This is a genomic window from Demequina lignilytica, assembly GCF_030418375.1.
Lineage (GTDB): Bacteria > Actinomycetota > Actinomycetes > Actinomycetales > Demequinaceae > Demequina > Demequina lignilytica.
Map to the genome: position 1 here is coordinate 1 of NZ_JAUHPZ010000012.1, position 55,702 is coordinate 55,702.

Annotated in this window: 58 protein-coding genes and 1 tRNA gene (1 of these 59 cut by a window edge); 43 read left to right on the forward strand and 16 right to left on the reverse strand. The window is 72.3% G+C overall.

Going from position 1 to position 55,702, the window contains the following annotated elements; all coding sequences use genetic code 11:
* The first annotated feature begins 84 nt into the window (after positions 1-84).
* From QQX13_RS12410 to QQX13_RS12430, 5 genes are all read left to right on the forward strand, one after another.
* Positions 85-1,026 (forward strand): ABC transporter permease, encoded by a 942-nt coding sequence (locus tag QQX13_RS12410; protein WP_301153519.1) that lies wholly within the window; start codon positions 85-87, stop codon positions 1,024-1,026.
* The gene (locus QQX13_RS12415; protein ID WP_301153520.1) at positions 1,023-2,846 is read left to right on the forward strand and encodes a dipeptide/oligopeptide/nickel ABC transporter permease/ATP-binding protein; all 1,824 of its coding nucleotides are present in this window, start codon (positions 1,023-1,025) and stop codon (positions 2,844-2,846) included. The genes QQX13_RS12410 and QQX13_RS12415 overlap by 4 nt, the downstream gene beginning before the upstream one ends.
* Positions 2,843-3,724, forward strand: coding sequence for an ATP-binding cassette domain-containing protein (locus tag QQX13_RS12420; RefSeq protein ID WP_301153521.1), 882 nt, complete (start codon positions 2,843-2,845; stop codon positions 3,722-3,724). Before QQX13_RS12415 ends, QQX13_RS12420 begins: the two co-directional genes overlap by 4 nt.
* Before the next feature lie 114 nt (positions 3,725-3,838).
* A complete protein-coding gene (locus tag QQX13_RS12425) occupies positions 3,839-6,289 on the forward strand; it encodes a beta-glucosidase family protein (RefSeq protein ID WP_301153522.1) in 2,451 nt (816 codons plus the stop codon).
* The gene (locus QQX13_RS12430) at positions 6,286-7,815 is read left to right on the forward strand and encodes a glycoside hydrolase family 43 protein (RefSeq protein ID WP_301153523.1); all 1,530 of its coding nucleotides are present in this window, start codon (positions 6,286-6,288) and stop codon (positions 7,813-7,815) included. The genes QQX13_RS12425 and QQX13_RS12430 overlap by 4 nt, the downstream gene beginning before the upstream one ends.
* A 52-nt stretch (positions 7,816-7,867) precedes the next feature.
* On the opposite strand, the gene QQX13_RS12435 is transcribed toward QQX13_RS12430, so the two are convergent.
* Positions 7,868-8,500, reverse strand: a complete 633-nt coding sequence (locus QQX13_RS12435; protein WP_301120977.1) for a TetR/AcrR family transcriptional regulator — start codon at positions 8,498-8,500, stop codon at positions 7,868-7,870.
* Positions 8,501-8,798: 298 nt separating this feature from the next.
* Between QQX13_RS12435 and QQX13_RS12440 the strand changes: the two genes are divergently transcribed.
* Both QQX13_RS12440 and QQX13_RS12445 read left to right on the forward strand, forming a co-directional pair.
* Positions 8,799-8,871, forward strand: a tRNA-Arg gene (locus QQX13_RS12440).
* A 69-nt stretch (positions 8,872-8,940) separates the two neighbouring features.
* Positions 8,941-9,474 carry a DnaJ family domain-containing protein gene (locus QQX13_RS12445; protein ID WP_301153525.1) on the forward strand — a complete coding sequence of 178 codons (534 nt, stop codon included), beginning with the start codon at positions 8,941-8,943 and terminating at the stop codon, positions 9,472-9,474.
* Here QQX13_RS12445 and QQX13_RS12450 read toward each other — a convergent pair.
* Complete coding sequence (locus tag QQX13_RS12450) at positions 9,471-10,472, reverse strand: LacI family DNA-binding transcriptional regulator (protein ID WP_301153526.1); 1,002 nt, start codon at positions 10,470-10,472, stop codon at positions 9,471-9,473. The two genes, QQX13_RS12445 and QQX13_RS12450, sit on opposite strands and share 4 nt — an antisense overlap.
* A 320-nt stretch (positions 10,473-10,792) precedes the next feature.
* On the opposite strand from QQX13_RS12450, the gene QQX13_RS12455 reads away from it, so the two are divergent.
* From QQX13_RS12455 to QQX13_RS12505, 11 genes are all read left to right on the forward strand, one after another.
* Complete coding sequence (locus QQX13_RS12455) at positions 10,793-11,815, forward strand: nucleoside hydrolase (RefSeq protein WP_301153527.1); 1,023 nt, start codon at positions 10,793-10,795, stop codon at positions 11,813-11,815.
* 87 nt (positions 11,816-11,902) lie between these two features.
* Entirely contained in the window at positions 11,903-13,192 is a 1,290-nt protein-coding gene (locus QQX13_RS12460) for an ABC transporter substrate-binding protein (protein WP_301153528.1), read from the forward strand.
* A gap of 59 nt (positions 13,193-13,251) precedes the next feature.
* Positions 13,252-14,199, forward strand: a complete 948-nt coding sequence (locus QQX13_RS12465; RefSeq protein WP_301153529.1) for a carbohydrate ABC transporter permease — start codon at positions 13,252-13,254, stop codon at positions 14,197-14,199.
* 5 nt (positions 14,200-14,204) lie between these two features.
* Positions 14,205-15,098 carry a carbohydrate ABC transporter permease gene (locus QQX13_RS12470; protein ID WP_301153531.1) on the forward strand — a complete coding sequence of 298 codons (894 nt, stop codon included), beginning with the start codon at positions 14,205-14,207 and terminating at the stop codon, positions 15,096-15,098.
* Positions 15,099-15,219: 121 nt separating this feature from the next.
* On the forward strand, positions 15,220-16,260 hold the full coding sequence (locus tag QQX13_RS12475) for a nucleoside hydrolase (protein ID WP_301153532.1): 1,041 nt from the start codon (positions 15,220-15,222) through the stop codon (positions 16,258-16,260).
* Positions 16,257-17,669 (forward strand): FGGY family carbohydrate kinase, encoded by a 1,413-nt coding sequence (locus QQX13_RS12480; RefSeq protein ID WP_301153534.1) that lies wholly within the window; start codon positions 16,257-16,259, stop codon positions 17,667-17,669. The genes QQX13_RS12475 and QQX13_RS12480 overlap by 4 nt, the downstream gene beginning before the upstream one ends.
* A 61-nt stretch (positions 17,670-17,730) precedes the next feature.
* Positions 17,731-18,723 (forward strand): sugar phosphate isomerase/epimerase family protein, encoded by a 993-nt coding sequence (locus QQX13_RS12485; RefSeq protein ID WP_301120963.1) that lies wholly within the window; start codon positions 17,731-17,733, stop codon positions 18,721-18,723.
* A complete protein-coding gene (locus tag QQX13_RS12490; protein ID WP_301153535.1) occupies positions 18,720-19,637 on the forward strand; it encodes a transketolase in 918 nt (305 codons plus the stop codon). Before QQX13_RS12485 ends, QQX13_RS12490 begins: the two co-directional genes overlap by 4 nt.
* A complete protein-coding gene (locus QQX13_RS12495; RefSeq protein WP_301153537.1) occupies positions 19,634-20,578 on the forward strand; it encodes a transketolase family protein in 945 nt (314 codons plus the stop codon). Before QQX13_RS12490 ends, QQX13_RS12495 begins: the two co-directional genes overlap by 4 nt.
* A gap of 97 nt (positions 20,579-20,675) precedes the next feature.
* Positions 20,676-21,662: a sugar-binding transcriptional regulator gene (locus tag QQX13_RS12500; RefSeq protein WP_301153539.1), complete on the forward strand. Its 987-nt coding sequence runs from the start codon at positions 20,676-20,678 to the stop codon at positions 21,660-21,662.
* 102 nt (positions 21,663-21,764) lie between these two features.
* Positions 21,765-22,154: an SHOCT domain-containing protein gene (locus QQX13_RS12505; protein ID WP_301120955.1), complete on the forward strand. Its 390-nt coding sequence runs from the start codon at positions 21,765-21,767 to the stop codon at positions 22,152-22,154.
* Between the two features lie 15 nt (positions 22,155-22,169).
* Here the strand turns inward: QQX13_RS12505 and QQX13_RS12510 are convergent, their stop codons facing one another.
* The 3 genes from QQX13_RS12510 to QQX13_RS12520 are packed head-to-tail and all read right to left on the reverse strand — an operon-like array spanning position 22,170 to position 25,041.
* Positions 22,170-23,219, reverse strand: coding sequence for a DUF8320 family protein (locus QQX13_RS12510; protein ID WP_301153541.1), 1,050 nt, complete (start codon positions 23,217-23,219; stop codon positions 22,170-22,172).
* Positions 23,216-24,394, reverse strand: coding sequence for a sensor histidine kinase (locus QQX13_RS12515; RefSeq protein ID WP_301120951.1), 1,179 nt, complete (start codon positions 24,392-24,394; stop codon positions 23,216-23,218). Before QQX13_RS12515 ends, QQX13_RS12510 begins: the two co-directional genes overlap by 4 nt.
* Positions 24,391-25,041, reverse strand: coding sequence for a response regulator transcription factor (locus QQX13_RS12520; RefSeq protein WP_301153542.1), 651 nt, complete (start codon positions 25,039-25,041; stop codon positions 24,391-24,393). The genes QQX13_RS12515 and QQX13_RS12520 overlap by 4 nt, the downstream gene beginning before the upstream one ends.
* Positions 25,042-25,289: 248 nt before the next feature.
* On the opposite strand from QQX13_RS12520, the gene QQX13_RS12525 reads away from it, so the two are divergent.
* Positions 25,290-25,736, forward strand: a complete 447-nt coding sequence (locus QQX13_RS12525; RefSeq protein WP_301120947.1) for a variant leucine-rich repeat-containing protein — start codon at positions 25,290-25,292, stop codon at positions 25,734-25,736.
* 113 nt (positions 25,737-25,849) lie between these two features.
* Positions 25,850-26,284: a septum formation family protein gene (locus QQX13_RS12530; RefSeq protein ID WP_301153544.1), complete on the forward strand. Its 435-nt coding sequence runs from the start codon at positions 25,850-25,852 to the stop codon at positions 26,282-26,284.
* A 5-nt stretch (positions 26,285-26,289) separates the two neighbouring features.
* Here the strand turns inward: QQX13_RS12530 and QQX13_RS12535 are convergent, their stop codons facing one another.
* Positions 26,290-26,904, reverse strand: a complete 615-nt coding sequence (locus QQX13_RS12535; protein WP_301153545.1) for a septum formation family protein — start codon at positions 26,902-26,904, stop codon at positions 26,290-26,292.
* A complete protein-coding gene (locus tag QQX13_RS12540; RefSeq protein ID WP_301153546.1) occupies positions 26,901-27,692 on the reverse strand; it encodes an exodeoxyribonuclease III in 792 nt (263 codons plus the stop codon). The genes QQX13_RS12535 and QQX13_RS12540 overlap by 4 nt, the downstream gene beginning before the upstream one ends.
* A gap of 35 nt (positions 27,693-27,727) precedes the next feature.
* On the opposite strand from QQX13_RS12540, the gene QQX13_RS12545 reads away from it, so the two are divergent.
* From QQX13_RS12545 to QQX13_RS12560, 4 genes are read left to right on the forward strand one after another with little or no spacing between them, the layout of a single operon-like run.
* Positions 27,728-28,492, forward strand: coding sequence for an SDR family NAD(P)-dependent oxidoreductase (locus tag QQX13_RS12545; protein ID WP_301153548.1), 765 nt, complete (start codon positions 27,728-27,730; stop codon positions 28,490-28,492).
* 46 nt (positions 28,493-28,538) lie between these two features.
* On the forward strand, positions 28,539-29,105 hold the full coding sequence (gene pyrE / locus QQX13_RS12550) for an orotate phosphoribosyltransferase (protein WP_301120937.1): 567 nt from the start codon (positions 28,539-28,541) through the stop codon (positions 29,103-29,105).
* Positions 29,106-29,127: 22 nt separating this feature from the next.
* Complete coding sequence (locus QQX13_RS12555; protein WP_301153549.1) at positions 29,128-30,066, forward strand: hypothetical protein; 939 nt, start codon at positions 29,128-29,130, stop codon at positions 30,064-30,066.
* A gap of 33 nt (positions 30,067-30,099) precedes the next feature.
* A complete protein-coding gene (locus tag QQX13_RS12560; protein ID WP_301120933.1) occupies positions 30,100-30,657 on the forward strand; it encodes a LemA family protein in 558 nt (185 codons plus the stop codon).
* A gap of 42 nt (positions 30,658-30,699) precedes the next feature.
* Here QQX13_RS12560 and QQX13_RS12565 read toward each other — a convergent pair whose 3' ends face one another.
* Complete coding sequence (locus QQX13_RS12565) at positions 30,700-31,398, reverse strand: VTT domain-containing protein (protein ID WP_301153550.1); 699 nt, start codon at positions 31,396-31,398, stop codon at positions 30,700-30,702.
* 87 nt (positions 31,399-31,485) lie between these two features.
* Here QQX13_RS12565 and purT point away from each other — a divergent pair, with 87 nt between their 5' ends.
* The 7 genes from purT (at position 31,486) to QQX13_RS12600 (ending at position 38,398) form a co-directional block, all read left to right on the forward strand.
* On the forward strand, positions 31,486-32,670 hold the full coding sequence (purT, locus tag QQX13_RS12570; protein ID WP_301153552.1) for a formate-dependent phosphoribosylglycinamide formyltransferase: 1,185 nt from the start codon (positions 31,486-31,488) through the stop codon (positions 32,668-32,670).
* 78 nt (positions 32,671-32,748) lie between these two features.
* Entirely contained in the window at positions 32,749-33,444 is a 696-nt protein-coding gene (locus tag QQX13_RS12575; protein WP_301153554.1) for a DUF7168 domain-containing protein, read from the forward strand.
* Positions 33,445-33,457: 13 nt separating this feature from the next.
* Positions 33,458-34,099 (forward strand): TrmH family RNA methyltransferase, encoded by a 642-nt coding sequence (locus QQX13_RS12580; RefSeq protein ID WP_301153556.1) that lies wholly within the window; start codon positions 33,458-33,460, stop codon positions 34,097-34,099.
* An 85-nt stretch (positions 34,100-34,184) separates the two neighbouring features.
* Positions 34,185-34,547 carry a YciI family protein gene (locus QQX13_RS12585; protein ID WP_301153558.1) on the forward strand — a complete coding sequence of 121 codons (363 nt, stop codon included), beginning with the start codon at positions 34,185-34,187 and terminating at the stop codon, positions 34,545-34,547.
* Positions 34,544-35,848 (forward strand): RNA polymerase sigma factor, encoded by a 1,305-nt coding sequence (locus tag QQX13_RS12590; protein WP_301153560.1) that lies wholly within the window; start codon positions 34,544-34,546, stop codon positions 35,846-35,848. The genes QQX13_RS12585 and QQX13_RS12590 overlap by 4 nt, the downstream gene beginning before the upstream one ends.
* A gap of 65 nt (positions 35,849-35,913) precedes the next feature.
* Complete coding sequence (gene fbaA / locus QQX13_RS12595; protein ID WP_301120923.1) at positions 35,914-36,933, forward strand: class II fructose-bisphosphate aldolase; 1,020 nt, start codon at positions 35,914-35,916, stop codon at positions 36,931-36,933.
* 172 nt (positions 36,934-37,105) lie between these two features.
* Positions 37,106-38,398 carry an adenylosuccinate synthase gene (locus tag QQX13_RS12600; protein WP_301153562.1) on the forward strand — a complete coding sequence of 431 codons (1,293 nt, stop codon included), beginning with the start codon at positions 37,106-37,108 and terminating at the stop codon, positions 38,396-38,398.
* Here the strand turns inward: QQX13_RS12600 and QQX13_RS12605 are convergent.
* Positions 38,373-38,705 (reverse strand): ArsR/SmtB family transcription factor, encoded by a 333-nt coding sequence (locus tag QQX13_RS12605; RefSeq protein ID WP_301120918.1) that lies wholly within the window; start codon positions 38,703-38,705, stop codon positions 38,373-38,375. The two genes, QQX13_RS12600 and QQX13_RS12605, sit on opposite strands and share 26 nt — an antisense overlap.
* Positions 38,706-38,930: 225 nt before the next feature.
* Between QQX13_RS12605 and purD the strand changes: the two genes are divergently transcribed.
* From purD to QQX13_RS12625, 4 genes are all read left to right on the forward strand, one after another.
* Positions 38,931-40,208 (forward strand): phosphoribosylamine--glycine ligase, encoded by a 1,278-nt coding sequence (gene purD, locus QQX13_RS12610; protein ID WP_301153564.1) that lies wholly within the window; start codon positions 38,931-38,933, stop codon positions 40,206-40,208.
* A complete protein-coding gene (locus tag QQX13_RS12615; protein WP_301153565.1) occupies positions 40,208-41,104 on the forward strand; it encodes a phosphoribosylaminoimidazolesuccinocarboxamide synthase in 897 nt (298 codons plus the stop codon). Before purD ends, QQX13_RS12615 begins: the two co-directional genes overlap by 1 nt.
* Before the next feature lie 73 nt (positions 41,105-41,177).
* Positions 41,178-41,639, forward strand: a complete 462-nt coding sequence (locus QQX13_RS12620; RefSeq protein WP_301153566.1) for a septum formation family protein — start codon at positions 41,178-41,180, stop codon at positions 41,637-41,639.
* 65 nt (positions 41,640-41,704) lie between these two features.
* On the forward strand, positions 41,705-42,175 hold the full coding sequence (locus tag QQX13_RS12625) for a hypothetical protein (RefSeq protein WP_301153568.1): 471 nt from the start codon (positions 41,705-41,707) through the stop codon (positions 42,173-42,175).
* Between the two features lie 3 nt (positions 42,176-42,178).
* On the opposite strand, the gene QQX13_RS12630 is transcribed toward QQX13_RS12625, so the two are convergent.
* On the reverse strand, positions 42,179-42,886 hold the full coding sequence (locus QQX13_RS12630) for a trimeric intracellular cation channel family protein (protein ID WP_301120907.1): 708 nt from the start codon (positions 42,884-42,886) through the stop codon (positions 42,179-42,181).
* A gap of 62 nt (positions 42,887-42,948) precedes the next feature.
* Between QQX13_RS12630 and purS the strand changes: the two genes are divergently transcribed.
* The 3 genes from purS to QQX13_RS12645 all read left to right on the forward strand — a co-directional run bounded on the left by purS (position 42,949) and on the right by QQX13_RS12645 (position 44,300).
* Positions 42,949-43,209 (forward strand): phosphoribosylformylglycinamidine synthase subunit PurS, encoded by a 261-nt coding sequence (gene purS / locus QQX13_RS12635; RefSeq protein ID WP_301120905.1) that lies wholly within the window; start codon positions 42,949-42,951, stop codon positions 43,207-43,209.
* Positions 43,206-43,910: a phosphoribosylformylglycinamidine synthase subunit PurQ gene (purQ, locus tag QQX13_RS12640; protein WP_301120903.1), complete on the forward strand. Its 705-nt coding sequence runs from the start codon at positions 43,206-43,208 to the stop codon at positions 43,908-43,910. The genes purS and purQ overlap by 4 nt, the downstream gene beginning before the upstream one ends.
* A gap of 90 nt (positions 43,911-44,000) precedes the next feature.
* Positions 44,001-44,300 carry an antibiotic biosynthesis monooxygenase family protein gene (locus QQX13_RS12645; protein WP_301153569.1) on the forward strand — a complete coding sequence of 100 codons (300 nt, stop codon included), beginning with the start codon at positions 44,001-44,003 and terminating at the stop codon, positions 44,298-44,300.
* A gap of 31 nt (positions 44,301-44,331) precedes the next feature.
* Here QQX13_RS12645 and QQX13_RS12650 read toward each other — a convergent pair whose 3' ends face one another.
* Positions 44,332-45,471, reverse strand: coding sequence for a helix-turn-helix transcriptional regulator (locus QQX13_RS12650; protein WP_301153571.1), 1,140 nt, complete (start codon positions 45,469-45,471; stop codon positions 44,332-44,334).
* Between the two features lie 147 nt (positions 45,472-45,618).
* Between QQX13_RS12650 and QQX13_RS12655 the strand changes: the two genes are divergently transcribed.
* On the forward strand, positions 45,619-46,989 hold the full coding sequence (locus QQX13_RS12655; RefSeq protein ID WP_301153573.1) for an FAD-binding oxidoreductase: 1,371 nt from the start codon (positions 45,619-45,621) through the stop codon (positions 46,987-46,989).
* Positions 46,990-47,010: 21 nt separating this feature from the next.
* Here the strand turns inward: QQX13_RS12655 and QQX13_RS12660 are convergent, their stop codons facing one another.
* Positions 47,011-48,039, reverse strand: coding sequence for an LLM class flavin-dependent oxidoreductase (locus QQX13_RS12660; protein ID WP_301120895.1), 1,029 nt, complete (start codon positions 48,037-48,039; stop codon positions 47,011-47,013).
* 201 nt (positions 48,040-48,240) lie between these two features.
* Here QQX13_RS12660 and QQX13_RS12665 point away from each other — a divergent pair, with 201 nt between their 5' ends.
* Positions 48,241-49,224: a GNAT family N-acetyltransferase gene (locus QQX13_RS12665; protein WP_301153575.1), complete on the forward strand. Its 984-nt coding sequence runs from the start codon at positions 48,241-48,243 to the stop codon at positions 49,222-49,224.
* A gap of 2 nt (positions 49,225-49,226) precedes the next feature.
* Positions 49,227-49,664 (forward strand): hypothetical protein, encoded by a 438-nt coding sequence (locus tag QQX13_RS12670; RefSeq protein WP_301120891.1) that lies wholly within the window; start codon positions 49,227-49,229, stop codon positions 49,662-49,664.
* 9 nt (positions 49,665-49,673) lie between these two features.
* Here the strand turns inward: QQX13_RS12670 and QQX13_RS12675 are convergent, their stop codons facing one another.
* The gene (locus QQX13_RS12675; protein WP_301153576.1) at positions 49,674-50,375 is read right to left on the reverse strand and encodes an aspartate/glutamate racemase family protein; all 702 of its coding nucleotides are present in this window, start codon (positions 50,373-50,375) and stop codon (positions 49,674-49,676) included.
* Positions 50,376-50,434: 59 nt separating this feature from the next.
* Here QQX13_RS12675 and QQX13_RS12680 point away from each other — a divergent pair, with 59 nt between their 5' ends.
* A complete protein-coding gene (locus QQX13_RS12680; protein WP_301120887.1) occupies positions 50,435-50,854 on the forward strand; it encodes a heavy metal-responsive transcriptional regulator in 420 nt (139 codons plus the stop codon).
* Positions 50,855-50,863: 9 nt separating this feature from the next.
* The gene (locus tag QQX13_RS12685; protein ID WP_301153577.1) at positions 50,864-53,215 is read left to right on the forward strand and encodes a heavy metal translocating P-type ATPase; all 2,352 of its coding nucleotides are present in this window, start codon (positions 50,864-50,866) and stop codon (positions 53,213-53,215) included.
* Between the two features lie 78 nt (positions 53,216-53,293).
* Here QQX13_RS12685 and QQX13_RS12690 read toward each other — a convergent pair whose 3' ends face one another.
* The 3 genes in view from QQX13_RS12690 to QQX13_RS12700 are tightly spaced (at most 32 nt apart) and all read right to left on the reverse strand, a layout consistent with a single transcriptional unit that may run on beyond the window.
* A complete protein-coding gene (locus QQX13_RS12690; protein WP_301120883.1) occupies positions 53,294-54,439 on the reverse strand; it encodes a PrsW family intramembrane metalloprotease in 1,146 nt (381 codons plus the stop codon).
* The gene (locus QQX13_RS12695; RefSeq protein WP_301153578.1) at positions 54,436-55,032 is read right to left on the reverse strand and encodes a hypothetical protein; all 597 of its coding nucleotides are present in this window, start codon (positions 55,030-55,032) and stop codon (positions 54,436-54,438) included. Before QQX13_RS12695 ends, QQX13_RS12690 begins: the two co-directional genes overlap by 4 nt.
* Before the next feature lie 32 nt (positions 55,033-55,064).
* Positions 55,065-55,702 carry the 3' portion of a PrsW family intramembrane metalloprotease gene (locus QQX13_RS12700; RefSeq protein ID WP_301153579.1) on the reverse strand. It continues 223 nt past the right edge of the window, so the window shows 638 of its 861 coding nt (coding positions 224-861); its start codon lies off the right edge, out of view; the stop codon is at positions 55,065-55,067.

Below are 55,702 nucleotides of genomic sequence, written 5' to 3' on the forward strand. Positions count from 1 at the left end.
CGGGCGGGGGGGCCCCGGGCGGGGGGGGGGGGGGGCGCCACCTCCCCAGACCTCGCACACCCCCCTCGGACAAAGGACCCCCCGATGGTGCGCTTCGCCCTGCGACGCCTGCTCGACGGCGTCGTGCTGATCTTCGCGATCTCCACGATCTCCTACCTGCTGCTCTACATGGGCGCGGGGAACATCGCCCGGACCATCCTCGGTCCCACCGCGACCGAGGAGACCGTCGCCCTCAAGACGGCCGAGCTCGGCCTCGACCAGCCGCTCATCCCGCGCTACCTGGACTGGCTGTCCGGCGCGATCCGCGGCGACTTCGGCCGCTCCTGGTTCACCTCCCAGCCCGTGACCGAGGCCATCACCTCCCGCCTCGCGGTCACGCTCTCGCTGGTGATCGGCACCGTGATCCTCTCCGCGATCATCGCCGTGGTGCTCGGCGTGTGGGCCGCCCGCAAGCGCGGTGTGGCCGACCGGGTCATCCAGGTGACCGCCATCCTCGGCTTCGCCATCCCGAACTTCCTCATCGCGATCCTGCTGGTGCGGGTCTTCGCCCTCAACCTCGGCTGGTTCAAGCCCACCGGCTACGTGCAGATCGGCACCTCCTTCACCGGCTGGCTCGCGAGCGTGACGCTGCCGATCCTGGCGCTGTCGGTGGGCGCGGTCGCCGCCGTCGCCCAGCAGGTGCGGGGTTCCGTGATCGACGCCCTCCGCCAGGACTGGGTGCGCACGCTGCGCAGCCGCGGCGTCCCCGAGAACCGCGTGGTCTACAAGCATGTGCTCCGCAACGCCGGCGGACCCGCGCTCGCCGTCCTCGCCGTGCAGTTCGTCGGACTCCTCGGCGGCGCCGTGATCGTCGAGCAGATCTTCGCGATCCCGGGCCTCGGACAGGTCTCGGTGCTCGCCACGTCCCAGGGCGACATCCCGCTGGTCATGGGGCTGGTGGTCGCCGTCGGCATCGTCGTCGTGATCGTCAACCTCGTCATGGATCTGGCGCAGGGCTTCCTCAACCCGAAGGTGCGTCTGTCATGAGCGACTCCGCCAACGTGTCCCTCCAGGCCGCCGAGTCGGCGAGCCACCGCTCCCACCTGGTGAAGCGGATGCTGAAGAACCCCACGGGCCTCGTCAGCATCATCATCCTCGCGGTGATCATCCTCGCGGCGACCTTCGCCGGGGTGCTCGCCACACACGACCCGAACTACGCGGACCTCCGCAACCTGCTCCAGCCCCCGGGCGGCGAGTTCATCCTCGGCACCGACGGGGCCGGTCACGACATCTGGTCCCGCCTGCTCTACGCGTCGAGGTTCTCGCTGCTGGGCGCCGCGCTCGCGACCGTCATCGCCGCCATCCTCGGCGTCAGCTCCGGCCTCATCGCCGGCTTCTACGGCCGGTGGTTCGAGTCGCTCTTCGCGTGGACCACCAGCCTGCTGATGGCGCTGCCCGGCATCGTGGTCCTCCTGGCCGCGCGCTCGGTGCTCGGCCCGTCGATGTGGATCGCCATGACCGTCTTCGGCGTCCTGCTCACGCCCGCGTTCTCGCGTCTCACCCACGCGGCCGTCGTGGGGGTGCGCAACGAGCTGTACGTCGACGCCGCGCGCGTCGCCGGCGTGAAGGACCTGTCGATCATCGGCCGCCACATCCTCTCGGTGGTGCGGGCGCCGGTCATCATCCAGTCCGCGATCGTCGCGATCATCGCGATCGCGATCCAGGCCGGACTGGGCTTCATCGGGATGCTCGACCAGTCGACCCCCAACTGGGGCTCGATGCTCAACGACGCGTTCTCCAAGATGTACGTGGCCCCGATCCAGCTGCTCTGGCCCTCGGCGGCGATCGCGCTGACGGCGGTCGGGCTCGCGCTCTTCGCCAACACGCTGCGCGACGAGCTGGAGCGGTCCGCGAAGCCCAAGAAGCTCAAGGGCAAGGCCAAGGCCGCCGCGGACGCCGCGATCGACACGTCCGGCGACGCGCCGATCGTCCACCCCGAGGCCGACGCGATCGATGCGCCCGTGCTGCTCGACGTGTCCGGCCTGGTGGTCGGCTACGACCAGCCGGACGGCTCCCTCACCCAGGTGGTGAACGGCGTCTCGCTCGCGGTGCGCAAGGGCGAGGTCCACGGGCTGATCGGCGAGTCCGGCTCCGGCAAGACCCAGACGGCCTTCTCCATCCTCGGGCTCCTCCCCGAGGGCGGGCGGGTCGCGGCGGGCTCGATCGTGTTCGACGGCGAGAAGCTGGCGGACAAGAGCGCGAAGGCCATGCGCAAGCTCCAGGGCCGGCGCATCTCGTACGTGCCGCAGGAGCCGATGTCGAACCTCGATCCGTCGTTCCCGATCGGCAGCCAGCTGGTCGAGCCCATGCGGATCACGCTCGGGATCTCCGCCAAGGAGGCCAAGCAGCGGGCGCTCGAGCTCCTCGCCAAGGTCGGGCTGCCCGATCCGGAGAAGACGTTCCGGTCCTACCCCCATGAGGTGTCGGGCGGCCAGGCGCAGCGTGTCCTGATCGCCGGCGCGATCTCGTGCGAGCCGGACCTGATCATCGCGGACGAGCCGACCACCGCGCTCGACGTCACGGTCCAGGCCGACATCCTCGACCTGCTCCGCGGCCTCCAGCAGGAGCTCGGCGTCGCCGTGCTGATCGTCACCCACAACTTCGGCGTGGTCGCGGACCTGTGCGACCGGGTCTCGGTGATGAAGGGCGGCCGGATCGTGGAGACGGGCCCGGCGCGGTCCATCTTCGCCGGCCCGCAGCACCCGTACACGCAGTCCCTGTTCGACGCGATCCTCGAGGACGGCGCCGCGCGTGGCGCGCTCGCCCACTCGTCCGACCGCCACACCGCCACCGGAGGTGCCCAGTGAGCACGGAAGCATCGCAGGGCCCCGAGCCCCTGCTCGAGGTCACGGACCTCGTGGTCGAGTACCCCGCCAAGGGGATCGGCCGCAAGCCGTTCCGCGCCCTCAAGGGCGTGTCCGTCGACGTGATGCCCGGCGAGTGCGTCGGCCTGGTGGGAGAGTCCGGCTCGGGCAAGACCACGCTCGGCCGCGCCGTGCTCGGCCTCGCGCCGGTCACCGAGGGGTCCGTCAGGTTCAAGGGTCGGGAGATCGGCCAGCTGAACCGGCGCGAGCGCCGCAGCCTGTCGGACTCCATCCAGGTGGTGTTCCAGGACCCGTACACGTCGCTCAACCCTTCGCTGACGATCGAGCAGACGCTCACCGAGCCGCTGCGGGTGAAGAACATCCCGGCGGCGGAGGCGAGCGCGCGCGTGCGGACGCTGCTGGACCAGGTGGGCCTGCCCGCCAACGCCGCGCAGCGCCTGCCGCGCGAATTCTCCGGCGGTCAGCGCCAGCGCATCGCGATCGCCCGGGCGCTCGCGCTCGAGCCGGAGCTGATCGTCTGCGACGAGCCGGTCTCCGCGCTCGACCTGTCCACCCAGGCCCGCGTCCTCGAGCTGTTCAAGGACATCCAGGAGGCGACCGGCGTCGCCTACCTGTTCGTCTCGCACGACCTCGCGGTGGTGCGCCACCTCAGCCACCGCGTGGCCGTCATGTACCACGGCGAGATCGTCGAGTACGGCGACGGCGACAAGGTCACCTCCGACCCCGAGCACCCCTACACGCAGCGTCTCCTCATGGCGGCGCCCGTCGCAGACCCCGTCCGCCAGGCCCAGCGCCGCGCCGATCGTGCCCGCATGATCGAGGCGCAGCGTGAGGCGGACCTCCAGGCGGGAGCGGCCTGACCGCCCCCTCCTGATGCGGGCCGGGGCGGTGCCGTCACCCCCCCCCAGCCGCCCCGGCCCGCACCTCCTCCGCCCCGCATCCCTCCGCCCATCCCTCATCCAAGGAGCCCTCGCATGACCCCCTCCGACGTCGACGTCGCTGTCGAGCTCGACACCCTCATCTCCCAGCTCAGCCTCGAGGAGAAGGTGGCGCTGCTCACGGGTCGCGACTTCTGGTCGACGGTGCCGATCGAGCGGATCGGGCTGCGGTCGATGACGCTGTCCGACGGGCCGTCGGGCGTGCGCGGGCCGGTCTGGTCGGAGCTGTCGCCGTCGCTCAACCTCCCGAGCGCGACCGCCCTGTCCGCCTCGTTCGACCCCGAGATGGCGTACCGCTACGGGCGCGTCGCCGCCGCGGAGGCGCGTCGCAAGGGCGTCGACGTGGTGCTCGGCCCCACCATCAACATCCACCGCTCGCCCCTGGGCGGGCGCCACTTCGAGTGCTTCAGCGAGGACCCCCGCCTCACGGCGGACCTGGCGGCCTTCTACGTCAACGGCCTGCAGGACGCCGGCGTGGGCGCGACGCCCAAGCACTACATCGCGAACGACTTCGAGTCCGACCGCTTCAACGTCGACGTCGAGGTCTCCGAGCGCGCCCTGCGCGAGGTGTACCTCCTCGCGTTCGAGCGGTCGATCGTCGAGTCCCACGCGTGGATGGTGATGAGCGCCTACAACTCGATCAACGGCGCGACCGCCACCGAGAACGACCTGCTCGCGACGCCGCTGTGCACCGAGTGGGGCTTCGACGGCGTGGTGGTCTCCGACTGGACCGCGGTGCGCTCCGTGGCGTCCGCCAACGCGGAGCAGCACCTCGCGATGCCCGGCCCGCACGGCGCCTGGGGCGACGCGCTGGTCGCCGCGGTGCGCGCCGGCGAGGTCGAGGAGGCGATGGTGGACTCCAAGGTGCGTCGCATGCTGCTGCTCGCGCAGCGGGTGGGGGCGCTCGGCGAGGCCGGCCCGCAGCAGTTCGAGGCCGAGGACGGCGTCGCGTTCATCCGCGCCGCCGCCGCCGAGGGCATGGTGCTGCTCGAGAACCGCGGCGAGCTGCCGTGGGACGGCGCCGCGCCCGCCTCGATCGCGGTGCTCGGCTCCAACGCGGACCAGGCCCGCACCCAGGGCGGAGGCTCCGCGACCGTGGTGCCCGAGCATGTCGTGTCGCCGCTGGCGGGGATCGCCGAGGCCTTCCCGGACGCGGCTGTCACGTACGCGGTCGGCGCCCTCAACCAGGTGGGCCTCGCCGGCCTGCCGGCCGACTCCCTCACCAATCCCGCGACCGGCGGCGCCGGCGTGCGCATCACCTTCCGGGACGCGGACGGCGCCGAGCTCGCCCACGAGGACCGGCTCGCCACCGACTTCGTCTGGTTCGGCGGCGACGCCCCGATCGCGGCGAGCCGCGTGGTCGAGGCGGCGTTCACCCTGACCCCCGGCGCCGACGCCGAGATCGAGCTGGGCTGCGCCGTGACCGGGCACGCCCGGCTCTGGATCGACGGCGACCTCCGCGTCGACGAGCAGCTCGTGCCTGACGGCGAGGACCTGGGCGCCGCGCTCCTCTCGCCGCGCGTCGCGGCCGTGCCCGTCTCGCTGCGGGCCGGGGTCCCCGTCGAGGTCCGCTTCGACGTCGACCTGGGCGTGAGGGACGATGCGCTGGCGGGCGCGCTCGCGTTCACGCTCGGCAGCCGCCCGCGCCAGGGCGCGCCCGAGGCGCTGATCGCGGAGGCCGTCGCGGCCGCCGCCGCGGCCGAGGTGGCCGTCGTGGTGGTCGGCACCAACTCCCAGGTCGAGTCCGAGGGCTTCGACCGCGACTCGCTCGCCCTGCCCGGGCACCAGGACGCGCTCGTCGAGGCCGTCGCCGCCGCCAACCCGCGCACCGTGGTGATCGTCAACGCGGGCTCGCCGGTGGTGATGCCGTGGCGCGACAAGGTCGCGGCCGTGCTGCTGGGCTGGTTCGGAGGTCAGGAGTTCGGCCACGCCCTCACGGATGTGCTCACCGGCGCGGTCGAGCCTGGCGGACGCCTGCCCACCACCTGGCCGGCCGTCGAGGCGGACGTGCCCGTCATCGACGTCACGCCGCGTGACGGCAGGGTCGTCTACGAGGAGGGCATCCACGTGGGCTACAAGGCGTGGCTGCGCGCCGGTGTCGAGCCGGCGTACTGGCTCGGGCACGGCCAGGGCTACACGACCTTCGCCATCGACGACCTGGCGGTCGACGGTCCCGTGACGCTCGCCGCGCCGGCATCCGCCTCCCTGACCGTCACCAACACGGGTGACCGCGCCGGCAAGCACGTGGTGCTGCTGTTCGCCGAGCGTGCCGAGACCGCGATCGAGCGTCCGGCGCGGTGGCTGGTCGGTCACGCGGTGGTGAGGCTCGAGCCGGGCGAGACCGGGACGGTCGAGATGCCGATCGACGCGCGCGCGCTCGCGCACTGGGACGGCGCCTGGGCGTACGAGGCGGGCGAGTTCACCCTCCGCGCGGGTGCCACCGCCGCCGACCTGCCGCTCGCCGCGACCGTGACCCTGGAGGCGTGAGGGTGACCGTGATCCCCAATCCGGTGCTCCAGGGGTTCAACCCCGATCCGTCGGCGTGCCGGGTGGGGGAGGCGTACTACCTGGTCACCTCCACCTTCGAGTACATGCCGGGGCTGCCGATCTACCGCAGCACCGACCTGGTCGACTGGGAGATCGTCGGCCACGTGATCACCCGGATGGAGCAGGGCGGGCTCGGGGACGCAGCGACGGGCGGCGGCGTCTGGGCGCCCACGCTCCGTCACCGCGACGGGGTCTTCTACTGCATCGTCACCATCGCCATGGGTCGCGGCTGCGTGGTGTTCTCCGCGACGGATCCCGCCGGCCCGTGGGACGACGGCGTGCTGATCGACGGCATCGAGGGCATCGACCCCGACCTCGCGTGGGACGCCGACGGCACCGCGATCGTCACCTACTCCGGCCTGGTCACCAAGGGCGAGGACTTCGGCACGCACACCGGCATCCGCCAGGTGGACGTCGACCTCGCCACGGGCGCGCTGCTGTCGGAGAAGCGCTCGCTGTGGTCCGGCTCGGGGTTCATGTTCCCCGAGGCGCCGCACCTGGTCGAGCGCGACGGCTGGTGGTATCTGTTCATCGCCGAGGGCGGCACCGAGCGCGGCCACGGCGAGTCCGTCGCGCGCTCCCACGACCCGCGCGGCGGCTTCGTCCCGGGGCCCGCCAACCCGTTCCTGACCGCGCGGTCCACCGAGCGGCCCGTCCAGAACACCGGTCACGGCGACCTGGTGGAGACCGCGACCGGCGAGTGGCTCATGTTCTGCCTGGGCGTGCGCCCGCGTGGCGCGGTGCGGTCGTTCTCGGCGCTCGGCCGCGAGACGTTCTGCAGCCGCATCGCCTGGGTGGACGGCTGGCCCACCGCCGAGCCGATCGAGCTCAGCCTGCGCCCCGGCCCCGAGGTCGAGGAGATCGCCTTCGACGGTCCGCTCGACGCCGGCTGGATGGCGATCCGGCGCACTGTGGGCTCCGTCGCGGACCTCCAGGCGCGCCCCGGCGCGATCACGCTGCGCGGCGAGGGCGTGGGCATGGACGCCCAGTCGCCTGTCTTCGTCGGGCGCCGGCAGCGTCACCAGACCGCCTCCGCCGCCGTCACCGTCGAGGCGGACGATGCGCGGGGCGGCCTGGCCGTGCGCTACGACGAGGCGACGTTCTACGAGGTCCTGGTGGACGCATCGTCCGGTGGCACCCGTGTGGAGGCGCGCGCCGTCATCCCCGGCTTCGAGCGCACCGCGTCCGTGGACGTGCCGCCCGGCCCGGTCGAGCTCGAGATCGCCGCGGTGCGGCCCGGCACCGCCGGGGCCCCGGAGATCACGGGCTTCGTCGACATGATCACGTCGGATGTGGTGCGCCTCATCGCCCGTGCGGGCGGTCAGGAGCACGTTCTCGCGGAGGTGGACGGGCGGTCCCTGTCAGCCGAGACCGCCGGCTCGTTCACGGGCCGTGTCCTGGGGCTCGTCGCAGTGAGAGGCGACGTGTCCTTCCGAGGCTGGCGCTACGAGGGGTCCGACACGTAGCGTCGCGCCGGTGCGGGTGGGGCGCCTCCCGCCCGCACCGGCATCCTCGGGATCACGCCGCGCGAGGGTCGACGAACGGCGCGTGCACCAGGGTGTCCACGTGCCGCTTGACCTCCGCCGTCATGTCGAGAGCCGTGCGGTCGAGCAGCCACTGCACCTGGAGTCCGTCGAGCAGGGACACCAGCTGCACGGCCGCGCTCGCGGGATCGACGCCGTCGCGCAGCTCACCGCGCTCGGCGAGCCCGGTGAACGCCTGCGTCAGGAGGCCCCGGAGCCAGTCGTACCGTTCGATGAAGTACCCGTGCGCGGGGTGGTCGGGCGTGGTCGCCTCGGCGGAGAGCGTGCAGTAGAGCTCGACCACACCCGGCTGGTGCATGTTGCGCTCGGTGATGTCGACGAACGCCTGCACGACCGCGCGCGGGTCGGCGAGGTCGACATGGAAGTCGACCAGGGCGACGTCGTCGCGGTGTCGCAGCACCGCCTCGAGCAGCGCCGCCTTGTTGGGGTAGTGGTGGAGCAGGCCCGCGTCCGAGAGACCGACCTTGTCGGCCACCTCGCGCAGCGACCCGGAGCGGAAGCCGGACTCGGCGAAGACGGCGAGCGCGGCGTCGAGGATGCGGAGCTTGGTCGCGCGTGTCTTGGCGTACGGACCCCGAGGCCCGCGTGTCCGCGGCGTCGTGGTCATGCGGCCCCCTTCGGCTCGACGCAGGACCTCGCGGCCCCGTCGCACGCCCGGCTCCCTCTGGAAAACCGAACGATCACTTGCTATTGGGCACTGTAGCCAAGGAATCGCTCTCGCGCCAGGGTCCCGCGCCCCCCACGGTGCTCCGCACAGTTGCGTGAGCGACACGCCGCACGCGGACCCCGCATCGTCCCCGTCGCCCGAGTGTCGCACGTGGATCCGTGCGCGGCATCCCGCGCGGTGGGTGTGCGGAGCGCACGCCGATTGCCTGTATAGTAGTGACTCGGCCCGCAAGGGCCACGCGCCCGTAGCTCAACGGATAGAGCATCTGACTACGGATCAGAAGGTTGGGGGTTCGAATCCCTCCGGGCGCGCTGAACGTCAGGGCCGGATCCTCAGGATCCGGCCTTCGTCGTTTCCGGGAGCCGTGCCACGATGGCGGGATGGACGATGCGCGGGACCCGGCGCTCGACGCGGCGCGCTACCGCGCGACGCGGGGCGACGAGCCGGCCGCCGAGGTGGACGTCGCCCGGATGGCGGCGGAGCAGGAGACCCGCGAGCGCGAGGAGCGGCTCGCCGAGCGGCGCCGCCGCGATCGCGGGGCCACCCAGCACCTGTGGGTCGAGCGCCGGATCCGCGAGGCGCAGGAGCGCGGCGACTTCGAGAACCTGCCCGGAGCGGGCAAGCCGATCCCGGGGCTCACCAGCGGCGACCCCGACTGGTGGGTCAAGGCGCTGGTCGAGCGCGAGCAGCTGACGGATCTGGGTCCCGAGTCCCTGCGCCTGCGCCGCGAGGACCAGGGCCTCGACGCCCGGCTGGACGCCATGCCCGATCCGGCGGACGTGCGCGCGGCCGTTCAGGAGTTCAACTCCCGGGTCCTGGCAGCGCGCGCGGCGCCCGCGGCCGGCCCTCCGCTGGTGACCCCGACCCGGGACGTCGAGGCGGAGCTCGAGCGCTGGCGGGCGCGGAGACGCTAGCGGCGCGGGGGCGAGGTCGACGAGCGTGCCACCAGCTCCGGCTCGATCGTGACATGGGCCTGACGTGCGCCGCTCAGGATCTGCTCCCGGAGCATGGCGAACGTCGCGCGTCCCAGCTCGCGGAAGTCGAGGCGCATCGTCGTGAGCGGAGGGGAGAAGTAGGCGGCGGTGGGCATGTCGTCCACCCCCACCATCGAGTAGTCCCCGGGCGCGCGCCGACCTCGCGACTCCATCGCGCTCATGAATCCCAGCGCGATCTCGTCGTTTGCCGCGAAGACCGCGGTGAACTCGCCAAGATCGTCGCGCGAGCCCGCGAGCCCGCCTGAGGCGGGGGACCAGTCGATCGCGCCCCGGATGACGCGCGGGGTCAGGCCGGCCTCCGTGATCGCGTCGACGTACCCGCGCTCGCGCTCACGAGCCTCGTTGCGCGATGCGGGCCCTGCGACGTGGATGATCTCCCGATGCCCGAGTGCCACCAGATGCCGGGTCGCCTCGAGCCCGGCCGTGTACGAATGGGTGCCCGCCGATCCCTCGGCGCTCTGCGGCATCTCCGAGACTGTGATGATCGGGGTGGCGTCGTCCCATCCGTCGAGGATCGCCTCGACGCCCGGGACAGGTGTCGAGAGCACGACGCCATCGACGGGGAATGCCAGGAAGTGGTCGAGTGCGCGCCGCGCCTCACGCTCCCACCCGACCTGGGTCTCGAAATCGATGTCGAGCTGGGAGACCAGCACGGTGACGTCCTCGCGGCGCGCCGCTAGCGCGATGCCCGTGAGCACGCCCGCGCTACCGTAGTTCAGCGCGCCCATCGACAGCACGCCGACCGTGTTCGTGCGCAGGGCGCGCATGCCTCGAGCGGCCTGGTTCGGCACGTACCCCAGCTCCGCGATCGCGGCCTCGACCTTCGCGCGAGTCGGCTCGCTCACGTAGCCGGTGCCCGTGAAGCATCGGGACACCGTCTGAGTCGAGACGCCGGCGCGTCGCGCGACATCGGCCATGCTCGGCCTCGAGCCTGCCCGCGTGCGAGCCATGATCACCGTCCCGTTCTCCCGACGCTCTGGGCGCCGTGTCGTCATCCTAGGGTCGCCACCGGCTCGCAGTGCCGTTACACAATCGCGACCTCGCCTGGGTGAGATCCGCTTGACGACTCCAGCCGTCCCCGTTTAGGTTATCGGTAACTCATTGGGTTATCGATAACCTAATGATCCTCCCCGGGGATCGCTCCCGTCGCATCGCAGCCGCCGCGAACTCCAGGGTCAACCACATTCGACGATGAATGAAGATTCAGGAGGCTCGGCCGATGGCGACCGTACCCCGCATGGACTCACTGCCCCCCGCCCCGTCGGACGCGCGGTGGACGCTCGACGCCCCGCCGTGGCTCGGTCGGACGTCGACTCCGCGCGCCCGGGTGATCATCGACAACGACTTCTCCGGCGATCCCGATGACCTCTATCAACTGGTGCACCACCTGCTCTCGCCGTCCGTCGAGATTCGGCTCGTCGTCGCCTCGCACCTCGCGCCGAACGATCCCTTCGATGACGCCCCCGACACCGCGGCGAACGCCGAGGCCGTCGTGCGAGGAGTGTTCTCGCGCATGGGGCTCGAGTCCACGGGCATCATCGTGCGCGGGGCGAGCGCGGCGCTGCCCGGACCGGGCAGGCCCGCCGACTCGGTCGCGGCCCGGGCGATCATCGCCGAGGCGATGCGCGAGGACGCGGACACGCCGCTCTACTACGCGGCCGGTGGCGGACTCACGGACCTCGCGACCGCTCTGCTGCTCGAGCCGCGCATCGCTACCAGGCTCACCCTGATCTGGATAGGCGGGCCGGAGCATGCCGACCTCGCGTTCCCTCCGCCCGCCGCCATGCCCATCGAGTACAACCTGCTGATCGACGTCGAGGCGGGGCGCGTCGTCATGGGTCCTCTGGGACCGACGATCTGGCAGGTCCCGCGCGACGTCTACCGCCAGTGCCTGGTGTCCGATGTCGAACTCCGGGCCCGGGTCCGCGCGACGGGAGCGCTCGGCGCCTACCTCTACGACGAGGTTCAGCTCGTGCACGACCGCGCGATCTCCGAGCGCCGAGGTCCTGCCGAGACCTATGCGCTCGGCGACTCTCCACTGGTGCTTCTCACCGCGCTGCAGTCGCTCTTCGAAGCCGATCCTTCCTCGAGCCGCTACTCGCTGCGCCCGACTCCGGAGCTGACGGCGGAGGGAGCCTACCGCCCCGTCGCCGGGGCCAGACCGATGCGCGTGTACACGCGCGTCGACGTCCGCCTCATGTTCGAGGACTTCTATCTCAAGCTTCGCGAGTTCAGCCGGTGGCAGGAGGGCCAGGGCTGAAACCGCGTGGCCACCGGCACCCGGCAGGTGGCACGAACGGCCCGGTCACGGGCGACAACCCCAACATCAGGAAACAAGGAGGCAGCGATGCTTAGGTCAAAGAGGACGTGGGCGTTCACGGGAGTCGCGGCTGCGGCGGCGATGACTCTCGCGGCGTGCTCGAGCGGGGGGTCGGACGAGACCCCGTCCGACGGCGGCGAGGGTGGTCTCAGCGGCGAGGTCAGCGTGTGGGTCCCGACCCAGGAGGAATCGCAGGCGACCGCCTGGGAGGCGCTGGTGGACGGCTTCAACACGACGTACCCGGATGTCACCATCGTCACGGAGACCCGACAGGTCGACCCGCACAAGGATGCGCTTCGCCAGGCGGCGGGCACCTCGGCCGGCCCGGACATCTACTGGTACTGGGAAGGTTCGGGCCTCGGCGGCGAGCTGGTGGATGTCGGCATGAGCAAGGACCTCACCGCCTACTACGAGCAGTACGGCTGGGAGGACCGCTTCACCGGTGCGGCGCTCGGCGGCATCACCCAGTACGGCGGCTTCCACGGCGTGCCGTGGACGCAGCAGGGCGAGGCGATCTTCTACAACAAGGCGCTGTTCGCGCAGGCGGGGATCACCGAGCTCCCGACCACGTACGACGGTCTGGTCGAGGCGGCGGAGCAGTTGAAGGCCGCCGGCATCACCCCGATCGAGTTCGGTGGCACCGTCAACTGGCACGTGATGCGGTTGCTCGATGCGCTCGTCGAGACCAAGTGCGGCGCGGACAAGGCCGACGAGCTCACGAAGGGCGACGGCGACTGGGGTGCGGAAGCGTGCGTCACCGAGGCATTCACCGAGCTGAAGACCTGGGGCGACGAGTACATCAACGACGGTTTCATGGCCATGAGCAACGACGACTCCTCGCTGCTCTTCTACTCGGGTGACGCCGCGATGGCCTTCGAGGGGACCTGGTTCGAGTCCAACGCCTACGACGGTGGGATGGACCCCGAGAACGTCGGCATCTTCATGTTCCCGACGGAGACCGGGCGCCTGTACGGCTTCGGCGAGGGCTTCTACATCACCGAGACCTCGGACAACCCGGATGCGGCTGCTGCCTTCCTCGACTACATCACGTCGACCGAGGGGCAGGATACCGCCGGCAACGCGTGGGCGGCTCTGTCCGTGAACGCCGACGTCGACCGCACCGACGCCTCGCCGCTGGCGCCGTCCTGGATCTCGCTCTTCAACGACGCCACCGGTGTGTACATGAACAACGACCAGAACTTCTCCACCCAGGTCACCACCGAGTACTGGCGCATCCACAACGCCGTCCTCGTGGGCGACATCGACCCGGCCGACGCCGGCGCCGAGTTCCAGAAGTTCCGCGCCGCCAACCAGTAGCGCCCTGACGCCGACCCGTGGGGGGCTGACCGCCCCCCACGGGTCCGCAAGGAGACATCGTGACCCCCACCACCAGCACGCCGCCCGCTGCGCGGCGCACCATCGCGCGACAGAGAACGACCCGTCGCCGTGGCTCTCGGCTCCTGCGCGCGCTGCCCTACCTCATCCCCGCGCTGGCCCTCTACGGCTACTTCCTGGTGTATCCCATGGTCGACGCGGTCCGCCTCTCGTTCTTCAAGTGGTCCGGATTCCGCACCGAGGAGCCTGAGTTCGTCGGCGTCGACAACTACGTGCGGATGTTCACCGCCGACCCGGTCTTCTGGCGCTCGTTCACCAACTCGGTGCTGTGGGTGGGGCTCTCGCTCCTCGTCCCGATGATGATCGCGCTGCTGCTGGCGCTCGGCCTGAACCGCAGGATGATCGGCCGCAACCTCATGCGGTCCATCTTCTACCTTCCTGCCGTCTTCGCTTCGATCACCGTCGCCGCGATGTGGCGCTGGCTGTACAACCCGACGCTGGGCCTGGTGAACCAGCTGTTGGAGGCGGTCGGGCTCGAATCGTGGACCCAGACCTGGCTCGGTGACCCCAAGTTCGCGTTCTACTCGGTCTTCGTCGCCTCCGTCTGGCAGGCGGTCGGGTTCTCCATGGTGCTGCTTCTGGCCGGGCTGCAGAACGTGCCCCAGGAGCTGGTCGAGGCCGCCAAGATCGACGGCGCGAACGCCTGGCAGGTGTTCCGCAACGTCACCATCCCCGCACTGCGCCCCACGTTCATCGTCGTGGTGATCCTCACGATCATCAACTCGCTCAAGGTGTTCGACCTCATCGTCGGCATGACGGGCGGCGGCCCGGCGCAATCCACCCAGGTGCTCGCCCTGTGGTCCTACACGCAGTCGTTCACCAACCACAGCTTCGGCCAGGGAGGTGCAGTCGCCACCGTGCTGCTGATCGTGTCCCTCGCCCTGGTCATCCCCTATATGGCCTGGACCATGAGAGGAGAGGAGAAGTGACCGCCATGACCACCTCCTCGGCCCCGGTGCGGATGAAGGCCCGTCGCGAGCGGACCTTCACCACGCCCGCGGGAACGCCCGACTACATCAAGATCGGCCTCTGGCTGTCGCTCGTCGTGACGGCTGCGCTCTGGGCCGTGCCGTTCTACATCATGTTCGTGACGTCGCTGAAGTCGAAGGCCGAGATCGCGAACTCTGCCGCCTGGGAGCTTCCTCAGGAGTGGTTGTGGTCGAATTACGCAGACGCTGTCGAGACTGGCAACCTGTGGACGACGGGTGGGAACAGCCTGCTCATCTCGGTCATCAAGGTTCCGCTCGGGCTCCTGCTCGCGGCCGCGGTGGCCTTCGCCATCGCGCGCATCCGGTTCCGTGGATCGCGCGCCCTGCTCGCGTTCATCGCGGTCGGCTCGATGGTGCCGATCCAGATCGGCCTGGGCCCATTGTTCAACACCATGCTCAGCCTCGACCTCCTCAACAATCGATGGGGCCTGCTGCTCCCGTACCTCGCGTTCGGCATCCCGTACCAGGTGTTCGTCCTCTACGGCTTCATGCGGTCAATTCCGGATGAGATCGAGGAGTCGGCGCGAGTCGACGGCGCGTCCACCCTTCGGATCTTCTTCAGACTGATCCTCCCGCTGGCGAAGCCGGCGCTCGCCGCGCTGTTCATCCTCGACTTCGTGGCAACATGGAATGAGTACGCGATCGCGACAACGCTGCTCCAGTCTCAGGCGAACTGGACGGTTCCGCTCGCCGTCCAGTCGTTCTCGACGCAGTTCTCGACCGACTTCGGACCGTTGAACGCCTTCGTGTTCATGTCCGCTGTCCCCGTTCTCATCGTCTACCTCCTGTTCCAGCGGTACTTCGTCTCCGGCGCGCTCGCCGGCGCCGTCAAGGGCTGACGCCGGCGACGGCAAGGCGGCCCAGGCCTTGCCGGCGCCCCGGTTGACAGGCGGCGTCGGGAAGGGTTCACTGGGACCAGATGAGTTCCATTCGACTGTGAATCGATATTCAGGAGTGCAGGTGACCAGGCTTCCGGACCCCTCCGCGGTCCACGATGTGCCCGCGGACCGCCGCTGGGCCCTGGGCGCGATCCCGTGGATCGACGCCGACGAGACGGCCCCGCGCACCCGGGTGATCATCGACAACGACTTCATGGGCGACCCGGACGACCTGTTCCAGCTGGTCCACCACCTGCTGAGCCCGAGCGTGGAGATCCCGCTGATCGTCTCCTCGCACCTCCACGTCGACGAGCCGTGGGACCCCACCACCGAGCAGGCCGCGCACGGCGTGCTCGTCGTCCGCGACATCCTCGCCCGCATGGGCATCACGGGGGCGGACGATCGCGTGGTCGCCGGCGCCGAGACGGCGATGCCCGACCCCGCGACCCCCCTCGACACGCCCGCGGCCCGCGCGATCATCGCCGAGGCCCTGCGCGACGACCCGCGCCCGCTCTACTACTGCGCCGGCGGCGGCCTCACCGACCTCGCCTCCGCGCTGCTGCTCGAGCCGGCCATCGCGGATCGCATGACCCTCGTGTGGATCGGCGGCTCCGAGCACCCGGGGATCGGCCTGGTGGCCCCCGAGGTCCCGCCGGCGGAGTACAACCTCACCATCGACGTCCCCGCCGCCCAGGCCGTGTTCGGCGACACCGCGATCCCGATCTGGCAGGTGCCGAGGCCCGCCTACCGCCAGGCGATCGTCACGGCGGCGGAGCTGCGGACGCGGGTGCGTCCCCACGGCTCCGTGGGCGCTCACCTGCACGCCGAGATCCGCGAGGTGGGCCGCATGCTCGCCGGCTTCGGGATGAACGCGGGCGAGACCTACGTGATGGGCGACCAGCCGCTGGTCCTCCTCACCGCCCTCCAGACCGCGTTCGAGCCCGACCCCGCGTCCAGCGACCACGTGACCCTGCCCGCGCCCCGCATCGACGCCGAGGGCCTCTACGAGCCCCGCCCCGACGGCCGGCCGATCCGGGTCTACACCGCCGTCGACAACCGCCTCACCTTCGCCGACCTCGAGGCGAAGCTCGCAGAGCTGGCCGCCTGGCAGGCCGACCGATGAGCATCGTCCTCGCCCTCGACGAGGGCACCACCAACGCCAAGGCGGTCGCGATCGACCACACGGGCGCGGTGCTCGCGACGGCGAGCACGCCGTTGTCCATCGCGAACACCGCCCCGGGCTGGACCGAGCAGGACGCGACCGAGATCTGGGACGCCTCGCGCGACGTCCTCGCCCGCGTGCTGGCGCAGGTCGACGCGGCGGACGTGGTCGGGATCGCCATCTCGAATCAGCGCGAGTCGGTCGTGGCCTGGAACCCCGGCACGGGCGAGCCCGTCGGACCGGTGCTCAGCTGGCAGGACACCCGGACGGCGGGACGATGCGCGGACCTTGCCGGCCACGCGGCGACGGTCCGCGAGCGCACCGGTCTGCCGCTCGACCCGATGTTCAGCGCCCCCAAGATGGCCTGGCTGCTCGAGCAGGCGGTCGAGTCGACCGTGGTCGGAACGGTCGACTCGTGGCTCGTGTGGTGCCTCACCGGCGGCGCGCAGCACGTGATCGAGGCCGGCAACGCCTCGCGCACGCTGCTGATGGACCTGGAGCTGCTCGACTGGCACCCGGCCCTGCTCGATGTCTTCGGGATCGAGCTCGGCGCCCTCCCCGCGGTCGTGGCGTCGAACGGCGACTTCGGCGAGACGGCCTGCGCCGGCCTCCCGGCGGGGATCCCGATCCTCGCGGTGATGGCCGATTCGCACGCCGCGCTGCGCGGCCACGGAGGCGGCGCCCCGGGGGTCGTGAAGGCGACCTACGGCACCGGCTCGTCCGTCATGCAGGGCACCGGCGACGAGCTGCGCCGACGCGACGGGGTCGCGACCACCCTGGCCTGGCTCGAGGACGGACCCGTCTACGCGCTCGAGGGCAACATCCGGTATTCGGGTGCGGCGCTCGACTGGACCTCCCGCCTGCTCGGGGTCCCCGACGCCCCCGCGCTCGGCGAGCTCGCCGCGACGGTGGACGATGCGCAGGGCGCGGTCCTGGTCCCGGCCTTCGGGGGCCTCGGCGCCCCGCATTGGGATCCCGCCGCCGTCGGGACCCTCACCGGGCTCGGGGCGGCGACCGGCCCGGCGCACGTCGCCCGTGCCGCGTTCGACGCCGTCGCCCACCAGGTCGCGGACGTCGCCGAGGCGATGCTCGCCGACGGCGAGGCGCTCGACGCCGTCCGCGCGGACGGGGGCGCCACCGCATCGTCCCTCCTCATGCAGTCGCAGGCTGACGTGCTCGGCTGCGACGTGATCGTGGTCGGCGAGGCCGACGTCGCCCTGCGCGGCGTCGCGTCGCTGGCCTTCTCGCGGGTGGGGATCGCCCTTCCCCCCGCCTCGCCCTCACGGGTCCATCCTCCGGCGCTCGATGCCGACCGGCGCGCACAGCAGCGTGCCGGCTGGCGGACGGCCCTCGACAGCACACGGCGCTGAGCGACCGCCCCCGGGCCGCTCCCGTCACCATCCAAGAAACAAGAATCGAAGGTGAATGAAAATGTCTGACCTGCCCCGCTTCGGTGCCGGCCTCTGGCACTTCGCCAGCTACCTGGACCGCTACGCCACCGACGGCTACGCGCCCGCCGTGACCACGCTCGAGCAGATCGCGCGCGCCGGCGAGGTCGAGGACCTCTCCGTTGTCGACGTCCCCTACCCGTTCACCGAGGGGGTGACGGTCGACCAGGTCAAGCAGGCGCTGGCCGACCACGGTCTCGAGGCGATCGGCGTGACGCCCGAGATCTACATGCGCAAGTACCGCATGGGCGCGTTCACCAACCCCGACGAGGCGCTGCGCAAGGAGGCCATCGCGTTCCTCAACGAGGCGGCCGACGTGGTCCGCGCGCTCGGCGCGACGTACCTGAAGGTCTGGCCCGGCCAGGACGGCTGGGACTACCCGTTCCAGGTCAGCCACGCCGAGCAGTGGCGGCTCGCGGTCGACGGGATGCGCGAGCTCGCGCAGGCCAACCCCGACATCAAGATCGTCATCGAGTACAAGCCGCGCGAGCCCCGCAACAAGATGTTCTGGGACTCGGCCGCGAAGACCGCGCTCGGCATCAAGGAGATGGGTGTCGACAACGTGGGCGTGCTGCTCGACTTCGGGCACGCGCTCTACGGCGGAGAGTCGCCCGCCGCTGCCGCCCAGCTGCTGATCGACCAGGGCCTCCTGTGGGGCATGGACGTCAACGACAACCTCCGCGGCTGGGACGACGACATGGTGGTCGGCACCGTCCACCCCGTCGAGGTGTTCGAGTTCTTCTACACCCTCAAGATCAACAACTGGGAGGGCGTGTGGCAGCTCGACCAGTTCCCGTTCCGTGAGGACACCGTGGAGGCGGCCAACCTCTCCATCCGGTTCCTCAAGGGCCTGCACCGCGCGCTCGACGAGCTCGACATCGACGCGCTGCGCGAGGCCCAGTCCCGCCAGGACGCCCTCGCCGCCCAGAAGCTGGTGCAGGACGTCCTCTTCACCTGCCTGAGGAGCGACGCATGACCGTCGAAGAGGATCTGGTTCCCGAGGTCCACGCCGAGGATGTCCCGCAGGACGTCTTCCGGGTGATCGGGAGGGTGCCCGAGGGCGCCACCGACGAGGAGGCGGTCGCGCACCTGCGTGCCGCCGCCCGCGCCATCCGCAAGCGCGACATCCAGATGGTCCGGGCCGCCGGCCTGGGCCACATCGGCGGGGAGTTCTCCGTCATCGACATCCTGACCACCCTGTACCTGGACTCGCTGAACATGGGTCCGGAGCTGCTGGGCGACCCCGACCGCGACCGGTTCATCCTGTCCAAGGGTCACGCCGCCGCCGCGCTCTACACGACCCTCGCGGCGGCCGGGTTCATCGACCCCGAGGACCTGGGCACCTTCATGCAGCCGCTGTCGATGCTCAACGGCCACCCGGCGCGCACCAAGATCGACGCGGTCGAGGCGAGCACCGGGCCCTTGGGCCACGGTCTCCCGATCGCCGTCGGCACGGCGCTCGCGGGCAAGATCGACGGCTCGGCCCGACGCACCTTCGTCGTGACCGGCGACGGCGAGATGCAGGAGGGCTCCAACTGGGAGGCGCTCATGACCGCGGGCAACCACGGCCTCGCCAACCTGTGCGTGATCGTGGACCGCAACCGCCTCCAGCAGGGGGCGCGCGTCGCCGACACCAACGACCTCGAGCCGCTGCCCGAGAAGCTGGCTGCCTTCGGCATGGAGGTGGTCGAGCTGAACGGTCACGATCACGCCGCCCTGCGCGAGGCCTTCGCCAACGTCCCGGCCGCCTCGGGCAAGCCCACCGCGATCGTGGCGCACACGATGAAGGGCCACCCGATCTCGTTCATGTCCGACAACGTCGCCTGGCACCACAAGGTGCCCTCGCCCGAGCAGGTCGAGGCGGCCCTCACCGAGCTGGAGCAGTCATGACCGTCACCGACCAGAAGCAGCTGCACGACTGCCGCGACGCCTGGGTCGACGCCCTGGTCGAGCTCGGCGAGGCCGACCCGCGCATCGTCGCCGTGGTGAACGACTCGGTCGGCTCGAGCAAGCTCGCGCCGTTCCAGTCCGCGTTCCCCGAGCGGCTCGTCAACGTCGGCATCGCCGAGCAGGACATGGTGGGCGTGGGTGCGGGGCTCGCGAACGGCGGCAAGATCCCGTTCGTCTCCGCCGCCGCGTGCTTCCTCACCGCCCGCGCGATGGAGCAGATCAAGGTCGATGCCGCGTACTCGCAGCACCACATGGTCCTCGTGGGCCAGAGCCCGGGCATGGCCTACGGCGAGCTGGGCCCGACCCACCACTCGATCGAGGACCTCGCCTGGCTGCGCGCCATCCCGGGGCTCACCGTGATCGTGCCGGCCGACCCGGAGGAGACCCGCCAGGCCGTGCGCTGGGCCGCCGAGAACCCCGGCCCGACGTTCATCCGCGTGTCCCGCATGGGCGTGCCGGACGTCAACCCCGCCGGCTACGAGTTCGCCCCCGGCACGGCCGTCACGCTCCGCGACGGCTCCGACGTGACGATCGTGGCCTGCGGCACCGTGGTGACCCGTGCGCTCGACGCCGCCGAGGCCCTCGCGGTCGAGGGGGTGAGCGCCCGCGTGCTCAACATGCCCACGATCTCCCCGCTGGACCAGGACGCGATCGTCGCCGCCGCGCGGGAGACGGCCGGCATCGTCACCGTCGAGGAGGCGCTCACCAGCGGCCTCGGCGGCGCGGTCGCCGAGCTCGTGGTCCAGCGCCACCCGGTCCCGATGCGCCTCGTCGGCGTCACGGACTTCGCGCCCACCGGCACGGCCGAGTACCTGCTCGACCACTTCGGCGCGTCGCCGGAGGGCATCGCCGCGGCGGCTCGCGAGCTGCTGGGGCGCTGACCCCCGCGGGCGGGGCGGGCGCCATGCGCGCCCGCCCCGGCCCCCGGGACCCAGCGCATAAACTGTCGCGAGCGAATTCATCAGGAGGGGCGTGGCGATGACGGAGACACCCGTGGGCATGTCCCGCCGCCTGGGCGCGGGGGACGATCAGACCCGGCTCATGGTGCGCATCGCCCGGATGTACCACGAGCAGGGGCTGCGCCAGTCGGAGATCGCCGCCGAGCTCCATGTGTCGCAGCCGCGCGTCTCGCGCCTGCTCAAGCGCGCCGTCGAGGTCGGGATCGTGCGCACGACCGTCACCGAGCCGGGCGGCGTCTTCACCGAGCTCGAGCGGACCCTGGAGCGGACCTACGGCCTCGCCGAGGCGGTGGTGGTCGACCCCGGTGCCGACGCCGACGAGCTGCGCGCCCTCGGCAGCGCCGCCGCCACGTACCTCGAGACCACCCTGATCGGCGGGGACCGCATCGGGATCTCATCGTGGAGCGCGTCGCTGCTGGCCGCGGTCGAGTCGCTGCGCCCCTCGCACCAGCCGGTCGCGCAGACCGTGGTGCAGCTCGTCGGCGGCGTCGGCGAGTCCCGCGTCCAGGTCGACGCGACCCGGCTGCTCACGCGGCTCGCCGCCGCGACGGGGGCGGAGCCGGTCTTCCTGCCCGCCCCGGGCCTGCTCGGGACCGCCGCGGCGCGCGACTCGCTCGCCGCGGACTCCTCGGTGACCTCGGTCGCCGCGCACTGGCCCGGCCTGACGATGGCCCTGGTCGGCATCGGCACGACCGAGCCCTCGCCGCTGCTGCGGAGCTCCGGCAACGCGATCAGCGAGGCCGACCAGGACCGTCTGCGGGCCTCGGGCGCGGTGGGCGACGTGTGCCTGCGCTACTTCGACGCGGACGGCGAGCCGGTGCGGACCGACTTCGACGAGCGCGTCATCGGCATCACGCCCGAGACGCTGCGCGCGATCCCGCGGCGCATCGCCGTGGCCGGCGGGGTGCGCAAGGCACCCGCCATCCGAGGCGCGCTCCGCGGGGGCTGGATCACCGTGCTGATCACGGATGCGGCGACCGCCCGCGCGCTGGTCGCGGAGCGCTGAGGACACCGTCCCTGTGATGGTGCCGCCACGGTCCCCGAGCGAGTAACGTCGGAGGTAGCGGCAGGCATGGCGCCCGCCGTCTCCTGACCGAGGGGCACTCACATGGACTTCTTCGCCAACTTCCTCAACATCCTGCTGTGGTCGCTGTGGTTCGCGATCTGGATCTCGTTCATCTTCCTGGTCATCCGGTTCATCGTCGACGTGTTCCGCGACGACAAGCTGTCCGTGGTCGGCAAGATCTTCTGGACGCTGCTCCTGGTGATCCTGCCGGTGCTCGGTGCGCTGGTCTACATCTTCACCCGCGGCAAGGGCATGGCCGAGCGCGACCTCGCCGCCGCGAAGGACATGCGCGCCGCGCAGGTCGAGTACACCAAGGGCCTCATGGACGAGGCGGGTGCGGCGAGCGAGATCAAGGCCGCCAAGGAACTGCTCGACTCGGGCGCCATCACGGCGGAGGAGTACGACAAGCTGAAGGCCAAGGCGCTCGCGTAACGCGTCTCGCGGGACTCAGGCGGCGGTGATCACGTCGCCGTCGACGTCGAGCAGGGTGCGCTCCACCCGCTCGGGGCCGACGGTCACGATGGTCACCGCCGCGTCGCGTCCGGCGGGGAGCAGCCGGACGGTGACCGAGCCGGCCGCCCGCGTGAGGGTCTCTGCGACGCGGGCCTCGACCCTCTGCATCGCCTCGCCGGACGGCAGCCCGCTGCCGCGGTCGTCGAGGAGGACCACGTCGACGCCCCGGCCACGCGCCCGGGTGGCCGCGGTCAGCACGGCGGGGGTGGCCAGCGCGCGGCCGCGGACGCTGTCGCGCAGCATCGCCTCAGCGTCGCGCACCTGTGCACGCTCGTCCGCGCTCAGCGGGCCGCCGTCGACGATCCGGGTGAGGAACGGCACCGCGAGGCGCGCGACCTCGGAGGCGCGCTGGAGCCGCACCTGCCGCGTGGCCTCGGAGGCGGCCGCGGCGGCCGCCGCCTCGACGGAGCGCTCGGACAGCGCGTTGATGCGCCACGCCGTCCGGCGCAGCGCGCGCGCGAAGATCGATGCCACCACGAGCATGCCGAGCTGGGTGTCGAGCATCGACAGGCCCGCACCCCAGCCACGGCCCACGACCATCGCCCACCCCACGGTGATGGCCGTCATCAGCGCGGCGCCCAGCCACGCGAGCCTGCCGCGGCCACGGATGATCAGGAACCACAGGAGCCACATGTTCGAGCCGAGATGCCACGAGGCTCGTCCGATCACGCCCTCAGCGGGCAGGGCGAGGGACAGGACGATGCTCGACACGACCACCGCGCTCACCACCAGCCAGGAGTCCCGCAGCGGGAAGGGATCGGGATGGGGACGCACCAGCAGCACGGCCGCCGCGGAGACGACGACCACGGCGACGTAGGCGGGCCAGGCGGTCGACAGCGTGCCGATCGTGGTCAGCGCGAACGCGACGTTGGTGACGATGAACATGCCCAGGATGAGGCTGCCACCGTCGGTCTCGAGACTGAGCAGGCGGCTGACGTCGACCGCGCTCGCGCCGTCCGGCCGGAGCCGGAGCCGCCGCCTCACGCGGCGCTCCACGCGAGCTCGACGGTGGTCCCGCGACCCGGGGTGCTCGTGACGTGGGCGCTCCCGCCCTCGACGCTCGCCATGCGCTGCTCGATGGACACGCGGATCCCGAGCCTGCGCTGCGAGACACGCGCCGTCGAGAACCCCGCGCCGGAGTCGCGGACCGTGACGCGCATCGCGCCGGGGCGCGCGTCGACGCTGACGTGGGCGGCCGCATCGTCCCCCGCGTGACGCAGGACGTTCCGGACGGCCTCGCCCGCGGCCTCGGCGAACGCGGCGACCACGGGCGCGGCCAGCGTCCCACCCGGCTCGACGGTGTACGTGACCGGCAGCGACGGCGCGATCGAGGCCACGGTCGAGCGCACCACGGCGACGAACTCGTGGAGGTCGTAGTCCTGGTGCTCGGTGCCGCCGCTCTCGAGCGACGCGACGCGGTCGAGGGCGTGCCGTGCCTGCGCCTTCAGCCCGTCCGGCGGATCCTCGCGGGAGGCTGCGAGCAGGACGGACATCACGTCGTCGTGGACGATCCCGTTGATGCGCGCCTGCTCGAGCTCGCGGGTGTGGCGGCGGGCCTCGAGCGCCGCCTGGTCGCGCGCCTGCTGCGCCGCCGCGTCCTGCAGGCCGCCCGCTCGGATCATCGCGATCGACACGCCGCAGAGGATCAGGGAGAAGATGATCGCGCCCAGGCCGTCGAGGAGCGCCGGCACGCCGGCGCCGTCGCGGACCTGCACCTGCACGAACGCGACGATCGGCCCGAGCGCGAGCGGATACACCCAGCCCACGATCCGGGGCCAGACGATCGCGGCCATGGTGGCGTGCACGGCGTTGATGCCCTGCATCCACGGGGTCGCGTCGTCGGCGAGCGTGGGCTCCAGCATCATCCAGGGCCACGCCGTCTCGAGCACCAGAAAGGTGGCGGAGATGGCGCCGGCGTAGATCAGGAGCGCGCGCTGGGGCAGCACGCGGTGCAGCACGATCAGGAGCGCGGGCAGCACGATGCCGACGACCACCGTGAGCCACCCGTAGGGTGCGCGCAGCTGGGGGATCTGCGCGAGGAACCCGCTGCCGCCGCTGGCGAGCAGCGCGCCGAACACGATCGCGCCGAGGCCGACGGCGAGCAGCAGAGTGCGGCGGATGCGGTCCCGCGCCGAGCCGTCGGCGTCGACCCCGATCACTGGGACCCGTCGAGGAGGCCGTCCTCGAGCGCGCGCTTGTACAGGTCGACGCGCGAGTACGCGGGCCTGCCGGCATCCTCGTACTTGCGGCGGATGCGGCTCACGTAGTCCGCGACGGTCTCGCGGGAGACGCCGATCGCGCGCGCCACCGAGACCGCGGTGAGCCCGGAGGCGTAGAGCGACAGGACCTCCTGCTCGCGCGCGCTGAGGTGGGCGTCCGGGAGCGCATCATCGGCATCGATGGCGGCAGCCCAGTCGGTGCCGAACACGTCGCCGCCGGCGGCGGCCGTGCGGATCGCGTCCAGCAGCGTGGCGGGGTCGGCGGACTTGCGGATGAGCCCGAGGGCGCCGGCGCGCGCGGCGTCCTGGATCAGTCGCCGGTCCTCGCCTCCGGTGTAGATCAGCACCTCGGCGCCCAGGGCGTGGACGGCCGCGATGTTCGCGGACGGCATCGAGCCGTCGGCGAGGCGCAGGTCCAGCACGACGAGCTCCGGCGCCGGGTCCAGCGCCGCCAGCGCGTCCACCGTCTCGACCGCCGCGATCAGGTCGAGGTCGTCCGCCGAGGCCATCAGGTCACGGAACCCGGCCGCGATCAGCGCATGGTCCTCGACGAGCGCGATCCGGCGCTTCGCCCCCTCCGCCTCCACGGCAGCTCCTCTCTGTGCTGATTCGAACTGTAGCGCGTGACAAAACTCCTGGAGAGTCCATGGTCCCGGGGGTATGCCCCCACAAGTGGGGGCTTGAGCGACGCCCGGGACGATGAAAGATTCATAGCGAGGTTCACGCGGGGTGTTGGGGGGAGGTTCGAGTGACGAGCTGGTCGGCAGAGGCAATTGCTCTCGTCGTCACGGGGGGTGTGCTCGTACTCGACGTCATCGCCTCCTTCCACCCCCGCGTGGCCCTGAGCAACCTGTCCCGGATGGTGTTCGGGGTGTGCGCGGCGTTCTTCATCGCCGTGGCCGTGCTCGCGGAGGGGGTCCTTCCGCTCGAGCTGCCGCCGGTCCTCCTGGTGCTCCCCCTGGTCCCGCTCGCCGTCACCGTGGTCGTGGTCCGGGACTCGATGCGAGGCGCGCCGAACGACGACGCGCCCCTGGCGGCGCGCCCGGAGCAGCCGGTGCAGCCCGTGCCCTTCGGTGCCGACGGCCCTCAGGGCGAGCGCATGCTCGCCGAGAGCCCGTACGCCACGGCGACCGAGCTCGCCGGTCTCGCCTATGCCCGGCCGGAGCTGCGGCCCACCATCGCCGCCAACCCGGTGGCGCCGTCGTCGCTGCTCCAGTGGATGGTCGACCAGGGCGAGCCGGCCGTGATCGCGGCGATCGCCGCCCGTCGCCCTGCGGCCTGACGCCACCCCCGCGCACGCGCCGCCCTCCCCGCGAAATGGAGGATAGGTGCCCGAAACCGGCCCCTATCGTGCACCGATCCGCCATTCCGGGGCCGCGCGCTAGGGTGGCCGCCATGCGCCGCACCGCCGTCATCCTCGTCTCCGGGCTCGCCGCCTCCCTGGCGCTGGCGGGCTGCTCTCAGGACCCGCCGGTGCCCCTGGTGCTCGGCGACTGCCTGATCATCTCGGGTGTCGGGGACAGCGGCGACTCGGTCCCCACGGTGGCCTGCGACGAGGCGCACGAGGCCGAGGTGTACGCGACGTTCGACGTGGGCGGCTCCGACACGTACGACGAGGAGGCCGTGGTCGCGGAGGTCGAGGAGGAGTGCGTGGCGCGCTTCGAGGCCTACACGGGCGAGCCCTACTCGTCCTCGCCGCTCGACATCTTCTACACGTGGCCGCTCGCCGAGGGCTGGGACGCGGGGGAGCGCGGAGCGGTGTGCGCCGCGTTCGTCCCCGACGAGTCGGGCGCGCCCCAGCTGTTCGAGGGGACGCTCGCGGCGTTCTGAGCGCGTCAGGCGGCGGTGCCGGCCTCGAACGAGCCGGTGACGTCGCGGTCCGTGACCACGACGCAGAGCGCGGCGCGGTCACCCGCGGCCCAGGTGCGCTCGGTGGGGACCCAGACGCGCCAGCGCGCGCCCTCGGCGAGCTCCCCGCTCACGAGGCGCGCGACCTGGACCGAGCAGAAGTCCTCGGCCTGGCGCGCGAGCGCATCGTCGCCGGACCACGCCCCGCCGAGCCTGAGCTCGGCCACCACCTCGGCGCGATGGGGATCCGCACAGGCGACGGCGATGAGCGAGTCGACTGACTCGCCCTCGGGCGCGTCGACCAGGCACAGCCCGGCGACCGCCTGGATCCCCTCGAGGCCTCCGGCGTACCCGCGCGCGACCGGCTCGAGCGAGCGCTGATGCGCGGTGAGGGCGAGGTCGGCGACCACGCCGCCGCCGATCGCCACGGCGGCGGCGCCGCCCACGATCCACGCCAGGACGACCCCGCGTCGGCGCCGGGGGCGACGCGGGCGCGGCGGTGACGCGAGCGGGGCGGGCGTCGGCGCCCCCGCGCCCGAGCCCGCCGGCGAGGCGGCGCGCGGGCCGTCGAGCGACGGCGGCGGCGCGAAGCCGTCCGTCACGCGGGATCCTCGAGATCGATCACCACCGGGACGTGGTCCGAGGCGCCCTTGCCCTTGCGCTCGTCGCGGACGATGCTCGCGCCGGTCGCGAGCGCCGCGAGCGGATCCGAGGCGTACACGAAGTCGATGCGCATCCCCTCGCCCTTGGGGAAGCGCAGCGCCTTGTAGTCCCAGAACGTGTACGTGCGCTCCGCCGGGATGAAGCGGCGCGACAGCTCGGTGTACCCGGCGTCCTCGAACGCGTGGAATGCGGCGCGGGCCTCCGGCGTCACGTGCGTCTCCGCCTCGGCGTCCTCCTCCGACCAGATGTCGGTCGGGAGCGGGGCCACGTTGAAGTCGCCGACCAGCGCGGTCGGCACGTCGGTCCAGCCGGCGGCGGCATCCTTGAGGCGTCCGAGGAAGTCCAGCTTGTAGGTGTAGTGGGGGTCGCCGATCCCGCGTCCGTTGGGCACGTACAGGCTCCACACCCGGATGCCGCCCGCTGTCGCGCCGAGCGCCCGTGCCTCGACCACCGGGTCACCCGTCTTGGCGAAGCCCGGCTGGGCGGGGAACGAGGTCTCCACGTCGGACAGGCCCACCCGCGAGGCGATCGCGACGCCGTTCCACTGGTTGAGCCCGTGGACCGCCAGCTCGTACCCCGCGGCCTCGAAGGCCTCGCGGGGGAACTGCTCCGGCTTGCACTTGATCTCCTGCATCGCGAGCACGTCGGTCTCCGACCGCTGCAGCCAGTCGACCACCCGCTCGGCGCGGGCGCGGACGGAGTTGACGTTCCAGGTGGCAAGACGCATGGGTTCACGGTACCGGCCACCGGTAGCCTCGTCGCATGGCCATCGCACTCGTCACCGGCGCCTCCTCCGGACTGGGCGAGGAGTTCGCCTGGCAGCTCGCGACCGCGGGCCACGAGGTGGTGCTCGTGGGCCGTTCGCGCGACCGTCTCAGCGAGGTCGCGCACAACCTGACGGGCGCGACCGGCATGGCCGTGGAGCTGCTCCCCGCGGACCTCACGACCGAGGTCGGCCGGCAGGCCGTGGCGAGCCGGCTCGGCGACGACGCCCGCCCTGTCAGCCTGCTGGTGAACAACGCGGGGTTCGGCCTGGGGGAGGGGTTCGCCGCCACCACGTGGGAGCAGGAGAGGGCGCTGCTCGACATCCACGTGACCGCGCCCGCGCAGCTGACGCACGCCGCGCTGCCGGGCATGATCGCGCGCGGCCACGGTGCGATCCTCACGGTCTCGTCGATCGCGTCGCGCCTGGGCAACTCGACCTACGCGGCGCACAAGCGGTGGCAGGTGGAGTTCACCCAGGCGCTCGCGGGCCAGCTCGCCGGCACCGGGGTCACGGCGACCGCCGTGCTGCCGGGGCTGGTGCGGACGCACTTCCACGACTCGGATGCGCTGTCCCACATGCGGGCCGAGTTCCCCGACCAGGCCTGGCTCGATCCCGAGGAGGTCGTGACGGCCGCGCTCGCCGCCGTCCGCCGCGGCCAGACGGTGGTGACGCCGTCCGCGCGCTACGCCGTCGCGGGCGCGCTCGCCGGCCTCCTCCCCACGCGCATGACGCGCGGACGCCGCAGCCAGCAGCGCGACTGAGCCCGCCCGCCCAGCCACCGCATCGTCCCCCGCTAGGCTGGGCGCCATGACCTCCGGCACCCCTCGCGAGCAGCTGCGCGACCTGATCTCCGAGCTGGCCGTGGTGCGCGGCCGCGTCACCCTCGCGTCCGGCAAGGAGGCCGACTACTACGTCGACCTGCGCCGGATCACCCTGCACCACCGGGCGGCCCCGCTCGTGGGCCACGTCCTGCTCGACGCGCTCGAGGAGGCCGGCTTCGGGCCGGCCGATGTGGACGCCGTCGGCGGGCTCACGCTGGGCGCCGACCCGGTCGCGACGTCCCTGCTGCACGCCGCGGCCTCGCGCGGGCTCGACCTCGACGCTTTCGTGGTGCGCAAGGAGAACAAGGCGCACGGCCTGCAGCGCCGCATCGAGGGCCCCGACGTGGCGGGACGCCGGGTCGTGGCGGTCGAGGACACGTCGACCACCGGCGGCTCGGTGCTGACCGCCGTGAGCGCGCTGCGGGAGGCGGGCGCGGACGTGGTCGCGGTCGCGGTGATCGTCGACCGCGACACCGGGGCGCGCCAGGTCATCGAGGAGGAGGGCCTGCCCTACCTCTACCTCTACGGTCTGGACGACCTGGGCCTCGCCTGACGCGAGCGCTGCCGGGGGGACGATGCTGAGGCACGGTACGCGCAACGTCCTCGCCTCCGTGGCGGGCGTCGCGGGCCTGCTCGCCGTGCTCGCCCTGGGCCTCGGCTCGGGCGCGCTGCTCGTCGTGGGCCTGCTGTGCGGCGCCGCGGCCGGGTTGTGGGCGCTGTGGGAGTGGCGCGAGGCGCGCGCCCACGGCGACGAGCACGAGCGCTTCGCCCTCGAGCACGGCTGGGACCATCTCGACCGGGGTGCACCGTACTCCCTGCGCTTCTCCCGCTTCCCGTTCGGGGCCGGATCGCATCAGCACCAGGAGCACATCCTCCGCGGCACCTACGGCGGCATGCGCTGCGCGACCTTCACCCACGCTTTCGAGGACCGTGTCGCCGGGCGTGAGGAGCGCACCACGCCGCAGCTCTTCCAGGTGACCCTCGCGGAGCTGCCCGTGAACCTGCCGTGGCTCGAGATCGTGCCCGAGAACGCCTGGCATCACGCCGCCCAGGCGCTCGGGGGCATGGACGTCGAGGTCGAGTCCCACGCGTTCAACCAGCGCTGGCGCGTCCGTGCGGCCGACCGGCGATACGCGCACGACGTGGTCGATCCGCGGATGATCGAGCGCCTGCTCGACTTCGATGTCGAGGGCTGCTCGATCCGCATCGAGGGCGGCGCGGTGATGCTGTGGCAGCCCGGGCGGGACGGCGTCGGCTCGCTCGCGAGGCGCCTGGGCGCGGTGACCGGCATCGCGCGGCGGATCCCGGACCACGTGCTGCGCAGCTACACCGACCAGGGCCTCGGGCGCCCCGACCCGACCGCTCCGCTGTCGGGGCCGTCGTGGGCCGTGACGCCTGGTGCGCTCACGTCGCGCCGCTACACCGGCGTCGGCGTGGATGCGGACGGCGACGGGATCGAGGATTGGGAGCAGCGTCGCGACGGCGACGGGGGCGTCGACGGCGCCTCCCGCTAGAGTCGACACGGACACGCCAAGAAAGGGCACATCATGGAGTGGTTCTTCGTCGCGCTCGCGGCTGTGGTCGTCATCGTCATCCTGTGGGCGATCGCCGCGTACAACGGGCTGGTCAGGCTCCGGAACCTGGTGCAGGAGGCGTGGCGCCAGATCGACGTCGAGCTGCAGCGCCGCCACGACCTGATCCCCAACCTGGTCGAGACCGTCAAGGGTTACGCGAAGCACGAGCGCGCGACCCTCGAGGCCGTGACCCAGGCGCGCACCATCGCGGCGGCGCCCGGGTCCTCGCCCGCCGAGCAGGCGCAGCAGGAGAACGTGCTCACCCAGGCGCTGGGCCGGCTGTTCGCCGTCGCGGAGGCCTATCCGGACCTGAAGGCGAACCAGAACTTCATGCAGCTCCAGCAGGAGCTGACCAACACCGAGGACCGCGTCGCCGCGGGTCGCCGGTTCTACAACGCGAACGTGCGCACGCTCAACACGCGCATCGAGACCTTCCCGACCGTGATCATCGCGAACATGTTCGGCTTCCACCGCGAGGAGTACTTCGAGACGGAGGAGGCGGCGCGCACGGCGCCGTCGGTCGAGTTCTAGGAGCAGCGCCGAGGCGCCACCCGCGCATCGTCCCGCCGGGACCTACTCGGTGACGTCCTCGGCGATCTCCTCGATCGCCACCGCGGTCTCGCGGCGGTGCCTGATGGCCTCGATCACGATCGGCAGGACCGAGACGAACACGATCACCAGCGCCGCGCCCTCGAGGTTGTCCTTGATGATCGGCACGTTGCCCAGGAAGTAGCCGAGCAGCGTGACGCCGACGCCCCAGATGAACGCGCCGATCACGTTGAACCTGATGAAGTGCCCGTAGTGCATGCGGCCGATCCCGGCGGCGACCGGGATGTACGTGCGCACGAACGGGACGAAGCGCGCGAGCACGATCGCGCGGCCGCCGTACTTCTCGAAGAACGCGTGGGTCTTGTCGATGTGGTCCTGCTTGAAGAACCGGGAGTCGGGCCTGCTGAAGATCGCAGGCCCGGCCTTGCGTCCGATCAGGTAGCCCAGCTGGTCGCCGGCGAAGGCCGCCAGGAACAGCGCGAGGCACGCGACCCACAGCGGCACCTGCAGAGTGCCGGTACCGATGAACAGGCCCACGGTGAAGAGCAGCGAGTCGCCGGGCAGGAACGGGAACAGCAGCCCCGTCTCGATCAGCACCACGGCGCAGACGGCGGCGAGCGCCCACACGCCCCACCGGGAGATGAAGGTCTCGATCATCGTCTCGGGGTCGAGCCAGCTCGGACCCAGGGTGGGCAGCGCGGCTGCCAGCGCGGTGAGGCTCACGCGGGTCAGCGTACGCGCGCCTCCCTGGCAGGTTGCTCAGGAACCCGACGGGGGCGTCCGGGACCTCCCGGTGCCAGGATGGTGGCCATGACCGTCTCGATCGGAACGCCGCTGACCTCGACCGCCACGCGCGCGCTCCTGCTGGGCTCGGGCGAGCTCGGCAAGGAGGTCGCGATCGAGCTGAGCCGGCTCGGCGTGGAGGTGGTCGCCGTCGACCGCTACGCGGACGCGCCCGCGATGCAGGTCGCGCACCGGGCGCACGTGATCGACATGCTCGACCCCGACGCGCTGCGGGGCCTGATCGCGCTCGAGCGGCCGCAGCTGATCATCCCGGAGATCGAGGCGATCGCGACCTCGGTCCTCGCCGAGGTCGAGGCCGCGGGGGACGCGACCGTCATCCCGACGGCGCGGGCGACCATGCTCACCATGGACCGCGAAGGCATCCGCCGGCTCGCGGCGGAGGAGCTGGGGCTGCCGACGTCGCCGTTCCGGTTCGTCGACACGCTCGACGGGCTCCGCGACGCCGTGTCGGAGGTGGGACTGCCGTGCGTCGTGAAGCCGGTGATGTCGTCCTCGGGCAAGGGGCAGTCGGTGATCCGGTCGCTCGAGGACGTCGAGAAGGCCTGGACCTACGCCGCCGAGGGTGGCCGCGCGGGCGGCACCCGGGTGATCGTCGAGGGCTTCGTCGACTTCGACTACGAGATCACGCAGCTCACGGTGCGGCACGAGGGCGGCACCACCTTCCTCGCGCCGATCGGCCACGTCCAGGTCGACGGCGACTACCGCGAGTCGTGGCAGCCGCAGCCGATGTCCGACGCCGCCCGCGGGCGAGCCCAGGAGATCGCCGGCGCCGTGACCGGTGCGCTCGGGGGACGAGGGGTGTTCGGCGTCGAGCTCTTCGTCCGCGGCGACGAGGTGCTCTTCAACGAGGTCTCCCCCCGCCCGCACGACACCGGCCTCGTCACGCTCGCCGCCTACGACCGCAGCGAGTTCGCGCTGCACGCGCGAGCCGTGCTCGGGCTGCCGGTCGAGGCGGCCTTTCTCGGGCCGTCCGCCTCGTGCGCCGTGCTCGCCGAGGGCAGCGGCGTCCCCGTGTTCTCCGGGGTGGACGATGCACTGGCCGAGCCCCACACGGACGTGCGGTTGTTCGGCAAGCCCCGCGTCGACGGGCGCCGCCGCGTCGCCGTCGCCGTCGCCCGAGCGGGATCGGTGGACGAGGCGCGCGAGCGTGCGCGCGCCGCGGCGGGCGCGCTTCGCGTCGACCTCGTGTGACGGGACCTGTGGAGAACCCGCGGGGGTGTCGCACCGCGGTGCGAGGCTGAAGCCTCGACGCCGACCACGGGGGGCACCATGGCGACTCACGAGCAGCTGCTCGACCGGATCCGCACCTTGCTGGCGATCGCCGACGGCGGATCGCCGTATCCCGAGGAGAGGGAGCGGGCGCGCGAACGCGCGGAGAGGCTGATGGTGCGCCTTGCCATCGACGAGGCCGGCGTGCGGATGTCCGCCGATGAGGCGGCGCGGCCGACGCAGCGGGTGTTCGCGTTCTCGGCGCCGTACATCCTCGATCAGCAGCACCTGGCGTTCCGGATCGCCGCGGTGTTCAGCTGCGAGGGCGTGCGGTATCCGAACGGGCGCCTGGTGCTGGTCGGCTTCGCGTCGGACCTCTCCATGGTCGCCGCGCTCATCGACACGCTGGTGCCCGCGATGCGCCTCGAGATGGCGGCCGCGGGAGGGTCGGTGTCACGGCGCAAGTCGTTCGCCATGGCCTTCGCCGCTGCCGTCGGGCTGCGGCTCCAGGACTTCTACGCCGGCGCGCTGCGGGACGCGGAGCAGCAGGGGACGGGATCGGCGCTCGTTCTCGCCGATCGCGCGGTCGTGGTCGAGGGCGCGTTCCGGGAGATGTTCCCGAACCTCAAGGCGGGCCGCCCGCGAGCGATCACCTCGCCCGAAGGCTGGCTCGACGGCCGTGCCGCCGGTCAGCGCGCGGACATCTCGCTCGGCCGCAAGGTGGATCGGGCGGAGGTGCGGGTGCTCGGCACGTGACTACGCTCGGACCGTGGACCAGCCCAGCGATCTCGAGCCCGCGCACGGCGTGGGCCCGTGGGACGGCCCGTGGCCAGCGGATCCTCGGCTCGACCCGGAGCTGCTCGCCCACGGCGACCGCCGCAACGTGGTCGACCGGTACCGGTACTGGCGACACGAGGCGATCGTCGCCGACCTCGACGCCCGGCGGCACCCGTTCCACGTCGCGATCGAGAACTGGCAGCACGACCTCAACATCGGCTCCGTGGTGCGCACCGCCAACGCGTTCCTCGCGGCCCAGGTGCACATCGTCGGCAACCGGCGGTGGAACCGCCGCGGGGCGATGGTCACCGACCGGTATCAGCACGTCCGTCACCACCCGACGGTCACGGACCTCGCCGACTGGGCCGCCGCATCGTCCCTCCCGGTGATCGGGATCGACAACCTTCCCGGCTCCGTCCCGCTCGAGACCTACGCCCTTCCGCGAGAGTGCGTCCTGGTCTTCGGGCAGGAGTCGGTGGGGCTGTCGGACGCGGTCCGGGAGGCCGCGGTCGCCACGGTGGCGATCGGGCAGTACGGCTCGACGCGGTCCATCAACGCGGGAGCGGCGGCGGCGATCGCGATGCACTCCTGGGTCCGCCAGCACGCGGATGTGGACGCGGGCCACCTCCTCTGAGACGGGGTGTCGATCTGTTGCGGTTGCTGCGTCATCAGGGTGAGACTCGGGACACGCCCGGGCTCACCGACCAGGAGGTCGCATCATGAAGTACCTGCTCATCATCGCTTCCGACCCGACGCTTCCGTCGCCCGAGCCCGGCGACGCCGACTTCGACGCGTACATGGGCGCGTGGTTCGCGTACACCCAGGCGCTCGAGGAGGCCGGCGCGCTGGCGGGAGGTGAGGCGCTGCAGTCCGCCGACACGGCCACCACGGTGCGCCACGCCGGCGACGGCACCACGTCGCTGGTCGACGGCCCCTTCGCCGAGCTCAAGGAGCACATCGGGGGCTACTACCTGATCGACGTCGACACGCTCGACGACGCGCTCGAGTGGGCGCGACGCCTTCCGGTCGGGGAGGGCGCGGTCGAGGTGCGGCCCATCTTCCCGACCGACATGCCCGAGTGAGCGAGCCCCCGGTCGGCCGCGCGTTGACGGCGGTCGCGCGCGAGGAGGGCGGGCGCCTGCTCGCCCTCCTCGCCGACCGCCTCGGCGGCATCGAGCTGGCTGAGGACGCCCTCCAGGATGCGTACGCCCGCGCCGCGACCTCGTGGGACCGCGACGGCGTCCCGGCGAACCCGCCCGCATGGGTCTACACCGTCGCGCGCAACGCGGGCATCGATCGGCTGAGGCGCGAGAAGGCCGCGGGCAGGCGCGTCGCCCGCCAGGCACGGGTGCTCGACGCCGGCGTGGTCGACCCCCGCGCGGGCGTCGCCGCGCCGGACGCGCCGGAGGACGGCGAAGCGCGCATCGCCGAGCTCGCCGAGGTCGGTGACGAGCGGCTCCGGCTGCTGCTGCTGTGCTGCCACCCGGCGCTCGGACGAGACGCGCAGGTGGCGCTCACGCTCCGCCTGGCCGGAGGCCTCACCACCGCGGAGATCGCCGCCTCGTTCCTGGTGCCCGAGGCGACCATCGCTCAACGGTTGGTGCGAGCGAAGCGCAAGATCCGCGCCGCCAACATCCCGCTGACCATCCCTGCCGACCTGTCCGAACGCGCTGCAGTGCTGACCGCGGTGCTCGGCCTCATCTTCAACGAGGGCTACGTCGCCCACACTGCCGTCGCAGGCACGCTCACCCGGGCCGCGCTCGCCGACCAGGCGATCATGCTCACCGCGATCGCGGCCGACGCGCTTCCCGACGAGCCGGAGCTGGGCGGGCTGCTCGCGCTCGAGCTGTTCCACCGGTCGCGCGAGGCCGCACGCGTCGACGCGACCGGGCGCCTGGTGGTGCTCGCCGAGCAGGATCGGACCCTGTGGGACCGCATGCTGGTGGCACGCGGCTACGCGGTCCTCGCCCAGGCGATGAGCGCGCGCAGGCTCGGGCCGTGGCAGGTGAAGGCCCTGATCGCGGCGGAGCACACCCGACCGCGCACCGATTGGGCGCGCATCGTGCGCTATCACGACATGCTGCTCGCGATGGAGCCCGGGCCCGTCGCGGCCCTCAGCCGGGCCGTCGCGCTGTCGGAGCGCGACGGACCTGAGGTCGGGCTCGACGTGGTCGAGGCGGTCGAGGGGCTCGACGGCTACCACCTTCTGCACGCGACGCGCGGGCACCTTCTCGAGCGTCTCGGGCGAGGTGCGGAGGCCGCCGCGGCGTGGCGCCGGGCGGCGGCGCTCGCCGGGAATCCGACCGAGGCGGCGCATGCGGCCGAGAGGGCCGCGAGCGCCGAACGGGGCCGGCGCCCCGAGGCAGGACCTTCGCCACCCTGACCCCCGTGTTATCTGACAGAATGGACGGCGGTTCCATCCGCACAAATGAATGTCAGGAGCAACCCATGGCTATCGCCACCACCGAGTCGTACGCCGCGATGCTGGACGCCGCCAAGGCCGGCGGCTACGCGTTCCCCGCGATCAACATCACGTCGTCGTCGTCCGTCACCGCCGCGATTCAGGGCTTCGCCGAGGCCGAGTCCGACGGCATCATCCAGGTCTCGGTCGGTGGCGGTCAGTACGCCTCCGGCTCGACCATCAAGGACGCCGTCGTCGGCTCGCTCGCGCTCGCGGCCTACGCCCGCGTGGTCGCGGAGAAGTACGGCGTGACCATCGCGCTGCACACCGACCACTGCCACAAGGTGTACCTCGAGGAGTGGCTGAAGCCGCTGCTGAAGCTCGAGGCCGAGTCGATCGCCGCGGGCAACGGCCCGATCTTCAACTCGCACATGTGGGACGGCTCGTCGGTGCCGATGGACGAGAACCTCGCGATCGCCGAGGAGCTCCTCGAGCTGTCGCAGGCCGCGGACACCATCCTCGAGATCGAGATCGGCGTCGTGGGCGGCGAGGAGGACGGCCACTCGGCCGAGGTCAACGACAAGCTCTACTCGACCCCCGAGGACGGCATCGCCACCATCGAGAAGCTGGGTCTGGGCGAGAAGGGCCGCTACATGACGGCCATGACCTTCGGCAACGTGCACGGTGCCTACAAGCCCGGTGCCGTCAAGCTGCGTCCGGAGATCCTCGGCGACATCCAGGCCGCCGCCGCCGCGAAGTTCGGCAAGGAGAAGCCGTTCGACCTGGTCTTCCACGGCGGCTCCGGCTCGACGGCCGAGGAGATCGCCACCGCGGTCTCGCACGGTGTCATCAAGATGAACATCGACACCGACACCCAGTACGCGTACACGCGGCCGGTGGTCGACCACATGATGAAGAACTACGACGGCGTCCTCAAGGTCGACGGCGAGTGGGGCAACAAGAAGGCCTACGACCCGCGCGCGTGGGGCAAGCTGGCGGAGGCCGGCATGGCCGCCCGCGTGGTCGAGGCCTGCGAGCAGCTCGGCTCGGCCGGCAAGAAGATCTGACCGACCGTCACGTGAGGGAGACCTCCGCGGTCGCATGACTGCGGAGGTCTCCGCACGTTCGGGGACGATGCGCGGTTCAGCCCGCGCCCGTCCGTGCCGATAATCGTCGGGGGCCTGTGCGTCCCGGCAAGCGTTCAAGTCCTGGGGACGTCCCAGGCGAGGGGAGGGCGGAATGCCCGGTGCAGTGATCGTCGGCGCCCAGTGGGGCGACGAGGGCAAGGGGAAGGCGACCGACCTCCTCGGCTCGCGCGTCGACTACGTGGTGAAGTTCAACGGCGGCAACAACGCCGGCCACACGGTGGTCATCGGCGACCAGAAGTTCGCGCTGCACCTCCTGCCCTCCGGCATCCTGACGCCCGGCTGCACGCCGGTCATCGGCAACGGCGTGGTGGTCGACCTGCGCGTCCTGTTCCAGGAGCTCGACGCCCTGAACGAGCGCGGCGTCGACACCTCGGACCTGCTGGTGTCGAACGCGGCCCACATCATCGCGCCGTACGCCCGGACGCTCGACAACGTCACGGAGCGGTTCCTCGGCAAGCGCAAGATCGGCACCACCGGCCGCGGGATCGGCCCGGCGTACGCCGACAAGATCAACCGCCTCGGCATCCGTGTCGGCGACCTGTTCGACGAGGCCGTCCTGCGCGACAAGATCGAGGGCGCGCTGGTCGCGAAGAACCACCTGCTGGTCAAGGTCTACAACCGTCGCGCGATCACGGTCGACGAGGTCGCCGAGGAGCTGCTCGCGTACCGCGACCGCCTCGAGCCGCACGTCGCCGACACCTCGCTCGTGCTGAACAACGCCCTCGACGAGGACCAGACCGTGCTGTTCGAGGGCGGTCAGGCCACCATGCTCGACGTCGACCACGGCACCTACCCGTTCGTGACGTCCTCGTCGGCGACGGCGGGCGGCGCGTGCACCGGCTCGGGCGTGGGCCCGACCCGCATCGACTCCGTGATCGGCATCGCGAAGGCGTACACGACGCGCGTGGGCGAGGGCCCGTTCCCCACCGAGCTGCTCGACAAGTGGGGCGACCGCCTGCGCGACGTCGGCCACGAGTTCGGCACCACGACCGGGCGTCCCCGTCGCTGCGGCTGGTACGACTCGGTCATCACCCGGTACGCGTCGCGCATCAACGGGCTCACGGACATCGTGCTCACCAAGCTCGACGTGCTCACCGGCATCCAGGAGATCCCGGTGTGCGTGAGCTACGACGTCGACGGCGTCCGCTACCAGGACCTCCCGCTCGACCAGGCGGCCTTCGCCGCCGCCGAGCCGGTGTTCGAGACGTTCCCCGGCTGGGACGAGGACATCTCCACCTGCCGCGAGTTCTCCGACCTGCCGCAGAACGCCCAGGACTACGTCAAGGCGGTCGAGGAGCTGAGCGGCTGCCGGGTCTCGACCATCGGCGTCGGCCCGGGCCGGGACGAGATCATCCAGATCAACGACCTTCTCCACGCTCGCTGATCAGGCCCCGGTCGCGCAGCCAGCGCGCGACCGGGAGTGCCGCGTCGTCGGCGATCGCGTACCACCGCTCGGATCCGTCGTGGATGACGCGCACCAGGCCCGCGGCCGCAAGGGCCCTGAGATGCTGTGAGGCGCGGGATCTGCGGACCCCGAAGCGGGCCGAGATCGACCCCGCGAGGTCGGTCGCGGTGGCAGGACCGACGTCCAGCCATTCGAGCACGGCCCGGCGGGCGGGGTGGGACAGGGCGGCCCAGAGGCGGGCGTCTCGTTCCTGTGTCAGGAGCTGGGCCTCGAGCTCTGGATCCATCGCCTTCCCTTCCCCGGCGTTGAGGTCGAGCCTGCCGGAGGAGGGTGCCGCACGGCAGACCCTGTGGAGGTCGGGCAGGCCATCCCCGATCGCGGAGGAGGCGCGTTCGCGTTCCGGCTGTTCCACTCCAGAGTGGAATGCCCGATACGGGTGCCCTCCCCCCGCCGTCGCCCGCGCGTCGTGGAACCGTCGGGCGGGCGGGGCCGAACGCCTAGACTCGTGGGCGTGATCATCCTCCTCGTCGGCTCCGGCGCGCGCGAGCACGCGCTCGCCCGTGCCCTCTCCCTCGATCCCGCCGTCGCGCAGCTCCACGCGGCCCCCGGCAACCCCGGTATCGCGTCCGTCGCGACCCTGCACCAGGTCGACGCCCTCGACGGCTCCGCCGTCGCCGCCCTGGCGGCCGAGCTGGAAGCGGACCTGGTCGTGGTGGGCCCCGAGGCGCCCCTGGTCGCCGGCGTCTCCGACGCGGTCCGCGCGGCCGGCATCCCGGTGTTCGGCCCCAGCGCCGACGCCGCGATGCTCGAGGGCTCGAAGGCCTTCGCCAAGGAGATCATGGCGGCCGCGGACGTCCCGACGGCCGACCCGCTCGTGTGCGAGACCCTCGACCAGCTCGAGACCGCCCTCGACACGTTCGGCGCGCCGCACGTGGTGAAGGACGACGGCCTCGCCGCCGGCAAGGGCGTGGTGGTCACCTCCGACCGTGACGAGGCGCTCGCGCACGGCACCTCCATCCTCGACGCCGGCGGACGGATCGTGGTCGAGGACTTCCTCGACGGCCCCGAGGTGAGCCTGTTCTGCCTCTGCGACGGTGCCTCGGTCGTCCCCCTTCAGCCCGCCCAGGACTTCAAGCGCGCGCTCGACGCGGACGCCGGCCCGAACACCGGCGGCATGGGCGCGTACACCCCCCTGCCGTGGGCCCCCGAGGGCCTGGTGGACGAGGTGGTCCGCACCGTCGCGCAGCCCACGGTCGACGAGATGGCGCGCCGCGGCACGCCCTTCGTCGGCGTGCTGTACTGCGGCCTCGCGCTCACCTCGAAGGGCACCCGGGTGGTCGAGTTCAACGCGCGCTTCGGCGATCCGGAGACCCAGGTGGTCCTGGCGCGGCTCGCGACCCCGCTCGCGGGCGTGCTGCTCGCCGCCGCCGAGGGGCGCCTCGCCGAGCTCCCGCCGCTCGAGTGGCGGGACGACTCGGCGGTCACGGTCGTGGTCGCCGCCCAGAACTACCCGGACACCCCCCGCAAGGGCGACCCGATCACCGGCATCGACGAGGCCGAGCAGGTCGACACGGTCCACGTGCTCCACGCGGGCACGGCGCTCGACGCCTCCGGAGCGCTCGTCAGCGCCGGCGGTCGCGTGCTGTCGGTGACCGCGCTGGGAGCCGACCTGGCCGAGGCCCGCGAGCGGGCCTACGCGGGGGTGTCCCGCGTCGTCCTCCCGGGGAGCCATCACCGCAGCGACATCGCGGCGCGCGCCGCCGCCGGCGAGAACCTCCTGGAGGCCTGATGCCCGGCCACGCCACCCCGCCGCAGCACCTCGAGCTCGAGGGCTGGACCCACGTCTACTCGGGCAAGGTGCGCGACCTCTACGAGCCGACCGAGCCCCACCCGCGCGGCGACGTGGTGCTCGTGGTCGCGTCCGACCGCATCAGCGCCTACGACTGGGTGCTGCCCACCGAGATCCCGGGCAAGGGCGGCATCCTCACCGGGCTGAGCCTGTGGTGGTTCGACCAGATGCTGGACATCGTCCCCAACCACACCGTCGAGGCCCCCGTTCCCGCGGAGGTCGAGGGCCGCGCGATGGTCTGCCAGCGGCTCGACATGTTCCCCGTGGAGTGCGTGGCCCGCGGCTACCTGACCGGCTCCGGCCTGGTCGAGTACGAGGAGTCCGGCACGGTCTGCGGCATCCCGCTGCCCCCGGGCCTCGTGGACGGCTCGCGCCTGCCCGAGCCGATCTTCACCCCCGCGACCAAGGCCGAGGTGGGCGAGCACGACGAGAACGTCGACTTCGACGCGGTGGTCGCGCTGATCGGCCGCGAGGACGCCGAGGCGCTCCGCGACCTGACCCTCGCGCTGTACAGCCGCGCGCACGAGATCGCGGCCGCGAAGGGCATCATCCTCGCCGACACCAAGTTCGAGTTCGGTCGCGACGGCTCCGGCGCGATCGTCCTGGGCGACGAGGTCCTCACGCCCGACAGCTCCCGCTTCTGGCCCGCGGACGAATGGGAGCCGGGCCACGCGCAGCCCAGCTACGACAAGCAGTTCGTCCGCGACTGGCTGACCTCGCCGGCGTCCGGCTGGGACAAGCGCTCGGACGCGCCGCCGCCCGCGCTGCCCGCCGACGTGGTCGCCCGCACCCGCGACCGCTATCTCGAGGCGTTCGACCGGCTCGCGAAGCACTGACGCACGTTTGTCGCGTCGGGCACGGCGATGACGCTACATTGATGCCACCGCCACCCCGCTGAGGAGAGAATTCGTGCTTCGACCCATCGCCCTGGGCTCCGTGCTCGCCCTGACGCTCGCCGGCTGCTCGTCGCTGTTCGGCACCACCGAGGAGGACGTGGCCGCGATGCAGCTCGCCACCGGCCAGTGCATCGAGCACCTGGACGACCTCTCGGGGGTCGCCGACGGCGAGGAGGGCGAGGTCGGGGTGCTCCCCACGGTCGACTGCGCGGAGCCCCACGAGGCCGAGGTGTACTACGCCGCCGACACCACCGCCGCCGAGTACTCCGACGGGATCCTGACGGAGGCCGACCAGACCTGCTACGACGCGTTCGGGACCTTCGTGGGGCTGTCGTACGACCAGTCGCGCCTCAGCCTCTTCTCGCTCTACCCGAGCCAGGACACCTGGGACGCGGGCGACCGTCAGATCGCCTGCCTCATCACGGGCGACCAGGGCGAGACCTTCACCGCCACGCTCGCCGGCGCCGCCGAGTAGCCTCGCGCACGTCCGGCCCCAACGCTACGGTCGTCGAGTACGTCGATCATGGCAGGAGGTGTGCGATGGCAAGGAAGCAGGTCGCCGCGGTGGTCGCCGTGATCGCCGCGCTCGTGCTCGGCACGCTGCTGACGGCCTGCGCGTCTCCCGAGACGGGCGGCGGGGTCGAGTACGGCGAGAGGCTCGACCTGGGCGTGCCGGGCGACCTGGTCGAGACGGTCGCGGGCGTCGCCGGCTACCCGGCGTGCGGCACCGAGACGATCGCTCACGACGGCACCACCTGGTACCCGTTCGAGCCCTCCAACCTCGACGAGTTCCCCACGGTCGCGGCGCTCGCGTCGACGGGCGGACTGGGAGGCGGGCTGAGCCGCGGCGCGACGCGGATCGGGTTCCCGGCCGTGGTCGCCCCCGGTCCTGGCGACGACGTCGGCACGCTCACCGTCTACGAGGGCGGGTTCGCGTTCTGGCGATCCGACAGCGGCGACCTCGAGACCTGGCTGACGGACCGGGAGCTCGAGTACTGGTGGGCCTGCTGACCCCTAGGCGTGGGACTCGGTCTGCAGCTCGCGCTTCTGGACCACGGCCACCGAGGGCACGCCCCAGCCGCGCGTGAGCGACAGCACGCGCAGCAGCACGATCACCAGCAGCGGCACCCAGAACACCACCTCCGCGGGCAGGCGCAGCGCCCACAGCGCCCACAGCGTCACCGCCCCCGCCAGCGCCGCGGTGGCGTAGAGCTGGCCGTTCCAGAACACCTCGGGCACCTGCGCCGCGAACAGGTCGCGCAGGATGCCGCCGCCGACGCCGTTGGCGACGCCCACGATCATCGCAGCGACCGGGCTCGCACCCGCGTCGAGGGCGATGCCGGTGCCGATCACGACGAAGATCGCGAGGCCCGCGGCGTCGGAGTACTCGACGATCCGGTGGCGGGCGAGGGCGCCGATGTCCCGCCGCCGGGCGACCGGCGCGATCGCCAGCGCGGTCGCCACGGCGACCAGCACCAGCGTGGGGTTCTCGATCCAGAAGACGGGCTGCCGGAGCAGGAGGTCGCGCATCGTCCCGCCGCCCACGGCGACCAGGGAGGCGAGGACCACGGCGCCCACCAGGTCCATGCGGCGACGGCTCGCCGCGACCGCCCCGGAGACGGCGAACGCGACGGTGCCGAGGTACTCCAGGACGATGCGCAGGGTGCCGAGAGCGCTCGCCAGCAGCTCGTCGGTGGCGACGGACGTCAGCAGCTGGTTCACGGGGCCTCCTTCACGAACGGGCGGACCACTGTACCGCCGCGCGCGCCGGTAGACTGCGGGCCATGGCCACGATCCTCGTTCACGTCATGCCCAAGCCCGAGATCCTCGACCCGCAGGGCAAGGCGGTCGGTGCCGCGCTCCCGCGCCTCGGCTTCGACGGCATCGCGCAGGTCCGCCAGGGCAAGCGCTTCGAGCTCACCGTCGACGGCGAGGTGACGGACGCGGTGCTCGCCGACGTCCGCACGGCCGCCGAGACGCTGCTGAGCAACCCGGTCATCGAGGACGTCGTCGAGGTCACGGTGATGGCCGAGGAGCACGCGTGACCGCGCGCATCGGCGTCGTCACCTTCCCCGGCACGCTCGACGACCGCGACGCCTCGCGCGCGGTCCGGCTCGCCGGCGCGGAGGCGGTCCCGCTGTGGCACAACGACGCCGACCTCAAGGAGGTCGACGCGATCGTGCTGCCGGGCGGCTTCTCCTACGGCGACTACCTGCGCGCCGGCGCGATCGCCCGCTTCGCGCCGATCATGGACAAGGTGGTCGACGCGGCCCACGGCGGCATGCCCGTGCTGGGCATCTGCAACGGGTTCCAGGTGCTGACCGAGGTCCACCTGCTGCCGGGCTCGATGATCAAGAACGAGCACCTGCACTTCATCTGTCGCGACCAGGTCCTGCGCGTCGAGAACGCGGAGACGGCGTGGACCGCGGAGTACCGGGAGGGCGAGGAGATCGTCATCCCGCTCAAGAACCAGGACGGCCAGTACGTCGCGGACGAGAAGACCCTCGACATGCTCGAGGCCGAGGGCCGCGTCGCGTTCCGCTACGTGGGCTGGAACCCGAACGGCTCGCGTCGCGACATCGCCGGCATCACCAACGAGCGCGGCAACGTGGTCGGCCTCATGCCGCACCCGGAGCACGCGGTCGAGGCCGGGTTCGGCCCCGACTCGCGCGAGTCCGGGCGCACCGGCGTGGACGGCCTCGCGTTCTTCACCTCCGCGATCAAGAACCTGCTCGCCACGGCCTGACCGCCGTGGCCATGGTTCGCTGCGGGGAACTGGTGGCCCTCTCCGCGAGGTGCTCGACCGCTACGGGGAGCTGATGGACCGGGAGGCCGCGTGATCACCGAGTCGGTCGTCCTCCGCGTCCACCCGGGACGCGAGGCGGAGTACGAGGCCGCCTTCCGCACGGCGGCCCCGATCATCGCTCGCCAGCGCGGCTATGTGGCGCACTCCCTCAAGCGCGGCGTCGAGGACCCGAGCAGCTACCTGCTGACCGTGGAGTGGGAGACCGTCGCGGACCACGAGGCCGGCTTCCGCGGGTCAGCCGACTACCAGGAGTGGCGCCGCCTGCTGCACCCGTTCTACGTCGAGCTGCCGCCGGTTCCTCACTACCGCGAGGTCGGGCCGACCGCCTGAGCCCTCCCGCGCATCGTCCCGGCGCGACGCGCTACGCCGCGAAGAACCCGCCCGGCGCGACCTCGACGCCCCAGCGCGGCACATACTGATCGAAGTAGACGCGGGAGACCAGCTCGCGGCGGCTCGCGACGCCGGCCTTGTCGAAGATCGACTTCAGATGGTCCTGGACCGTGTACGGGGACACGTGCATCGCGGCGGCGATCTCCTTGGTGTCGGCGCCGCGCAGCACCTGGGTGGTCACGTCGCGCTCGCGCGCGGTGAGCCCGAACGCGTCGGCGACCAGCCCCATCACCTCCTGCGGGCGCGCCTCCTCGATGGTCACCACGACGTCGCCTGCACGGTCCGCCGCGCCCCCCAGCGGCGCGGCGTGCAGCACCAGCCAGATCCCGTCGCCGGTGCGCACCCGGATCCGTGGGAGGTGATCGGCCTCGCAGCGCGCGTACCGCCGGGCGGCCGCCACCAACGCGTGCACCAGCGTGAGCGGATCGCCGGCGCTCGGCGCGTTGGACAGCCGCTCGAGCTGGGCGGCCGCTCCCGGGCTCGACTGCGCGAGCCGGTCGGCGCTGTCGATGATCATCACCACCGGGCCCGTCGCGCGCTCGGCGTCGGCGGCGCTCAGCTGCGACAGCAGGCCCGCGCGGATGCCGCGGGTGAACGCGGGTGCGATCGCGGCGAGGAAGTCGAGCTCCTGGCGAGAGAACGGCGCGTCGTCGGGACCGCGGAACACCGAGATCGCGCCCCACGCGCCGTGGCGGTCGTGGAAGATCGCGCGCGCCTCGTCGCGGTAGTCGAACACCGGCAGCATCAGCTCGGCCATCCGCACGGAGCTCTCGACGGCGCCGTCCAGCGACAGGTGCATCCCCAGCGCCGTGGTGCCCGACCGCACCATCGCCTCGATCGAGGAGGGGTCCTCGACGCCGTACTCGACGTGCGCCCAGGCCACGTCGCCCGCGTTGTTGCCGGACAGGCCGGCGAACTTGCGGGTGCTCGAGACCATCGCGGTCGCGGGGTCCAGGGTGGACAGGCAGCCGCCGCTGATCGGGATGACGCGCTCGATGGTCGAGGCAGCCTCGTCCATGAAGCGGTGGAGCGGGAGTCCTGCGCGTGACATGACGTCGATGTCGCTGCGCGCGCGTCCGAGGGCCAGCTCGGCGCCGGTGAGGCTGGGCATGAGGAAAGTGTGCGCCTGTCCGGTTCATCCCGCTATCCCACATTTCTGGGGGTCCGGCAAACCCCTCGAACCGGGGATGGCGGCGGATCCCTCCCGGGGCGCACGCTGATCCGCGTCCACCGGACCTGCACACGAATCGAGAGCATCATGAGCACCATCGACACCCTGACCACCGCCGAACGGCTGCGCTCCCTCCTGGGCGACCGCATCGTCCTTCCCGGCGACGCCGCCTACGAGACCGCCCGCCTCCCCTGGAACCGCGCGATCGACCAGCGACCCTTCGCGGTCGCCCGTCCGGAGTCCGCCGAGGACGTGGTCGCGGTCGTGAGGGCCGCCGCCGCGACCGGGCTGCGCGTCGCGCCGCAGGCGACCGGGCACGGCGCCGGCGCGCTCGCGGACTCCGACCTGTCGGGCGCGATCCTCGTCTCGCTCGCCGCGATGCGGGGCGCCACCGTCGACCCCGAGACTCGCACCGCGCGCGTGCTCGGCGGATCCCAGTGGAACGATGTGCTGGCCCAGTCGACGCCCCACGGCCTGACCGCGCTGCACGGCAGCGCCGGCGACGTCGGCGTGGTCGGCTACGCGCTCAGCGGCGGAGTCTCCTTCCTCGCCCGCGCCCACGGTCTCGCGGTGAACGCGGTGCGCGCCGTGCAGCTGGTCACCGCCGAGGGGCACCTGGTGCGCGCCAGCGCCGACGAGAACCCGGAGCTGTTCTGGGCCGTGCGCGGCGGCTCGGGGGCCTTCGGCATCGTCGTCTCCCTCGAGCTCGACCTGCTGCCCTACGCTGACCTGTTCGCGGGCATGCTGCTGTGGGACACCACGCACGCCACCGCGGTGGCGCATGCCTGGGCGGACTGGACGCGCACCGCACCCGAGAGCGTCTCGACGTCGCTCCGGATCATGCACTTCCCGCCCCTGCCCGAGCTGCCGCCGTTCCTCTCGGGTCGCAGCGTGGTGGTGATCGACGGCGTGGTCCTCGAGGAGGACGATGCGGCGGTCGGGATCCTCGCGCCGCTGCGCGCGCTCGGTCCCGAGATGGACACCTTCGCGCGGATCCCGGCTCGCGAGCTGGTGGGCGTGCACATGGATCCGCCGGAGCCGTCGCCCGCGGCATCGGCCGGCGCGATGCTGGCCTCGTTCGGGGACGACGCGGTGGACGCCTGGCTGGCCGCCGCGACGTCGACGCCGGGGCTGTCGTTCGCCGAGGTCCGCCACGTCGGTGGCGCGGCGTCGCACCGCCCTGACGGCGCGGGAGCGGTGGGCTCGCTGGCCGGCGACCATCTCCTGGGCGGCATCGCGATGGTGCCCGTCCCGGAGGCCGCGCCGGCGGCCCGTGCGGCCGTGCACGGGCTGGTCCACGCGATGGACGCCTGGCTCGCGCCCTCGCTCGCGCTGACGTTCGTCGACGGCGACGTGAGCCGTGAGCTCGGCTTCGGTGACGCGGCGGCGCGCCTGCGGGAGCTCAAGGCCATCTACGACCCGGCGGGCATGTTCACCGCCGCGCACCCCGTCGACTGACGGGCGCGACGCGGGGCCGGCTCAGCGGGAGAGCCGGTCCCGCAGCTCCGCGAGCGCACCGAACGTGACGCGGTTGAAGTCCGCGCCCAGCTGGTTGGGAACGGTCACCAGCAAGGTGTCGGACTCCATCACCGCATCGTCCTGTCGCAGCTCCCGCTCGAGCTTGTCGAGGTCGCCCACGTACGTCTTGCCGAACGTCGAGACCGTGCTGTCGATCTCGCCGATCTGATCGCGGTTGGCGCCCATGAGGTCACGCTCGAGGTAGGGGTTGAAGTAGGTGTGGGTGAGGTCGTCGACGATCGGCATGATGCTGCGCGACACGGAGACCCGCGGCTCGCCCGCGTGGCCCGCCTCGCGCCACGCCTCGCGGAACGCCTCGATCTGGCGGGTCTGCACCACGCCGAGCGGCTCGCCCGTGGCCTCGAGCACGAGCGTCGAGCTCATCAGGTGCATCCCCAGCTCCCCGACGCGTCGGGCCGAGTCGAAGCCGCCCGCGCCGTACCAGATGCGCTCGGACAGCCCGGGGCTCTGCGGCTGGATCGGCAGCTTCTCGCCCGCGCGGCCGTGGGCGCTCGGCCCGGGCTCCGCGACCCCGGCGCCGGAGATCGCGTGGCGGAACTCGGCGATCCGTCGCGCGGAGTCCTCGGCCGCGGTGTCCCCGTAGGACAGCGGGTAGCCGAAGGTGGCCGGGCCGTCCGCGGCCGGCTCCGGGCTGCCGCGCGAGACCCCGAGCTGGAGGCGTCCTCCGGAGATGAGGTCCGCCGTCGCGGCGGCCTCGGCCATGTACAGCGGGTTCTCGTATCGCATGTTGATGACGCCGGTGCCGAGCTCGACCCGCGAGGTGCGGGCGCCCATCGCGGCGAGCAGGGGGAACGGCGAGGACGTGTTCTGCTCGAAGTGATGCACGCGCAGCCACGCGCCGTCCATCCCGGCATCCTCGGCCGCCTCCGCGAGGCGGATGGTGTCGTGCATGACGTCGCCGGCGGTGCGCACCTTGGATCCGGGGGCGGCGGACCACCACCCGAAGGACAGGAATCCGATGCCGCGCACGCGAGACCTCCTCATGTTGACGTGTCAACCAACCCTACCCCCACGTTGCTCCGCACGGATCCGTGGGCGACACGCCGCCCCACCCTCCATTCTCCCGCCGCCGCCGCCGCGTGTCGCGGCCAGATCCGTGCGCCGCAATCCGAGGGGTGAGCGGGTGCGGCGATCGGTGGGAGGTGCCGGAGGCGCCGATAGCCTGGGCGCATGATCACCATCCGCCGGGTCGCACCCGACGACCCGGACGCGTTCGCCCTCTGGGAGGAGCAGCGCGCGGACCTGGCGCGGCGGTACGACGATCCGGACCTGGTGCTCGAGACGTCCTTCCCCACGCTGATCGCCTCGCTCGTGGGCTACGGGGACGACGGCGAGCCGATCGCCAGCGCGGTGCTGCGCTGGTCCCCGTACGCGACCGGCGAGGGATCCGTCGAGGTCAAACGCGTCTGGGTGCGTCCCGCCCACCGCGGCCACGGCCACTCCAAGGTGCTCATGGGCGCGGTGGAGGCGATCGCCCGCCGCGCGGGCGCCACCAGCATCGTCCTCGAGACGGGCACCGAGCAGCCGGAGGCCATGGCGCTGTACGAACGCCTCGGGTACCGCGCCATCCCCGGCTTCGGCGAGTACAAGGACGCCCCGGACTCCCGCTGCTACGGGATCGAGCTCCCGACCCGCGTGCTGGTGCTGACCGGCGCCATGGGTGCGGGCAAGACCGCGGTCTCCGGCGCGGCGCACACGGCGATGTCCCTGCGCGGCGCGCGCGTGGCCTTCATCGACGCCGACCTGCTGTGCGAGGCGTATCCGTCGCCCGACGACGACTGGCGGCACCAGCGGCTGATGAACGAGGCGCTCGCGGCCCTGGCCCCGGTCTACCGCCGCCACGGCTACGGGTGCCTGATCGTCCCGCGCATCCTCGAGGACGCCGGCGACCGGGCGGCGATCGCGCACGCCCTTGCCGGTCCCGGCGGGCCGGCCGAGGTGACGGTGATCCGGGTGACCGCCCCGCTCGACGAGCGGGTGTCCCGCCTGCACGCGCGCGAGACCTCCGAGCGCTGGCTGGAGTGGGCGATCCCTCGCACCGCCGAGCAGGCCGAGGAGCTCGACGCCCTCGCGATCGAGGACGCCTCCGTGGAGAACAGCGGACGGCATCCGGCCGAGGTCGCCGAGGAGGCGCTCGACCTGGCGGGGTGGTGACGATGCGCGGCGCGGGAGCCGCGCGCGGCCTCGTCGCGCTCGTGGTCGCGGTGGCGCTCGCGGCCTGCGGGGGCGGCCCGGCGCCGCCCGTGATCGACGAGAAGGGCGCGGGCGCCGACGGTGGAGGCGACGACTACGGTGCGGTCGAGGTCATCGACGGCCGGGTGGTCGACCAGGTGGGCGGCTACGGCGAGCCCGTGGAGGCGAGCGGCTCGGATCAGCTGGTCGCGCCGCAGACGGTGCTGCTCAGCGTCGACACCCAGGGGGGATCGGGGGTCGTGAGGGTGGAGCTGGTGAGGGGCTACGTCGCGCTCGACGCGACCGCCGAGCCGGTCCCGCCGATCGACCTCCCGGACGAGGTGCTGCGCTTCACGGTGCGCCAGCGATCCGACGGCGTGTACGTCTGCGGGGTCGCGCCGTGCATCACGCGCGCGGAGTGACCGCGCGCGTCAGTCCTCGAGCGCGAACCGCACCGCCGCCTCCGCGTGCAGCGCGAGCGCGTCGAAGTACGGCACGTCGACGTCGTCCCCGGTCATGACCATCGGGATCTCGGTGCAGCCCGCGACGACCCCGCCGGCGCCGCGCGCGGTGAGGCGCCCGGTGACGTCGCGCGCCAGGGCCCGGCCTGCATCGTCGACGACGCCCCGCGCGAGCTTGTCGTAGATGAGCGCGTGGAGCTCCGACAGGTCCGGCTCGTCGGGCACGAGCGCCGTGACGCCGCGCGCCGCCAGGCGGTCGCGGTAGAACGGCATGCGCATGGTGAAGCCGGTGCCGAGCAGGGCCACCGTGTCGACGCCCGAGGCGGTGATCGCCGCGGCCACCTCGTCGACGATGTGGATGACGGGCACGCCTGCGGCCGCCTCGACCTGGTCCGCGATCAGGTGCATGGTGTTGGCGCAGATCACGATCGCCTCGGCACCGCCGTCGACCAGCCACCGGGCGTCGCGGCCGAACGTGTCCGCCAGGCCGTCCCAGTCGCCAGCCTCCTGGGACTCGCTGATCGCGCCGAACTCGTAGTGCCGGATCACCAGGTCGGCGGTCCGTCCCGGCAGCGCCGCGGCGACGCCGGCGTGGAGGAGCCGTTCGTACTCGAGCGTGCTGTGCCAGGTGATGCCGCCGAGCAGGCCGATGCGGCGAGGGTGCGTGCGCATGATCCGATCGTAGGGCGACGGTCCTGGTGGCCAGACAAACCTTCCAGTACGATGCAAGGATGAAGATCGGGGAGCTGGCCGAGTTCGGCGGGGTGACGGCGAAGACCGTCCGCTACTACGAAAGCATCGGGCTGATGGCGGCGCCGCAGCGGCGCGCCAACGGCTATCGCGAGTACGACGAGGAGGCGCTCGACCGCCTGCGGTTCATCCGAGATGCACAGGCCTCGGGCCTGTCGCTCGCCGAGGCGGGCGAGATCCTCCGTATGAAGGACGAGGGCGAGAGCACCTGCGCGCACTCCCGCGCGCTGATCGACCGCCACCTCGCGGACATCGACGCCCAGATCGCCAGCCTGCTCGCGGCCAAGGCCGAGCTCACCTCGCTCGCCCGCCGCGCCGACCATCTGGACCCGGCGGGCTGCACCGATCCTCACCGGTGCCAGGTCCTGGGGCTTGACCTTCCTGCCCACAGCAAGGTTTAGAGTCTCCGCATGACCACCGAGACCACCCCCGCGGAGACCATCGACCTGTCGGTCGGCGGCATGACCTGCGCCGGCTGCGCGGCCACCATCCAGAAGGGCCTCGCGATCCTGCCCGGCGTCGACGGCGCCGCCGTGAACATCGCCACGCGCCGCGCCACCGTGCAGGCCGACGGCACGCTCGACCGCGAGGACCTGGAGCTCGCGATGCGGGCCGCGATCGAGGGCCTGGGCTACCAGGTCCTCACCAAGCCCGCCGGAGCGGCGGGGGCGGACGGCGCGGGCGGCGACGCCTCGCATCGTCCCGCCGCCGGCGACGAGCTGGAGGCGCTCGCGGACGAGCATGCCGCCCACGTCGCGTCCGACGCCGCCAGGATCGCGGACTACCGTCGCCGCTTCCTGGTCGCGGTGGCGCTGACCGCGCCCGTGCTGCTGATCTCGATGGTGATGCCCCTGCAGTTCGCGGGCTGGGAGCAGGTGGTGGCGATCCTCGCGACGCCCGTCATCTTCTGGAGCGCGTACCCGTTCCACCGCAGCACCGTGATGAGCGCGCGCCACCGCGCGACCACCATGGACACGCTGGTGTCCCTGGGGACCGTCGCCGCCTGGACCTGGTCGACCGTGGTGCTGCTCGGGCATGCCGCGGGTGCGATGGAGGGCGCGCACGTCTACTACGAGACGGGCGCGGTGATCGTCACGCTGATCCTGCTGGGCAAGTGGCTCGAGGTGCGGTCGTCGGCGCGGGCCGGCGACGCGATCCGGGCGCTGAGCTCGCGCCAGAGCGCCACCGCGCGTCTCGAGGACGGCACCGTCATCGAGCGGTCCGCCCTCGAGGTCGGGATGCGCTTCGTGACGCGCCCGGGCGAGACCATCGCGACCGACGGCGTGGTGGTCGACGGCGAGGCCGCCGTCGACGCGTCGCTGGTGACCGGAGAGTCGGTGCCCGTCACCGCGGGGCCGGGCGCCGAGGTCATCGGTGGCACCATCGCGGCGGACGGTGCCCTCACGGTCGAGGCCACCCGCGTCGGTGCGGAGACGATGCTCGCCCAGATCGCCCGCATGGTGGACCAGGCGCAGGGTGGCAAGGCGCGCATCCAGCGCCTGGCGGACCGGGTCGCCGCGATCTTCGTGCCCGCCGTGATCGGGCTGTCGGGGCTGACGCTCGCGGGCTGGCTGCTCGCGACGGGCGACGTGGAGCGCGCCTTCACCGCCGCGGTCGCGGTGCTCATCATCAGCTGCCCGTGCGCGCTGGGGCTCGCGACGCCGCTCGCGATCATGGTCGGCACCGGGCGTGGTGCGCAGCTGGGCACGCTCGTGCGCGGCCCCGAGGCGCTGGAGGACACGCGCGACGTCCAGGTGATCGTGCTCGACAAGACCGGCACCGTGACCGAGGGTCGGATGGAGGTCACCGCGACCTTCGCGCCCGCGCTCGACGACGAAGCGACCGCCGCGCTGCTCGTCGGCGCCGCCTCCGTCGAGGCGCGCTCCGAGCACCCGGTCGCCAAGGCGATCGTCGGGTCCACGACCGAGCGCGCGCCGCTCAAGGGGTTCCGCTCGACCCCGGGCCACGGCGTCACCGCCACCGTGTCGCGCGCGGGTGCGGACGGCTCGCATGCCGATGTGACCGTCGGCTCGGCGCGCATGTTCGACCGGGTGGACGATGCGCTGGTGGCCTGGGCGCGCGAGCGGGAGCAGGCGGGGGAGACGGTCGTGCTGGTCGGCCGGTCGCGGCCGCTCGGCGGCGGGCTGCTTGGCGGAGGCACCGCGACGTCGACGCGCGAGCCGCTGGCCGCCGAGATGGCGATCGCGGTCCGCGACCGCATCAAGGAGTCCACGCCCGACGCGATCGCGGCGTTCCGCGACCTCGGTCTCGAGGTGGTGCTGCTCACGGGCGACAACGCGCGGGCCGCGCGAGCGGTCGCGGACGAGCTCGGCATCGACCGCGTGATCGCGGAGGTGCTGCCGGGCGACAAGGCGGACGTCGTGTCCGGGCTGCAGGAGGGTGGCAGGCGGGTGGCGATGGTCGGGGACGGCGTCAACGACGCCCCGGCGCTCGCGCAGGCGGACCTCGGCATCGCTATCGGGACGGGCGCGGACGTGGCGCGCGAGGCGTCGGACCTCACCATCGTGTCCGGCGACCTGCGGGCCGCCGCCGACGCGATCGCGCTGTCGCGGCGCACGCTCGGCACCATCCGCGGCAACCTGTTCTGGGCGTTCGCCTACAACGTCGCGGCGATCCCGCTCGCGGCGCTCGGGGTGCTCAACCCGATGATCGCCTCGGCGGCGATGGGGGGATCGAGCCTGTTCGTGGTGGGCAACTCGCTCCGGCTGCGCGGCTTCGCCGGGTATCGCGCGAGGCGCTGAGCTCCCCGCAGCGGTCGAGGATCCGCGGCACAGGGCGGCGGCTTCCCCGTGCGGGTCGGGGGGACGGGCGAGCGGCGGTCAGCGCCCCACCACCGACCAGGCGAGCGCCGACCGCGCCGACGTGACCCGGCCGACGGCCTCCGCGGCCCGCGCGGAGACCATCCCGTCCGAGTGGGCGGCGACCAGCAGCGACAGCTGCGCGCGGTGCAGGGCACCCAGGTCGCGGGCGGCCTGCGGGCCGTGCCGCTCGCGCATCTGCTCCCGCGCGTGGCGGCGGGAGGTGCGGGTCGCCAGGATCTCGAAGTCCGCGGGGCTCACCAGGTGGTCCGGCACCGTGTCCTTGGCCATGCGCGCGAACACCGCGCGCTCGCGCAGGTGCGAGACGTGGAGGGTCACGAGCACGACCGCCACGATCGGCACGCCCTTGATGGTCGCCGAGACGAAGGGGGACCCCGGGATGAGCGGCGAGTTGAGGAACCCGTGCAGCAGCATCGAGGCCGCGAGCACCCCGATCATGACGCCCCACCGCCGCCACGCGGCTGCGGTCGACACGAACAGGAACGCGATGCCCGCGCCCGCCACCGCGGTGAACGCCGCATGGCTCCACAGGCCGGCGACCAGGCCCCGGAGCACGAACATCTGGCCCACGGTCTGCATCGCGTCGCCCGCGAGCGCGGCGGTGCGCGCCGTGTAGAGGAAGCCCTCGACCACCTGGAACCCCAGGCCGATCATGCCGCCGTAGAACGCGCCGTCCGCCACGGTGCGGATGCGCGAGCCGGGGATCATGGCGAGCGCGACCAGCCCGAGTGCCTTGAGCGGCTCCTCGACCAGGGGAGCGGCGATCGAGCTCACCCAGGGAGACTCGTCACCGATCCAGCCCTGGACCAGCGCATGCATCGCCGGACCGCCCACGCGGGACACGCCGATCGCGACCAGGGCGCCCCAGGCGAGGGCGCCGAGGATGTTGACGATCGGCCGGCGCTCGTAGAGCTCGAGCAGGTACATCGCCGTCGCGAAGACCAGGCCGTAGGCGAACCACAGCGCGGCCGCCACCGCGCCCGACGCCGGGTTCGCGAGCAGGGACTCGAACAGCAGCGGCGTCACCTCGGCGAACGCCAGGATCGACAGCAGGGCCATGCTCCAGAACACCCACGACCGCCGGTCGACGAACGTCGCCGTGCGGGGCCGGGGGATGCCCCCGCGGACGGTGGCGGGCGGTGTCATGGCGCGGTCTCGGGGAAGGCCATCGACCGCACCAGCGCCTGCGCCGCGCTCGACGTCTTGTCCCACGCGGTCGCCGGCGCCGTGAGCACCGCGATCACCTCGAGCTCGCCGTCGGACACCACCCACGCCTGCACGGTCTGCTGGGGCTCCTGCAGGACCACCGTGGCCGCATCGTCGCCGGCGTCGGTCTCGAAGGTGCGGGGCGCCGTCGCGACGGACCCGTCGGGCGCCTCCGCGATCCAGTCCGCCGTCAGGTCGTCGAGGCGCGCGACCACGGACCCCTCCGACGGGTGCGGCTGGTCGATCACGAGCGTGGCGCCGCCCTGGGTGAGCGTGGTCGTGCCGCCGTCCGACACCGCCTCCGACCAGGTCTCCTCGGAGACCACGGAGGCTCCGCCGCCGATGTCGACGATGCGCGGGGGAGCGGGCGCCGAGGCGCGCTCCGCGACCATCGGCAGCGCCACCGCGTACAGCGCCGCGATGCCGAGCACCAGGAGGGCCCCGGCCAGCGAGCCGCGCCCGATGAGCCGCACGGCGAGCGGCTCCCGGGTCGGGGACGCCGCATCAGCGGCGGGCGCGGCGCCGCTGCTCATGCAGCGACGCTAGCACGCACGAACGACGTCGATCAGGACGATGCGGACGCCGGCTCCGGCGTCTCCTCGCTGAGCGGGGCAGCCTCGCGAGCCGCCCTCCGCCGCAGCGGCAGGTAGAAGGCGAGGAACACCGCCAGCACGATCGCGCCCTTGGCGAAGAACGCCACCATCATGTTGCTCTCCAGCACCGGCGAGTCGAAGAGCGCATGGAGCGCCATCGACAGCACGAGCATGCCGAGGAAGGCGAGCCAGCGACGCACCGCGGACGCCCCGGAGCGGACGAGCACCGCCAGCCCGATCGCGGCGAGCGCGGTGAACGTCGGGTGCGACCACAGCGCCGCGAGGATGCCGCGGAGCACCACGTAGTCGATCACGATCGCGACGGGCGAGTCCGCGCCCTGTGCCCCCTGGGCGGCGTAGAGCAGGCTCTCCACCACCATGAAGCCGAGGCCGACGAAGGCGCCGTAGTACACGAAGTCGAGCACGGACCTCATCCGGGTCGCGGCGAACAGCGACAGCGCGAACACGCCGATGAGCTTCAGCGGCTCCTCGGAGACGCCCGCGGAGATCGCTCCCGCCCAGCCCTCGTCCGGGATGAGGGCGCGGGCGATGTCGCCGACCCCGGCGGTGGCCCAGCGCCCGAGCCCGGTCGCGATGACGGCGCCCCAGA

Coding starts and splice junctions, on each gene's coding strand:
- QQX13_RS12410 (WP_301153519.1), top strand. CDS start 85: ATGGTGCGCTTCGCCCTGCGACGCCTGCTCGACGGCGTCGTGCTGATC.
- QQX13_RS12415 (WP_301153520.1), top strand. CDS start 1,023: ATGAGCGACTCCGCCAACGTGTCCCTCCAGGCCGCCGAGTCGGCGAGC.
- QQX13_RS12425 (WP_301153522.1), top strand. CDS start 3,839: ATGACCCCCTCCGACGTCGACGTCGCTGTCGAGCTCGACACCCTCATC.
- QQX13_RS12435 (WP_301120977.1), bottom strand. CDS start 8,500: ATGACCACGACGCCGCGGACACGCGGGCCTCGGGGTCCGTACGCCAAG.
- QQX13_RS12445 (WP_301153525.1), top strand. CDS start 8,941: ATGGACGATGCGCGGGACCCGGCGCTCGACGCGGCGCGCTACCGCGCG.
- QQX13_RS12450 (WP_301153526.1), bottom strand. CDS start 10,472: ATGGCCGATGTCGCGCGACGCGCCGGCGTCTCGACTCAGACGGTGTCC.
- QQX13_RS12455 (WP_301153527.1), top strand. CDS start 10,793: ATGGACTCACTGCCCCCCGCCCCGTCGGACGCGCGGTGGACGCTCGAC.
- QQX13_RS12460 (WP_301153528.1), top strand. CDS start 11,903: ATGCTTAGGTCAAAGAGGACGTGGGCGTTCACGGGAGTCGCGGCTGCG.
- QQX13_RS12470 (WP_301153531.1), top strand. CDS start 14,205: ATGACCACCTCCTCGGCCCCGGTGCGGATGAAGGCCCGTCGCGAGCGG.
- QQX13_RS12480 (WP_301153534.1), top strand. CDS start 16,257: ATGAGCATCGTCCTCGCCCTCGACGAGGGCACCACCAACGCCAAGGCG.
- QQX13_RS12485 (WP_301120963.1), top strand. CDS start 17,731: ATGTCTGACCTGCCCCGCTTCGGTGCCGGCCTCTGGCACTTCGCCAGC.
- QQX13_RS12490 (WP_301153535.1), top strand. CDS start 18,720: ATGACCGTCGAAGAGGATCTGGTTCCCGAGGTCCACGCCGAGGATGTC.
- QQX13_RS12495 (WP_301153537.1), top strand. CDS start 19,634: ATGACCGTCACCGACCAGAAGCAGCTGCACGACTGCCGCGACGCCTGG.
- QQX13_RS12500 (WP_301153539.1), top strand. CDS start 20,676: ATGACGGAGACACCCGTGGGCATGTCCCGCCGCCTGGGCGCGGGGGAC.
- QQX13_RS12505 (WP_301120955.1), top strand. CDS start 21,765: ATGGACTTCTTCGCCAACTTCCTCAACATCCTGCTGTGGTCGCTGTGG.
- QQX13_RS12530 (WP_301153544.1), top strand. CDS start 25,850: ATGCGCCGCACCGCCGTCATCCTCGTCTCCGGGCTCGCCGCCTCCCTG.
- QQX13_RS12540 (WP_301153546.1), bottom strand. CDS start 27,692: ATGCGTCTTGCCACCTGGAACGTCAACTCCGTCCGCGCCCGCGCCGAG.
- QQX13_RS12545 (WP_301153548.1), top strand. CDS start 27,728: ATGGCCATCGCACTCGTCACCGGCGCCTCCTCCGGACTGGGCGAGGAG.
- pyrE (WP_301120937.1), top strand. CDS start 28,539: ATGACCTCCGGCACCCCTCGCGAGCAGCTGCGCGACCTGATCTCCGAG.
- QQX13_RS12555 (WP_301153549.1), top strand. CDS start 29,128: ATGCTGAGGCACGGTACGCGCAACGTCCTCGCCTCCGTGGCGGGCGTC.
- QQX13_RS12560 (WP_301120933.1), top strand. CDS start 30,100: ATGGAGTGGTTCTTCGTCGCGCTCGCGGCTGTGGTCGTCATCGTCATC.
- purT (WP_301153552.1), top strand. CDS start 31,486: ATGACCGTCTCGATCGGAACGCCGCTGACCTCGACCGCCACGCGCGCG.
- QQX13_RS12575 (WP_301153554.1), top strand. CDS start 32,749: ATGGCGACTCACGAGCAGCTGCTCGACCGGATCCGCACCTTGCTGGCG.
- QQX13_RS12585 (WP_301153558.1), top strand. CDS start 34,185: ATGAAGTACCTGCTCATCATCGCTTCCGACCCGACGCTTCCGTCGCCC.
- fbaA (WP_301120923.1), top strand. CDS start 35,914: ATGGCTATCGCCACCACCGAGTCGTACGCCGCGATGCTGGACGCCGCC.
- QQX13_RS12600 (WP_301153562.1), top strand. CDS start 37,106: ATGCCCGGTGCAGTGATCGTCGGCGCCCAGTGGGGCGACGAGGGCAAG.
- QQX13_RS12605 (WP_301120918.1), bottom strand. CDS start 38,705: ATGGATCCAGAGCTCGAGGCCCAGCTCCTGACACAGGAACGAGACGCC.
- QQX13_RS12615 (WP_301153565.1), top strand. CDS start 40,208: ATGCCCGGCCACGCCACCCCGCCGCAGCACCTCGAGCTCGAGGGCTGG.
- QQX13_RS12625 (WP_301153568.1), top strand. CDS start 41,705: ATGGCAAGGAAGCAGGTCGCCGCGGTGGTCGCCGTGATCGCCGCGCTC.
- purS (WP_301120905.1), top strand. CDS start 42,949: ATGGCCACGATCCTCGTTCACGTCATGCCCAAGCCCGAGATCCTCGAC.
- QQX13_RS12650 (WP_301153571.1), bottom strand. CDS start 45,471: ATGCCCAGCCTCACCGGCGCCGAGCTGGCCCTCGGACGCGCGCGCAGC.
- QQX13_RS12655 (WP_301153573.1), top strand. CDS start 45,619: ATGAGCACCATCGACACCCTGACCACCGCCGAACGGCTGCGCTCCCTC.
- QQX13_RS12665 (WP_301153575.1), top strand. CDS start 48,241: ATGATCACCATCCGCCGGGTCGCACCCGACGACCCGGACGCGTTCGCC.
- QQX13_RS12670 (WP_301120891.1), top strand. CDS start 49,227: ATGCGCGGCGCGGGAGCCGCGCGCGGCCTCGTCGCGCTCGTGGTCGCG.
- QQX13_RS12675 (WP_301153576.1), bottom strand. CDS start 50,375: ATGCGCACGCACCCTCGCCGCATCGGCCTGCTCGGCGGCATCACCTGG.
- QQX13_RS12680 (WP_301120887.1), top strand. CDS start 50,435: ATGAAGATCGGGGAGCTGGCCGAGTTCGGCGGGGTGACGGCGAAGACC.
- QQX13_RS12685 (WP_301153577.1), top strand. CDS start 50,864: ATGACCACCGAGACCACCCCCGCGGAGACCATCGACCTGTCGGTCGGC.
- QQX13_RS12690 (WP_301120883.1), bottom strand. CDS start 54,439: ATGACACCGCCCGCCACCGTCCGCGGGGGCATCCCCCGGCCCCGCACG.
- QQX13_RS12695 (WP_301153578.1), bottom strand. CDS start 55,032: ATGAGCAGCGGCGCCGCGCCCGCCGCTGATGCGGCGTCCCCGACCCGG.